Genomic DNA, 57,200 nt, shown 5'->3' with positions numbered 1-57,200 from the left:
GTGCGTCATGGCAGCGCCAATATGGATACCCTGATTGCCATGGGGACCGCCGCGGCGATGGTCACCGGCGTGCTGGTATTCTTCGCGCCGATTGAAAACTACGCCGGTGTGGCGGCGATGATCATGGCCTTCCATCTTACGGGCAGGTATATCGAGACCAAGGCCCGGGGGCGCGCATCCCAGGCGATTCGCAAGCTGCTGGAGCTGGGCGCCCGCACCGCCACCATCTTGGTGGACGGCGAAGAGCGGGAAGTGCCGATTCAACAAGTTCAGGTCGGCGATTTGTTGCTGGTGCGTCCGGGTGAGAAAATCCCCACCGACGGTGTGGTGGAATCCGGGGAGAGTGCGGTGGATGAGTCCATGGCCACTGGCGAATCACTGCCGGTGACCCGCAAGTCCGGTGACGAGGTTATCGGCTCCACTGTCAACCAGCAAGGCGTCTTGAAGGTCAAAGCGACCCGCATCGGCAAGGATACCTTCCTCAGCCAGGTCATCAAGATGGTTGAAGAAGCCCAGGGCACCAAAGTGCCAATTCAGGAATTTGCCGACCGTATCACCGGTTACTTTGTGCCGGCGGTGCTGGTCATTGCTGCCCTGACCTTTGCCTTTTGGATTTTGCTACCCGATGTGATGCGGGCGGCCGGATCACTGCTCCGGGACGTGCTGCCCTGGGTTGACCCGACCTTGAGCGGCGTCACCTTGGCGCTTTTCGCGACCATCGCCGTTTTGGTCATCGCCTGTCCCTGCGCTCTGGGGCTGGCCACACCCACCGCTTTGATGGTGGGCAGCGGTCTCGGCGCCGAGAACGGAGTCTTAATCCGCAATGGCGCCGCCATCCAGACGATGAGTGATTTAGATGTAATTGTATTTGACAAGACTGGGACCATCACCCGGGGCAAACCGGAGGTTACGGATTTGGTAACTGCCGGCAGTAGTGAAGAAGAGCTGCTTGCCCTGGCGGCCGGGGTCGAGCAGGCCTCCGAGCACCCACTGGGCCGGGCAATTGTCGGTTCCGCCAAAGAGCGCGGCTTAGAATTGTCGGAACCGGAGGATTTCACTTCGGTAACCGGCAAGGGTGTGCAAGCCGTTCTCGCCGGCAAGACCGTGTTGGTGGGCAGCCGCCGCTTATTGGCTGACAACGACATTGACCCGTCGCCCCTGGAAGCCGATTTGGTCCGTTTGGAGAGCGAGGGTAAGACAGCGATGCTGGTAGCGGCAGACGGAGCCCTCACTGGTGTAATTGCAGTCGCTGATACCATCAAGGATGACTCAATTGCGGCAATTCGCGCCCTGGAAGCGCTGGGCCTGAAGACTGCCATGCTCACCGGCGATAACAAGCGCACCGCCGAGGCAATCGCCCGCAAAGTGGGGATTGGCACCGTGCTGGCAGAAGTGCTGCCCGATGGCAAGGTGGATGAAGTCAAACGCCTTCAAGCTGAGGGGAATAAAATCGCGATGGTGGGCGACGGCATCAACGACGCCCCGGCCCTGACCCAGGCCGATGTGGGCGTGGCCATTGGCACCGGTACCGATATCGCCATCGAAGCCGCCGACATCACTTTAGTCAGCGGCAGTCTGCAGGCGGTGGTCAGCGCCGTCAAATTGTCCAAGGCGACATTCCGTAAAATCCGCCAGAACCTGTTCTGGGCCTACGCCTACAACACAGTTGCGATTCCCCTGGCAATCCTCGGATTGTTGCACCCGGTCATCGCCGAGATCGCCATGGCCACCAGCTCCATCACCGTCGTCGGCAACGCCAACCTCCTCCGCCGCGCCAAAATCTAACCTGGCGCACCGGGGACGCGCACCCGGGGACGGAGGTTGGATGCGCCAAAATCGACAAGATTGGACATTGCGTCAACGGACGCACCTTGCAATCGGGTGCGTCCGTTTGTTGCCGTAAAAAAGAGGATTTCCCCGGCCAGTGGCGAATAGAATAGATTAAGAAGCATAATACGGCTGGAGATATTGAGAGCCGCGCTGAATGGTTCCTGTTTAGGCAGGTTTTCATTGGTGCGGTTTCTTTACTTTTATCACCCGGCGAAACGGGGGAAAGTGCTGTGCGCGATGATTTTGTGGCCCGGATTCAAAACAGCCCGGTTGTGGCGGCAATCAACGACACCAATCAGCTTGGCGAGGCAATCGAGGCACCGCCGGAGATAATTTTTTTGCTCCGGGGCAGCATCTTTGAGCTCAAGGACACTGTGCGACGGATTCATGCGGCGGGAAAGCAGGTGTTTGTACATTTTGACCTGATGGAAGGGTATTCCCGGGATATGACCGCCCTCAGGCATTTGCAGCAGACCGTGGGCCCTGATGGAGTGATAACCACCAAGGGCAGCCTGATTAAAAGCGCCCGGGAGTTAGGAATGAACAGCATTCAGCGGGTGTTTATGATAGACTCGCTGTCGGTGGAATCGGCAATTAAATCAATTACTGCCACCCGGCCCGACGCCATTGAATTGATGCCGGGCCTGGTGCCCCGGGTGATTGCCCAGGTGGGCCGGGAAACCCGAATTCCGGTAATCGCCGGCGGCTTGATTGAGAGCAAAGAGGAAATCATCGCGACCCTGAAGGCAGGGGCGGTGGGGATTTCCACCAGCAAGGCAGATTTGTGGTATATGTAAATAAAGCGAGGAGGGGAAGCATGGACAAAAAATACATCCTTGCCCTGGATCAGGGCACAACCAGTTCCCGGGCAATTCTCTTCGACCATGAAGGCAGGAGTGTTGCCGTTGCCCAGACTGAGTTCACCCAGATTTACCCAAAACCGGGCTGGGTGGAGCATGACGCCATGGAAATTTGGGGCACCCAGAGTGGTGTGGCCCGGGAAGCAATTGAACGAGCCGGGATTTCCCCCCGGGAGATTGCCGCCATTGGCATCACCAACCAGCGGGAAACCACCGTTGTCTGGGATAAAAACAGCGGCCGCCCGATCCACAACGCCATCGTCTGGCAATGCCGACGGACAGCGGATATCTGCGATGAGCTCAAGGCCACACCCGAGCTGGAAGCGTATATACGGGAAAACACCGGCCTGGTGGTGGACGCTTATTTTTCCGGGACCAAGGTCAAATGGCTTCTCGATAATGTGGAAGGGGCCCGGGAGCGGGCAGAGCGGGGTGAATTGCTCTTTGGCACCATAGACTCTTGGCTGATTTGGAATCTGACCAAGGGCAAAGTCCATGTCACCGATTACTCCAACGCCTCCCGGACAATGCTCTTTAATATTAAAACCCTGGACTGGGACCGGAAGATTCTTGCGGCCCTGGACATTCCCGCGGCGATGCTGCCGGCGGTCCGAGCGTCCAGCGAAGTATTTGGCCACACCGCAGCGGATACATTTGGCGGTGCCGAAATTCCCATTGCCGGGGCGGCCGGCGATCAACAGGCCGCACTCTTTGGCCAGACCTGTTTTGAACCCGGATCCGCCAAGAACACATACGGCACCGGTTGCTTCATGCTGATGAACACCGGCGACCGTCCGGTCGCTTCCCAATCCGGTCTCTTAACCACCATTGCCTGGGGCGTCGACAATAAAGTCGAATATGCCCTGGAGGGGAGTATCTTTGTTGCCGGCGCCGCCGTTCAATGGCTGCGGGATGAGCTGAAGATAATCCGCGACGCCGAGGACAGCGAATACATGGCGACCAAGGTCAAGGATTCCAACGGCGTCTATGTAGTGCCGGCCTTTGTCGGCCTGGGGGCGCCATATTGGGATATGTATGCTCGGGGGGCAATTGTCGGCCTCACCCGGGGCGCCAAGGCCGAGCATATCATCCGGGCGACGCTGGAGTCGATTGCCTACCAGACCCGGGATGTCTTGGAAGCGATGCAGAATGATTCGGACATCAGCCTCCAGACCTTGAAGGTGGACGGTGGCGCCGTGGCCAATGACTTCCTCATGCAATTCCAGGCCGACATCCTCGACGTGCCGGTGGAACGGCCAATGATTACCGAGACCACAGCCCTAGGCGCCGCCTACCTGGCCGGCCTGGCCGTGGGCTTCTGGCAGAGCAGGGGGGAGATTGCCACGAAGTGGCAGACCGACCGGCGCTTTACACCGGCGATGGCCGCAGATGAACGGAGCCGGCTCTACGTGGGCTGGCAGAAGGCAGTCGGCCGTTCCCGCGACTGGGAAGGACAGTAATCTGATACTTTTGGCTGAGTAAATGGAGAAGCCGCGCAAAATGCCTGTGTGCAAGCAGAGGTGAATTTGCGTGGCTTTTTATCTACCTATAAGGAGGACTTGATATGTATGATGTGGCGATAATCGGCGCCGGTATCTCCGGCGCGGCAATTGCCCGGGAGCTTTCCCGTTATGCGCTGCGGATTGCTTTGCTTGAGAAGGAGAATGATGTGTCCCTGGGAACGACCAGGGCCAACAGCGCCATTGTCCACGCCGGCTATGATGCCCGACCCGGCACCATGAAAGCGCGGTTTTGCGCGGCAGGAAACGCCCTTTATGAGGATTTGTGTAATGAGCTGGCGGTGCCCTTTGTGCGCAATGGCTCGTTGGTGGCGGCTTTTACTGAGGACGAACTGGGCAAGCTGGAAGCGCTCATGGCCCGGGGCCGCGAAAACGGTGTTCCGGGGCTGGAGATTCTAGACCGGGCCCGGGCCCGGCAGTTGGTGCCCAATCTTGCCGATTCAGTCGTCGGCGGCCTCTATGCGTCCAGCGCCGGTATTGTCGGGCCCTGGGAGTTGACGCTTGCGCTGGTGGAGAATGCAGTTCAAAATGGCGTGGATTTGTTCCTCAACGCACCGGTCACTGCCCTGGCGCCATCCGACGCAGGCTTTCAGATCCACGCCGGCGGGCAGGCGCTTGCGGCCAGGTTGGTTATAAATTGTGCCGGGCTCCAGGCAGATCAAATTCATCGTCTCTTGGCCCCGCCGCCATTTACCATCACTCCCGTCCGGGGTGAATACCTGCTCTTTGACAAGAGCGCAGGTGGGTTTACCGCTCAGCGGACGGTTTTCGGCGTCCCCGGACCCCAGGGCAAGGGCGTAGTTCTCTTGCCCACGGCGCACGGCAATCTGCTCCTGGGCCCCAACGCAGAAGCGGCAGACAGCGCGGAAAACACCGAAACCACGGCGGCCGGACTGGACTATATCCGGGAATATGCGCGCAAGCGGTTCAGGGATTTGCCACTCAGGGAGGTAATAACCAGTTTTGCCGGGCTCCGGGCCAAGACAGAGCACGGAGATTTTGAGCTGGGCGCAAGCGAAATCCCTGGCTTTATCAATGTCGCCGGCATTGCCTCGCCGGGTTTGACAGCAGCACCGGCAATCGCCCGGTATGTGGCCGATTTGGTGGCGGAACAGTTGGGAGAGTTGGCTGTGAAACCAGACTTTCAGCCCCAACGGGAGCCGTCACCGGTGTTCATGGAACTATCACCAACGGAGCAAGCGGCGCTCCTGGCCCGGGACCCCCGCTACGGCCGAGTAATCTGCCGCTGCGAACAGATTACCGAGGGGGAGATTGTGGCAGCCATTCACCGGCAACCCGTGGCCACCACTGTCGATGCCATCAAGCGCCGGGTACGGCCGGGGGCCGGGCGCTGCCAGGGCGGGTTTTGTCTGCCCCGGGTGATGGAAATCCTCGCCCGGGAGCTGGGTCGGGATATGCTGTCTATCTACAAAGATCGTCAGGGCTCCTATATTCTCACCGGCGCCACCAAGACAGGAGGGGAAGAGGCATGAACTACGAGCTGATTATCATTGGTGGCGGCCCGGCAGGCCTGGCGGCGGCCATCGAGGCAAAAAAGAATGGCTTAGAGAAAATCCTCATCCTGGAGCGGGACAGGGAGCTGGGGGGAATTCTCCAGCAGTGCATACACAATGGCTTCGGTCTCCATGTGTTCAAGGAGGAGCTGACCGGACCCGAATACGCCCAGCGCTTTATCGATGAACTGCACAGCTTAGGGATTGAATACAAACTTGACACGATGGTGCTTTCAATAGCGGAAGACCGCAGTGTCACCGCCCTCAACAGTCGCGACGGTTTGCTGCAACTCCAGGTCGGGGCAATAATCCTCGCCATGGGCTGCCGGGAGCGGACCCGGGGCGCCCTGGCGATTCCCGGCACCCGCCCCGCCGGGGTGTTCACCGCCGGTACCGCTCAACGCTTTGTGAACATGGAAGGGTATATGGTGGGGCGCAAGGTGGTTATCCTCGGCTCCGGAGATATCGGGCTGATTATGGCCCGGCGCCTGACCTTAGAAGGGGCTGAAGTGCTGGCAGTGGCCGAGCTGATGCCCTATTCCGGCGGTCTGAACCGGAATATCGTGCAATGCCTCCACGACTACGACATCCCCCTTCTTCTCAGCCATACGGTGGTGGATATCCAGGGGCAAAAACGGGTTGAAGCAGTGACGATTGCCCGGGTGGACGAGAATTTACGCCCGCTACCGGGAACAGAAAAGCGCTATGAATGCGATACTCTGCTTTTATCTGTCGGCCTGATCCCGGAGAATGAGCTTTCCCGGGAGGTGGGAATTGAGTTGGATCCCCGCACCGGCGGGCCGGTGGTCACTGAAGCATTAGAGACTTCGGCGCCAGGAATCTTTGCCTGCGGCAACGTGGTCCACGTCCACGATCTCGCCGACTGGGTCAGCGAGGAAGCGCAGCGGGCGGCCCGGGGCGCTGCCCGATATCTACAAGGGATCGCGGCCAAAGGCGCCAGAATATCTGCCCGCCCCGGACCCGGTGTTCGCTATGTGGTGCCGCAGCAAATATGCCGCGAGAATCTGACGGGAAAAATCGAGCTATTGCTGCGGGTGACGGATATTTACAATAACGCCCGCCTGCAAGTGAAATCTGGGGACAAGGTGATAAAATCCCTGAAACGTCTGCATATGGCGCCGGGGGAAATGGAGTCGGTGAAGCTGGCTGCCGAAGATTTGACCGCTGCCGACAGTATCACAGTTCAAGTAGAGGAGGCGACAGACAAGTGAGCGCCAAAAAGATGATCTGCATTGTCTGTCCCCGGGGGTGTGAGCTGGAAGTGCAGCGGGATACAACGGGCACCTCGGGGTATCGGGTCAGCGGTCACCTCTGCCCCCGGGGCGAAAAGTATGGGATAACGGAAATGACCAATCCCACCCGGGTGTTGACTACCACAGTGCAGGTAAGCGGTGGAGGTCTTCCGCGCCTGCCGGTGCGCAGCGCGGGCGCGGTGCCCAAGGATAAGATTTTCGAGATTATGGACGCACTAAGGCAGGTGCAGGTTCGGGCCCCGGTGAAATGTGGCCAGGTGGTGGTTGCGAATATCCTTGGGACGGGGATCGATATCATTGCCAGTCGGGATTTAAATTGAGACATGAAAAAACTGCGACCGGAGCTGGTCGCAGTTTTGTGTCTAAATCAGATCTATAAACAGGGCCGCCAGGTAGAAGTAAATCAAGAGGCCGGTAATATCCTTGATGGTCGTGAGGATGGGACCGGCGCCCGCCGCCTGGTCAAAGTCCAGTTTGAACAAAATCCAGGGAATGAAAAAGCCCAAGGTGGCAGCTAAAGTGACGGTCAGGGCCAACGACAGTCCGACGACCAGGCCAATTCTGGGATCTCCCTGCCAGATGGCGGCAATCAGTGCAGTAAAAAAGCCGACAATGATGCCAATTGTAATTCCCCGCAGTACTTCCCGGCGCAGGGCAATGCCGAATTCATTGGGGCGCACATGGCCTAGCACCAGGCCCCGGGTAAAAATTGTGGTGGATTGGGTGCCGACATTGCCGCCCATGTCCATGACGATGGGAATAAAGAAGGCCAGGGCAACTACAGTTTCCAGCGCCTCTTCAAAGCGGCTGATTACCAAACCGGCCAGCAGGCCGCCAATCAAGGTGATGGCGAGAAAGGGCAGACGCACCGAGAGCACCTGGAAGATGCTGCCTCCAATCAGTTTCTGGCTGAGATTTTCCTCCCGCTTCTGGAGGGTGAGCAACCCCCCGGTTTCCAACAAGTCTTCGGTGGCCTCCTCTTGCATGATGTCCAGCGCCCGGTCAAATTCCAGCACACCCACCAGACGGTTTTCCGAGTCGACAACTGGTAGGCTGACCAGGTCAAATTTACGTAGGATGTTGACGGCGTCTTCCTGGTCGGTGTCGGCGGTGACGAACACGACATCATCATCCATGAGATCGCCAATCTTTGCTGCCGGGTCGGCGACCACCAGGTCACGCAGGGTGACAACGCCTTCCAGCACCCGGTGCTTGTCGGTGACCCACATGTCCAGGAGCATTTCCCGGTCCGGTTTCAGGCGGCGGATCCGCTCTAAAGCTGTCGCCACCGTATCGTCCTGGCGCAGGCGCAGGTAGTGGGGCGACATGACCCGGCCGGCAGTGCCGGGCTGGAAGCCCATGAGAATAGCCGCGGCGTCCCGGTCCTCCCGGGGAATCGCCTTCAAAAGTTCCTTGGCCACCTTCGCCGGCAATTCGTCCAGCAGGCGAACCTGGTCCGAGGAATCGATGCCGGAAACCATTTCAAGGACCTCTGTATCGGTAAAAGCCTCCAGCAGCTGGGATTGGCTGGTGGGGTCCATCAATTCAAAGACTTCGAGAGCTGTGTCTTTGGTCAGAAACCGGAACAGCACCACCTGTTGTTGGGGTGAAAACTCTTCCAGCAGCTCCAGAAGTTCCTGAAAACCCAAGTCTTCGTTAAGCAGATCTTTAAGTTCTGCCCACTGGTGGTTGGTAAGGAGTTGGTTGATTCTTTCGGTCATGGCCATTTCCTCCTTTATCTCTATTATACTGTCCTAAATATTGCACTAAAAACATCCGGAAAGAGCATCGCCGTGGACTGAAGACAACCACCCCCTGACAATAAAAAAATCCCCATAAGGGGATACGTGTACAATCATACAGAAACACGACCCCCTTGTTGAGCTTTGGCTCTTGCATGCATAGAGCTTAGCGCTCAGCTGCCTTAGATCCCACCTTAAGCCGATGGGGCCTGCTCTACCCGTTGGCGTCTCTCGACATTTCCGGGCAGCAGCCTATCTCATGCAAGTAACCTCACCTAACGAAGTGTCTGTGAATATATTGTTACCATACTCACTGTATCAAAAACCGAACATTAGGTCAACACTAATCGACCCCTGTCCGCTTCTTGCACTTGCAATTGGTCTGCAGCATAGATATAATAGCGATGACAACCACATAATTCGGCTTCAGGTGCCCCGTATGGGGAGAATAGGGAACCGGGTGAGAGTCCCGGGCGGTCCCGCCACTGTAACCGGAGAGGTTGCTTCAGATGCCACTGTGAAAAACGGGAAGGCAGAAGCAACCGCTTGATCCGGAAGCCAGGAGACCTGCCTGATGTCTGGAAGTACTGGTTCCTTCGGGAGAAAGGGGGTACTTGGATGTTGATTAATTTACGGGCAGCGCCAGGTTAACCCTGACTTTGGAAGTCAGGGTTTTTTGCTGCAATTGGACAATTCATTGTGGAGGCAAAGCTAATGAAAAAACAGATTATCTTGGTATGCATGTTGGTATTTACACTGGCGCTGAGCGGTTGTTCACTGTTTCGCACGGAGCCGGTTTCCGGGACTATGGAGCTGACCGATGATTTTGACCGGGAAATTACACTGGAGCAGCCGGCAGAGCGAATTATCTCCCTGGCTCCGGCGACAACCGAAATTCTCTTTGCCCTGGGTGTGGGCGAGCGGATTGTCGGCGCCACCGAATATTGTAATTACCCGGAGGCGGCCCTGGATATCCCCCGGATGGGTGCTTTTGACGAGCCCAATCTGGAATTGATGCTCTCCAAGGAGCCGGATTTGGTGCTGGCCGCCAGTTTGCACAAGGAGACTGTGGAGGCGCTGGAAGATTTGGATGTCCCGGTGCTGGCTTTGGATCCGGATACCTTTGAGGAGATATATGCTAACATCCGCCTGCTGGCCAAGGCGACAGGCACTGAAGCTAAAGGCGAAGAATTGATTGCCGATATGGAGGCCCGCCTGGAGGCTGTTGTTGAAACTTTTGTCGATGTGGCGGAGGAAGAAAAACCGGTTGTCTATTATGAGGTATGGTATCCCGAGCCGATGACCGCTGGCCAGGAGACCTTCATCGATATCATGATCAATTTGGCCGGGGGGCGCAACCTGGCCCACGATATGGAACGTTACCCGACCATCAGCGAGGAGATATTGTTCGAGCGCAATCCGGCCCTGATTGTCCACGGCCATTCTGAGGCTACGGTTCAGGACTTCGCGGAGCGCACCGGTTGGACTGTAATCGAGGCAGTGCAAACCGGCAATATTCACTATGTGGATCAGGATGTCTTCAACCGTCCGGGACCGCGGATGGTGGAGGCCGTCGAAACCATGGCGAAAATGATTCATCCGGAACGGTACGAGTAAATGCGCCGGGGGAGGTTGAACCGGGCAGGGATTTTCATTAGCTTGACGGTAGCCTGTTTGCTGGTGATTATCTTCAGCATCGCCGTCGGCGCAGTGAAAATTCCCGTGGGCGCAATTGTAAAAACCTTAAGTGGCCAGGGCGAGACAATTCAAGATTACTGGCAGACAATTATCCTGCAGCTGCGCCTGCCCCGGGTTCTGCTTGCCCTGCAGGTGGGCATGGCTCTGGCCCTGGCGGGCAGCACCATGCAGGGGCTGTTTAAAAATCCTCTGGCCGATCCATACGTGTTGGGAGTTTCCTCCGGTGGCGCTGTCGGCGCCGCCGGGGCAATGCTCCTGGGCTTGGGCTGGAGCGGATTTGGCGCGGTGGCTGTGCCGCTGTTCGCCTTCGCCGGGGCCCTGCTTTCCTTGCTTTTGGTCTATTGGCTGGCCAAGAGCGGCGGCCGCCTGCCAGTGTTCAATCTCCTGTTGGCGGGAGTGGCGGTGAGTATTTTCCTGGGCGCAATTGTATCGATGCTGATGTATTTCAGCGGTGAGCAATTGCAGCAGGTTGTGTTTTGGATGATGGGCGGCTTTGGCGGCCGCACCTGGTTCCATGTGGTGGCAATTCTGCCCTACGTCCTCCTGGGCTCGGGCGTCATCTTTTGGCACGGCCGGGAGTTGGATGCCCTGGCCCTGGGTGAAGAGCAGGCCTACTATATGGGCGTGGACGTGGAGCGGATTAAGCGCCGCCTGCTTTGGTCGGCCTCGCTGCTGGCGGCCAGTGCCGTTGCCGTCAGCGGCCTGATTGGCTTTGTAGGCCTGGTGGTGCCCCACGCCATGCGGATTCTGGGCGGCCCCAATCACCGCTATCTGTTGCCGGCGGCGGCCCTGGCCGGGGCAGTGTTCCTGGCCGGCGCCGATATCGTCGCCCGGGTGCTGATTGCGCCGGAGGTCCTGCCGGTGGGCCTGGTGACAGCGTTAATCGGCGGACCGTTTTTCCTCTATTTGCTCAAGAACAGGAGGGTGAACTGATGGACGCTTTGTTGGCCATGGAGCATGTTGAATTCCGCCATAATGGTTCTTTTGCGCTCCAGGACATGAATTTGACAGTGCCCCCAGGAGATTTCCTCGGAATCATCGGCCCCAACGGTTCGGGCAAGTCTACCGCCCTGCGCTTGTTGGCGGGCTACCTGCGACCCCAGAAAGGCCGCGTGTTGTTGGCCAATAAGGACATCAGCAAGCTCTCCCGCAATCAGGTGGCGAAGCAAGTGGCCGTGGTGTCCCAAGGGACTGCCACCGATTTTGAGTTCACCGTCGAGGAAGTGGTGCGCATGGGGCGCCTGCCCTACCTGAAGCGCTGGCAGACCGAGGCCCCCGGCGATTCGGAGATTGTCGAGGAGGCGCTGGCGACCACCGGCATTGCCCCTTTCCGGCACCGGCAGCTGGCCCGCCTCAGCGGCGGTGAAGCCCAGCGGGTGCTGCTGGCCCAGGCCCTGGCCCAGCAACCCAAGGTGCTGCTCTTGGATGAGCCCACCACCTATCTGGACATGGCCCACCAGCAGGAGTTTTTTAACCTAATGGCCCGGCTCAACAGCCAGGGCGTGACGATTGTTGCGGTGCTTCATGACCTCAACCTGGCGGCCCTCTATTGCCGGCGATTGGTGGCGATGAAGGCGGGAAGGGTTATGACCACCGGCGATGTAGATACGGTGATCACAGCCGCCAACATCCGGGCGCTGTATGGCTGCCCGGTGGAGGTCTTCCGCCATCCTCGGCGGGATAAACCCCAGGTTTCGATGCTGCCAGCGGACACCCGCCTGGCGTAAGAAAAAAACAAGCAGGTTGGCCCTTGATGGCTAATCTGCTTGTTTTTTTTCTGAGCTGGCAAATCTACCTGTCGATGGTATTGACCAATCTCTCATCAGCGTAGAAATCTGCCCGGGTTAACCAAGCAGTATGCACCGGGTTATCCGCCCGCACTGCATGGACAAAGAATCCGGATTTAACCTCTAGTTCGACAACCTCCATACTATCTGTATCTCTTGGTTGAAAATTTACAACCACATCTGTGACCTCGTCATTGGTAGTGAATCCATAATACAGTGACCACTCTCCAGAATGCATAACACCGGTGGCGCTGTAGCCTTTTTCTCGCCCAACCGGGTGTATGGCGCCAGTAGCTACCAGTTCACAGCCCAAGAGCAGAAGTTAAGATGGTGTTCAATGTTCGCATTTCCGGGTCTCAGTTTTCTTTAACTTCGGTGAGGGTAATCCTTGCTGTAGGTTGTCAAACTTCTTCGCTTGCAGATACGTTAATCGGGAGAAATAAGATCGCAGTTAAAGATAAACGCAACTACCCTGCTCTGGATTTGGCCACGGCTTAAACCAACTGCTCTTGAAACGTCAGCATAAGCATCTCAGGATTATCCAGGTACATCATGACAGTTTGAAGTTTTACATCAAGAGAATGTCTAGTCAATTTTAACCCCTCCCTGTCCCAGTTTACCATTAATAAACTGTCAACATAGAGGGGTTCAGACCACTGTCCCTTGTCCAGAATGTAAGGCAATTACTTGAACGGAAAGGCAGGGGGAAAATCACATTTCGGCCATCAGCAAGAAATAGGGGCCCAGATTGATACGTTATCGAGATAGATCCCTTCTTGGTCTGCATCGGAGCTTCCCTGAATTAAAAGTATATGCTGGATATCATTACCAAAGACGCCAACGTTCGCTTCCCATCCTGCCCCATTATTGTCAAAGCGCTCTCCGTCTATTTCAATGTAATTATAGCGGTTGTTAGCTACATCCAATTCGTAACTTATCCGATACCACTGGCCAAAAACCAAAGGATCGGATACAAAAACTGGATCAGGCGGGCTGCCGGAAAAAAGGGCAACACGCAATTCACCATTGCCGTTGGTTGCAAGCACAAATCTCCCTGCACGGGCCCGGCCTATATTTACTTCGGCATGAATACCCGGATCTAAAGATTCTGTCTGTACCGTCCGAATATCAAAAGTGAGAATTATCGGTGTGGGGAACTCCAAACCAACTGTCGTACTGTTGAATTCTCTACTGGCTTGATCAATGACCATTGATGGTGGACTGTTTGCCGCAAAGGGATTATCAAAGTAAAGTAGCTGAAAGCCAAATCGATCAATGGGAGTGTTGGCACGAATACCTTCGTCATCAATATTTACTACAAAAGCAAAACCATCTGTTGCCCCAGCCCAGGGGCCGTCATTGGCGCCAGGACCTACATCTCCCAAGGGGTAGTCTTCAAAGTTATCAAAAAACGGTTGGTCGATCATTGAAATTGGCAGAATTGTAATAGAACATATTGTGTTGCATAAAATCACCTGCAGATTATTGTTTTCCATTAGAAGTTCAATTTCATTGTTATTTACCGACACCAACTCTCCTGTAAAACTATTACAGAGTGTCTCTACTATTAAATCATGTCCAATACAGTCATTTAACCGTTCTGGACACTGAACACCAATCATCCTAACACCTCCCAAATAAACTATGAGGGCAGCCAGATTATTTCTGTGCTAAAAAAGCGGCATATTCCAAAGGGCGGAAATATACGGTCTTGATTAACCTTTGATTATCTAGTTGCTCAAACAAATTTTTCATCGGCTTTCCATTTACTTCAAGAAGCCAAAGTTTGTTTCTATAATCAATGCAAAAATCTATACCAATTTCGCCTAAATGACCGAGCTTTTTGTCCAGCAATTTAGCTGCTTCAATACTGCTGGCATCGACAGCCGCTATTAATTCTGGTGTAAACTGCCCAGACTCCTGCAAGGTTTCTGTTACCGGCCTTATTTCTTGGCAGACGTTGGTTATATAAAAGTTTTTTACTGCAATTCTAGATAATTTTCCGGTAACAACCCAGTTTCCATGTTTGTTTTTTTGAACAAGGACCCGAATGTCAAATAATCGCCCATCAATTTCTGCAAGCTTAATTTTTTGTTGGATAATGTATTTTTTGCCCTGCATTAGGCTATCTAGTTTATTTAACAACTCCCCTTGATCAGTAAATACCAAATTCGCTGTGGTGGTTTGCCTATATATAAAAAACTTGTCATTGTTACTTTCAATACAGTAAATGTTTCTACCAAAACAACCGTAACGCGGTTTGATAATAATATGATGGTAGTGATCAAGCATATCAAACAAATTCTCTTTATTATAAAGCTGTGTACCCGGTAGTTTTGCCTGTAGCGAATTGCTACTTAGAGCGTTGTTAATTTGCCATTTATCTAGATGGGTAACTTTATTAAAAATCTTTTGCCAGCCGATGCTTCTTTCTAAGCTTTTCATGGCTCCGGTCTGCTTCTTATTGTATAAACGGTTATACACCGCATCCGGAAACGGAAACACAGCTCGCTTCCATTCTTCGTTCACAAAATACAGACCAGAGATTGTTTCTTTTGACCAGTTAATACCAGCTGGGCTAAAGCAGAAAACCATGGCTCCTAGCGAACTAGATAAAAAATAGGGTTTTGGCCTTACCCTAAGATTATTGACTAGCAGCCCAATTAGTAGTTGATTTAGTATAACAATCCCTCCTCTTGTGGAGAGTATTTTTAACAGCGGTATGACCTGAATTATTCAATAAAGTTGCCAGCTACTATTACTTCAAAAGAACATATATAGCAACAAAGAACAAGGATTATTATTGGACCAAATTCCTCGGAAACAGCACTCAGTTCAATATAGTCATCTGCTACTTCTACCAATGTCCCGGTTTTGGCATCACCACACATGGTCTCAACAGTTATTTCCTGGCCAATAAAATCAGTAAGGCGTTCTGGACACTGACAAGATCTAATTCCCATTCATATCCCTCCATCTATACTTTCTCAAACTGTTATCTATACAGCTTACGAAAATAAACCTGGCCATGCTACAAATATGCATTGTGTATTTATCATGACCACTAACTAAGAAGCCGCCGATAAGAAAATTCGGACGAGGGGACAGGCCCCTCGTACGGGATGCATGAACCCTGAAGCTACCAGTTGACGGCCAGCGTAAAAAACAAATTGCCTCCCTGCACAGATTTTTCATTGCTTTAATTGAGTAGCTTATGGTGTAGTTTTACTTTTATGCTAACGTGCCTCCCCATCCGGACAAGGGACCTGCCCCCCTGTCCGGGGTGTTGAGTTCACTGTTGAGGAAGTGGTGCGCATGGGACGCCTGCCCTGCCTGAAGCGCTGGCAGACCGAGGCCCCCGGCGATTGGTGGCGATGAAGGCGGGAAGGGTTATGACCACCGGCGATGTAGATACGGTGATTACAGCCGCCAACATCCGGGCGCTGTATGGCTGCGAGGTGGAGATCTTCCGCCATCCCCGGCGGGATAAACCCCAGGTCTCGATGCTGCCGGCCGACACCCGGCTGGCGTAAGAAAAAACAAGCAGGTTGGCCCTTGATGGCTAATCTGCTTGTTTTGGTTCAGGGTTTAGTTAAACCTGAAATGTATAAGGAGACGAAGCTTTAAGTAAGCTATCAACTCCATTAGGAAGATAAGGCATTAGTTCGTTAGCCTTCTGTATGTCTACCCATTCTATTTCTGTAATTTCCTCCGTGTCTTTAATTGAGATTTCTCCCCCAATGATTTTTGCTTTAAAAGTTATAAATAATACGTGATGTCCCTTCTCTTTAAAGATTGCTTCATTGACAGCGACAATTTCATCAGCTTCAATTGTTAAGTTTGTTTCTTCCATAACCTCTCGGATAACTGCGTGTTCTAAAGTTTCCCCTTGTTCCACTGCACCGCCAGGAAGCGACCAATCTCCACCTTTGTTATTAACCATAAGGATTTTCTTTTTATCCTCGTTGTAAATTAACGCATATACTGCATCCACTCTAATCATCTCATACTCACCTCCTGACTTACTTACTACCCAGCTTATACGCTGCAAAGTGCACTGCCTCCCTTAGCGTGCAATCTGATTATAATAATCTAGGAAGAATTGACATTCGTTGACGTCAGCGCCTCGATTCCGCACCGGGCTATAATCGGCGCTGCCTCGTTAAGTTCTGCGGCCTGTCCCTATTCTTCGTAATCTGTGCAGTCAAATCGGATGCGGGATCTGTTCCCTCTAATGCCATTCAGGAAACAAGATAATGTCAATCGACTGGACCTTTTGTTTGCCCAGGACCTTATAGGTAACATCTACTCGGTTCATCTGCCCCAGTTCGTCCCAAAAGCCAGTATCAAATTTGAATACCACTTTTGCCCGTTTGTCATCCATGGTATGGTCCACTGGCGTCACCAGGTTTACCACTTCACTGTCCTGGGGGAAGGGGTCCGGGGCCAGAACCAGTGAGCCTACAGTATCGATATAGACAGCGATTAGATCGTCAGAATGGGGTTGAGAATTGGAGTATACCTCTATTTTTTCAAGCGTGGGGTTGAGCATCCCGTCCCATACTAAATCATGACCTAAATAATATACCTGATTATCTGTGAAATCATTGTTGCCAAACCAGGGTCGTGACCTTGTGAGACTTAAACTGCCTTCCTGAAGTTTGTCAACCACCGGGGAGCTGAATACCAGCGTAAGGACGGCAATTGCAAGAATGGACACAAATAGTAAGAGGTATATTTTTCTCTGCATCATGCACCTCCTCTCTTGGGATGATCCTCAAGTTGAAGGCTGGTTGGTCACCTGTCGATGGTATTGACCAATCTGTCCTCCGCGTAGAAATCTGCCCGGGTTAACCAAGCAGCACGTTGCAAAGTAATTCGGACAGGGGGACAGGTCCCTCGTCCGAGATGCATGAACCCTGAAACCTCTAGTTACACGGCCAGCGTAAAAAACAAATTACCTGCCTTGCACAGTTTTTTTATTGCTTTAATTAAGTAGCTATGGTGTAGTTTTACTTGTACTAAGCGCCTCTCGAACCGGACAAGGGACCTGTCCCCCTGTCCGAGGATGTAGCTTTATGCGTTTTTTAGTAGGATGGTAGGGCTGATTTTTCGAACCTTGCCGATGGCGATTAAGCAGGCGGCAAATCCGATGAAGCTAACTAGTGGAAGAGCAAATAGAATTAACGTTGAGTAAATTTGAACCAGCTGTTGGAAAGGGAAGGCCAGGGCAGATTGCAGGGAAAGTGCGATACCAGAAACAATAAATGCGCTTAGAATACTAAGCGAGTAGGCGAGAAGCGTAATCATCAATATCTCTGCCAGAAGGACTCGAAAAATGATTGCATTTCGGTAACCGATTGCTTTTAGTAGGGCAATCATTTTTCTTTGCTGACGAATCTTATTGGAAATCGTCACTACATAGAGACTGATTAGAAGCACTGTAATAATCAGGATAATGACAGTCAGAAGCTCTAAAGCCTGGTTGTAGAGTCTGGCTGTCGTTGGATTCATGTCAGATTCGATGGCTGAGGCAGTAAGTCCGGGTAGATTATTAATCGCGTTCAGCGTTTCATCTCTGTGACTGGAGTGGGTAATGACCACAGTAAACAGGCCTGAATCTTCGGATGGTGTGTCAAGGGATAAGGCCTGCATGTTCGCCAGCGGGAGCCAAATTTCATTCACAGGTCGGTCAAGTTCCCGGTCGTATATCCCTGCTACTTTCACTGATTTTTCACCATCAGGATGGGCTATTTTAAGTTCCCGACCGATATAATCCCCCGCGTCAATCGTCGTGTAACCGACGCCATACTCTAATGGAATAAACAATGGGTCTGGAAGCAAGGCGGTTTTGTCAGAAACTAAGCTGTCGCCTTCAGCGACTGCGGGAAAGTGATCGGGAGAACCGGAAACCAATACACATTCGAAGTCAGGAAGGTTGCCGTTTATCTTTGCGGCGGCGCTGATATCGTGCACAAATGGATATGCATATTTAATATTTTCCAGCGTGTTTAAATCCCTGAGGACCCCATGTTCCGGGTTCTGGGGGCTTAAGACGGCGTAGTCAGCACTGACAATTAGCTCACGATTAGTAATGTTCTCGTCAATATAGTCAGATTTAATCTGTATGGCAACGAAGTAAAAAGTAAGGGTTATTAGTAAACCGCTGATTGTGACAACAAACATTACAACAAACAGGGCATTTTTTAACTTGCCCCGGGCGAGATTGTTCCGGGCAAGGCTGAAAATATCTGCGGGCTTCATTGTCACCTCTCCTATCGCGGTGCGTATTGTCCTATTGCTCTCTTAAAGCAGAGGACGGTGGTATTTTCAAGGCTTTATCAAGGGCAAAGAGGTAGCCGACAATGGGGACACCGATTGCTGCCAGCGAGGCAAATAATAAACCATTGCCACTGACTTGCGCTAGTAATACAGATAGTGTTTGCGAATCCGCCCAATGATTTGAAAGGTAGCGCAGTACCGGAGCTGCTGTTCCCACTGACATACAGAAGGCCGCAACGCCCAGCAGCACTGTTTCCACAAGCATAATAAGGGCAACATTTCCATCTTGATAGCCTATCGCCTTCAACATCCCGATTTCTGAAGTCCTTTCTTTCACGGCATTAACCGAGGCGGCAATAATATTAATGAACGCAACTATCGCCGCCAGCAGTGAAAGCCCAGCGCCGATACCCACAATCGTAACTGCGAAACTGGTGTTTGTAAATGCGATTGGCCGGGCATTAAAGCCGACTGCGCGAATTTCAGACTGAAGTGCCATCAGGTTCTCGTTACTGTCAGCCACCACCTGCACAGAATTGGTGTCGGAAGGAAGGTACTGGTCGTGATTACCTAAAGATGCAAGGGTTATTTGCCCAACGTCCTCATAAGAGATGTAAATAATGTTTTCATGGTCCAAGAGGTTGTCTGAATCGTAGACTCCAATCACCTGAAAACTATAAGTATGCTTTTGGCCACGGCTGATATTTTCCATATCTGAATAGTCGTGTTCATAGTACTCCACTGTAATTGTTTCACCTAGAAGGGTTTCTCCATCAATATATCCACCTGTAGCTTCGGCTGGAACTGAGGTGGGAATGAATTTACTGGGAATCACCCCAGTGTTACTTGAGCCGCCCAGGCCACTGCCCGATATAACTGGCGGATGAGTGTGTTCATTGGCACCGATAAAGGTAATGCGCCCGTTATATCCTTGTGCCTGGTCCTCCAGCGTTGGAATCTGACCGCCGGTTCGGCTGCTGCCGGGCGGGACTGTTGCGACTACATTCGGTAGGGTCTCTAGGGTAGCTAAAACCGAATCTGCGTCAAATTGGTTTGGATTATAATCAACTGCCAGCGTTCTGGTTGAAACGCTCAACATGGTCATGTTAACAAATTTGCTTAAGCCTGCCGACAAAGAAAAGGTGAGGATCACTAGTACCAGCATGGACACCAGGAAGAGCAGATTAAAGAGCACCGAAATTTTGCGACGCGACAAATTAATTGCTGCTAGTCGGAAATAGTGCTTAGCCTTCACGAGACAACACTCCATCCTGCATGAGAAAGACTTCATCCGCATAATGCCTGACCGCTTCGTTATGGCTGACAACCATAACGCACTTATTGTTTTCGAGACTAATCCGTTTTAGAAGTTCTAAAATTTTAGTTTCGTTTTCTGTGTCTAAGTTGCCAGTTGGCTCGTCAGCAAAGATACAGCTCGGAGCGTTGGCGAGAGCTCTCGCCAGGGCGACTCGCTGCTGTTCTCCGCCAGAAAGTTGTCGGGGAAAGTTGTCGGCCCTTTGTGTCAAGCCGACTGTTGCCAGCAACTGTTCAGCACGCTCTTTTTTGTCAGCGATCTCAGGGTTTATATACATTGGCAGCATTACGTTTTCATAAGCCTTCATTTTTTCGTTCAAATAGTAAGACTGAAATACGAAGCCAAATTTCTGCATTCTTAACCGGGCCTTGTCAGCTTCATTAAGAGTTTTTGTGTCTACATTGTCCACGAATAACTGACCTGAGGAAAAATCGTCGAGGAGGCCAAGGATTTGCAGTAAGGTTGTTTTTCCGGCCCCTGAGCGCCCCATTATTAGATAAAAGCGGCCGGGATGAAGCTCAAGCGAAACATCTTTAACCGCTGTATAGCCATTTGGATAGGTTTTGGTTAGTTCATGCGTTGAGATATGCGCTTGTCCCAAGGTATTTCACTCCTAACTAATTAAGGTATGACGTAAGTCTGAGCATCCCCTGAAATCGCATCACTTTTGGCAAAATAACCAAACTTGTAACATTCTAAGCATAGCAAATTGATAGAAATTTTTGGCAAACTTCCGGTGAAAAGTGTATTTTCCCTGGTAATAACTCTCCTCGGTTAGGAGCAATAGAAAAATAAAGGGACATAACGAATGCTTCTTTCCGTTAGACGTAAATCATCACCTCGCCAAGGGAGCATTTTTTGTAATCTGTGGGTTAACCGGACAAGGGACCTGTCCCCCTGTCCGGCTTGTCATTATTCCCTGGGCAATGAAATTGTAGTGGAGAACCCCTCTCCTTCAGGCCCATCAGGTGTGAAAAAAACATGCACCGAGCGGCTGTTTCGCCTGACAAGAAACACAAGCTGATGGTGAATTGCTTCGCCTGGCTGAACAAGTTCAGAGATTATCGCTTTGTTGGGCTCGTCATATATTCGGTCTGGTGTTCCTGCAGTAGGGGAAACATGGAACATATCATTACGGACATAGCTACTGTCTTCCCCGTTATTTATTATGGTGAGATCAATCGCCCAAATAACACTAGGAACCCAACTCCTGTTTTCGTATCCGGGTAACCGGCTTCCGTCAGTAGTCAACGTATCAAAACTTACCTCCCACTCATTGGCAGATAAGTGCTGGCTCAAAGAAAATTCCTGCTCCGGGTATGGTTTTGTCAAATGCGCCACGAGATTATAACCGGAGTAGATTATAAAGGCAATCAAGATTGCGAATAAGATACGTTTAAGATATCTTCTCATAAATAACTCCCACTCCCATCATTAACCCTTGAATTTCCATTTCCTTCTTAATCTATTCAACATTTTCCTTACATTTCCTTCCTGTTCTTGTTTGCTGTTAATCCCGGAATGCAAACAACCCCCGCGTGGGCGGGGGTTGTTTACGTATAGGATTACTTGGCGCTTTGCTTTTCCAATTCAATGACCCGATTGGCCAGGTTGGCGATGAATCCCAGTTGGATGGCGATACCGCCGCCGATGAAGGGGATTATCATCGCTACAGACTCCGGAGCGATAAAGAATAGGGCAAGAATCACACTGGCCCAGACGACAGCGCTGGCGAAAATGGTCATAGAAGCCAATTTCTTCATTCCATCCTCCTTGTTACAATGCTTCTTACTTGTGTCTGCCTGCTAGACAGGTCACTTGTTTGTAGATGTATTATATACAAGTTTTGGTCGGAATTGCTGCCGGTAAAGGAAGTGTAAACGAACTGTAGAGCTGTGTAATAATCTTTTTACACCCGTGTAACCATCAGGTTGCCCGACTCATAGCGTTTGAGGCCGGCGTGGAACAACCAGCAGGCCAGGGAGAGCAAGAGCGCCGTTGCCGCCAGGAGCACGCCCAGGCGTAGCCAGCTGAATTCCCGGAGTAGAGTCAGGGGCAGATGGGTGACAAAGCCAGCGGGAATGATGGTAAAGAGCATGAAGCGGATGCCGCCGGAAAAAATCGCTTCCGGGTAGGTGGAGAACATCACCACCGAATCCCTGACCAGTGAGGCCAGGCCCTGACTATAGCCCCAGAAGAAGCTGAGGCAGCCGGCGCTGGTCCAAAAGGCGGTGAGCACTAGGGCCCCGCAGCAGAGTAGCGCCAGGAAGAGGGCGACTGAAGCCAGGTCGAAATTCAGGGCGATGGGTGCGAGCATCAAGGCGAAGGCCAAATCGCCGGCGGCCGAGACCTGGAGCCGGGAAGTGAGCACATTGAACAGTGGGTTGATGGGCAAAAGCAGGTAGTAATCCAGCTCTCCCCGGGCGATAATTTCCCCTAGTCGGGTGCTGTTGCCGGCAAGCATGGCGGCGATCCCAAAGGAGCCGGAAACCAGGCTGTAGAGCAGGAGAATGTCGGACATGTCCCAGCCTGGCAGGGCGAATTGGCTGAAAAACACCCACCAGAAGAAAAGCAGGAACAAATTGTTTAGCATCATAAACAGCACCTGGCTCCAAAAACTGAACCGGTATTCCATGGCCGAGGCGAGATTGAGCTTGAAGTTCAGAAGCAAGAGATCCGAGTACTTTCTAACCGCCGTGAACATTGAGCTTTTTCACCCCCCGGCTGAAGATATACTGGCTGAGCATCACCGTTAGGCTAAGCCAGAGGATTTGACGGCTTAAGAGTGTTACAAACAAGTCCGGCTGCCAGTCCACGAGGATTTTGGCCGGCGCGTAGAGCACCAGGTTGAAGGGCAGGATGCCGGCAAGGGTTTGTAGCCAGTCGGGGAAGAACTCCAGGGGCACAAACATGCCGCCGACGGTGAAGAGCAGCTTGCCGTTGATCCAGTGGAAGGGCTGGCTCTCCTCCACCCAAAAGGCGCTGAGGGAGATCAGCATGCTGAGGAAAAAGCGCAGAGAGATTGCCATAACCAGCATGATGGCAAAGCCCGGCAGGGCGGCCAGGGCAAAGGCGGGCGGCCCCACCAGAATCAGGGCGGTCACTGTGCCGATGGTGGCATTGACCACAAGCAGGCCCAGGGTTTCGCCCCAGTAGCGGCCGAACATGAAGAACGGGTAATTATACGGCCGGTTGATCAAATAGGCGATGTCGCCGGATTTAATCTCGTTGTCGATGCCCAGCATCACCCCTGAGGGGGTGGAAAGCATGATCGTTTCGGTGAGCACCAAGTACCAGATCAATTGATTGCGGCTCAAGCCCGCGAGGGTGTCGCTGGCCGTGGCCTGCCAAAGCTGGTTGAAGATCAAGAGCACAACTACGAAGAAGAGGCTGCGGCCCAGAAGGTCCCAGGCGTAGACCAGCTGATTGGTAAGGCTGATCCGGGCCACGTGCAGGTACTTAGCAGCCCGGGCCATCGCCTTCACCCTCCTGATAGATCCGTTCAATAACCTCTTCCAAAGGCGGATCGGTGATATTGATATCTGGCAGACTGGCCCGCTGCATCAACTGACTGATTACCGTTTCCACCGCGGTGCAGCTGGTGTCCACCTGGAGTTTGATGCCGTGTTCCCGGTTTTTGAGCACTTCGACGCCGTTCATCTGGAACTCGGGCACAGGCGTGGCCAGGCGGGCGCTGACAATTTTGGTCCTGAGGTAGCGCCGTTTAAGCTCCGTGACCGAGGTGTCGAGGATGATCTGGCCGTGGTTGATGACCAGCACCCGCTTGCAGATTTTCTCGATATCGCCGGCATCGTGGGAGGTCAAAAACACACTGGTTCCCGCCAGGGAATTGAGTCGGGAGATGAGGGCGCGGATCCGGCCCCTGGCTACCACATCCAAGCCGATGGTCGGCTCGTCCAGAAGCAGGATCTTTGGTCCGTGGAGCAGGCAGGCGGCAATTTCGCAGCGCATACGCTGGCCCAGGGAGAGTTTGCGCACCGGTGTATTCAGGAGCTCAGTGAGCTCAAAGAGGTCAATCAGCTCCGCCAGGCGGTCGGTGTAGGTGCGGTATGGCACCTCATAGATTTTGGCCAGGAGGTCGAAGCTGTCCCGGGGCGGCAGGTGAAACCAGAGCTGGGACTTCTGGCCAAAGACGGCGCCGATATGCTTGGCCAGCTGTTGCCGCTGCTGCCAAGGCGTGAGGCCAAGCACCCGTGCCTCGCCACCGCTGGGATGGAGAATACCGGTGAGCATTTTTATCGTCGTCGACTTGCCGGCGCCGTTGGGGCCGATGAAGGCTAGGGGTTGCCCCTCCGCCACCGCAAAGGAAATGCCCTTCACTGCCGGTACATCCCGGTAATTGGCCTTGACAAGGGCGCGCAGGCTGCCGCCCAAGCCCGGGTCTTTAAGCTTCACCCGGAAGTCCTTGCGTAGATTCTCAACAGTCACTATATCCATAATTTTCACCCCCTGATTTCTCCTGTTTTACCACAGCGCCCCAGGGCTGTCAAGGCAGGAACCGGCCAGACTTTGCCGAAATGTATAAGTTATGGTACTTTATTGGCAGGGGGGAACTGAAATGCTGGACATGTTACACTATCCGGACATTGAAAGTTTGACAGAAGCCAATTATAAATGTACTGCTTGTTCGCTGCGGGCGGGCTGCAAGCAGGTGGTTGTGGCCCGGGGCACGCCCGGGGCACGGGTGATGCTGGTGGGCGAGGGGCCGGGCGGCGACGAAGACCGCTTGGGCGAACCATTTGTCGGCAAAGCTGGCCAGCTGCTGGATAAAATACTCGCCGCAGCCGAACTGCCGCCGGAGGATGTCTACATAACCAATGTGGTCAAATGCCGACCACCCAACAACCGGCTGCCCAAGCCAGATGAAGTCAAGAGTTGCCTGCCCTGGCTGGAACGGCAACTGGAGCTAGTCGATCCGGAGATTCTCGTCTGCCTGGGCGCGCTGGCGGGCCGCACCCTGATTGACCCGAAACTGCGTATCACCAAGGATCGGGGCCAGTGGCGCCAACTGGGCCGGGCGGCGATTATTGCCACCTTTCATCCCGCCTACCTGCTCCGGGACCCGCGACAAAAGCGCCCGGTGTGGATAGACTTTCAAAACATCCGCGACCGTTATCGTGAGCTGAGGAAGGAGTAGTTTTTGTGTTGGAAATTGTCCTTGTCCATCCGCAGATTCCCCAAAACGCCGGGAATATCGGGCGGACCTGTGTTTCTGTGGGCGCTCGCCTGCATTTAGTGGAACCCTTGGGGTTTTCACTGGCTGATAAATATATGAAGCGGGCCGGCCTGGATTATTGGCAGCATCTGGACTGGGAGCTGCATAAAAGTTGGGATGAGTTTCGGGACATGTTCCCGGAACGTCCGCTCTATTGTTTTTCCACCAAGGGAACGCGCTGGCACACGGCAGTTGCATATCCCGAGGACGCCATGCTGCTCTTTGGCAGCGAAACCACGGGTCTGCCCCCGGAAGTGTTGGCGGCGGGCGAGGTCATCCGGCTACCGATGCGCCCCGACAATCGTTCGTTGAACCTGGGGAATACCGTGGCCGTGGCCGCTTATGAGTGGCTGCGCCAATGGCAGTATCCCGGGTTGGTTTAGATGGAAAGGAGCAGATTTGATGCGTGAATATCGCACTGTGGCGAGCCCGGCCGAGGCCGAGATTGTAATCAAAAAGTCTCGGTTCATCGCCCAGGTCAGTCCGGTGGCTGACGAAGCGGAGGCGGCAGAATTTATTGCCGCTATCCGCAAAAAACATGTGAATGCGGCCCACAACTGTCATGCGTACATAGTCGATAACATCACCCAGCGTTCCAGCGATGACGGCGAGCCCTCGGGGACTGCCGGGCGCCCGATGCTGGAAGTGTTGCGCAAAGAAAATTTGGAGCACACCGCTGTAGTCGTCACCCGTTATTTCGGGGGGATTCTCCTGGGGGGCGGCGGTCTGATTCGTGCCTACTCCCAGGCGACCAAAGCGGGACTTGATGCCGCCGGCATGGGCAGGCAGCTGCTGTTTCAAAGGTTGACAGCGGTGATTGATTACACCGCGTACGGAAAGCTGGAAAACCAGTTGCGGGAACGGAAACTGACTGTTTTGGACACTGCCTTTACTGATGTAGTTCGTGTGGAACTGGGGATTGCTGTGGGGGAAATTGAGCAGCTGGCAGCCTGGCTCACTGACTTTTGCAACGGTCAGCTGGAACTGATTCGCGGCGAAGAATATTATAATTTTGTGAGGGGTATCTAATACATGAATAATAAAAAACCAATTATGTTTGATCTTGATGGTACGTTGTTTCAGGTGCACCTGATTTCGTTGCCGGCTATGCGCCAGGGGTTTGAGACCCTGCGGGAGCGCGGTCTTTGGCCAGAGGTTCCCGATGATGAAAAAATCAAGGGTGTCTACGGGATGACCGACAAGGAAATTTGGGATTATCTTCTGCCCGGGGCCGAGCCCGAGGTCAAGAAGCTTGCCCGGGAAATCATTGAGGATAATGAGCTAAGGAATATCGATTTGGATGCCGGCAAACTCTTTGACGGAGCAGCAGAAACGTTGGCCACTTTGGCCGCGGGGGGACACCAATTGTTTGTAGTCTCCAACGGCGGCGAGGATTATGTCAAATCCGTCTGTCGTCATCACGGCCTGGCCCCGTATCTAACCGGTATTTACAGCGCCGGCGAATACAAGACGGAAACCAAGGTGCAATTGCTGGCGGCCGCCGTCCGGGAGCATAAGCTGTCGCCGGGCTGGATGGTGGGTGACCGGGATTCGGATATCACCGCCGCCCGGGGCAATGGATTTGTGCCCGTGGCCTGTACTTATGGCTATGGTAGCCCGGAGGAACACAGCGACGCCGCGTATATTATTGAGAATATCTCGGAAATCCTGACAATTGTTGAAGGGAGCTAATAATGATAAAATTTGGACCAGCGGGCAACTCCCAAAGCTTTTATGACGCGGGTTATAAATCATCGTTGGATGTGCCGGAATTCCTGGCTGCCCAGGGCCTGAATGCCTATGAATATCAATGTGGGCGCGGTGTGCGGGTTAAGGAGGACTTCTGCCGGCAGTTGGCGGCAAAGGCCAGCGAAAATCAGGTCGCCCTCAGTTTGCATGCACCCTATTTCATCAATCTCGCCACCAAAGAAGCCAAGGTAATGGAGAGCTCGCTGAATCATATTCGCAAATCCCTGGTGGCGGCTGCTGCGATGGAAGCGAGTCGGATTGTCGTGCATCCCGGTTCGGTGGCCAAGGATAGTACCCGTAAAGAGGCATTGCACCGGGCGGAGAAACTACTGGGTCGCGTGGTGGAGGAATTGCTGCCCGACTACCCCGGAATTTATTTATGCCTGGAAACAATGGGCAAGCTGAACCAATTGGGTGATTTGGAAGAGGTACTGTATTTATGTACGCTGGACAATCAATTCATTCCCACCATAGACTTTGGCCATCTCCATACCCGCGGGCTTGGCAAAGTGAATAGCGGTGAGGAATTTGAAGCGGTGCTGGACCAGATTGACAGCGCCCTGGGGGCAGAAGTGGTGCAAAACCTGCATGTTCATTTCAGTCCCATCGAATACGGCGCCAAGGGGGAAATTCGCCACCGGACCATGGCTGAAACCGAGTATGGACCCCATTTTGAACCCCTGGCGGAAATAATTGTCCGGGACAAACTGACGCCGGTGATTATCAGTGAATCTGCAGGTACCCAGACAGAAGATGCATTAACGATGAAAGCACTATATACAAAAGCACAGGAGGCGAAGGCATGAAATATAAGGGGATATTTTTTGATTTAGACGGAACATTGCTGGCACTGGATATGGATCGGTTTTTGGAGCAATACCTCAGAGGTCTGACAGGAAAGGTGGCCCGACATGTGCCTCCGGAGCATTTTGTCAAATCCCTGATGGCTGCTACCAAAGATATGCAAACCAATGATGGCCGGGGCACCAATGAGCAGGTGTTCGCACAAAGCTTCTTTGCCAAAGTTGATTCTCAGCCCGAACAACTGATGCCGCTGTTTGACGATTTTTATGCCAATGAATACAAAGCCTTGGGCGATGGCATCGAGCCCTTACCTTCGGCCCGGAAAGCGGTGGAACTGGCCCTACAGCATGGTGCTAAGGTGGTAGTAGCCACCAATCCACTGTTTCCGCGTATCGCTGTCGAGACCCGCTTGCACTGGGCGGGGCTGGCGGATATGCCCTTTGATCACATTACTAGTTACGAAAACAGCAGCTTTTGTAAACCGAATCCAGCCTACTACCAAGAGATTCTCGACAAATTTAACCTGCAGGGCAAAGATTGCCTGATGGTGGGCAATGACCCCTTGGAGGACCTGGCCGCTTCTGAGCTGGATTTTGACACCTTTTTGTTGGAAGACCATATGATTGAGCGCAACAGCAAATATCAGCCAACATGGCGGGGAAGTTGGGACCAGCTCCTAGAAATTTTAGAATAGAATTTGACAAACGCCCTTAAAAGGTGTATCTTAATAGTAATTGTTACTGAAAGGAGGGCCGGATGTGACAAAGATACGTAATACTAAACAGCGTCAGCTGATTTTGGATTTGTTGAAAGGCACAACCGCCCACCCATCAGCCGACTGGCTCTATCAACGTGTCAGGGAGACAATGCCCAATGTTTCTTTGGGTACAGTCTACAGAAACCTTGGCATCCTTAAACAGCAGGGGATTATACAGGAACTCCGGCATGCTGGCAGTCAGTGTCGGTATGACGGCAACCCCGAACCACATTATCACTTCTTTTGTGACCAGTGCGACCAGGTTGAGGACATAGAGGGTCCCAATTGCATGGATCTTCTCGCCAATATCCAGTCATGCATGCCCAGTCATACTATTGAGGGGCATCGTCTGGAGGTCTACGGATGTTGTCCCAGCTGCACCCGAAAAAACTTAGAGGAGGAAGATTAATGGCTGTTTTTGTCTGTAAAGAATGCAATGCCGAGCGGGAAGGACGTTGCAAGCCCCGTAAATGCGCCGAGTGTGGCGCCGCCAATTCATTTGAAAAAAAGGAATAATCTATCCCTGACCCCGGTTGGGGTCGTTTTTTTATTCCGACTCTGACTTAACATTCTTTGCTTGCAGGGATTTAACTCCGTTTATTGAATACTAATCAGAAGCGAAAAAGCTCTTTCTAATTAAGGGAGTGGTGTAAGGAATGGTTATAGATCTCAGGAGCGACACTGTGACCGAACCTACTGACGCAATGCGGGCTGCCATGGCTGCTGCGCCGGTGGGCGATGATGTCTATCAGGAGGATAAAACTCTGCAACGCTTAGAAGCCCGGGGCGCGGAAATCCTGGGCAAGGAAGCAGGACTGTTTGTGCCCAGCGGTACCATGGTCAATTTGATTGCTGTGCTTGCGGTTTGTGAGCGCGGTGATGAAATCATCATGGAGTCCCAGATGCATATGTTCTGGTACGAGGTGGCGGGGATTGCCGCCCTAGCCGGGGTGCAAATTCATCCTATCCCCGGGGTAAACGGTACGCCTGCGGCTGCGGATTTGCGTCAGGCAATTCGCGCCCGGGACATTCACTTTCCCGTCAGTCGCATGTTCTGTTTGGAGAACAGCCATAACCGGGGTGGCGGCACCTGTGTCAGCAAAGAAGATATGGACAAACTGTCGGCAATTGCCCGGGAGGCTGGACTCTGGGTGCACGTGGACGGGGCACGGATATTTAACGCCGCCACGGCTCTGAATGTCGAGCCGGATGCGCTGGTGGCTGGGGCCGACTCGGTGATGTTCTGCCTGTCTAAAGGGTTGGCGGCACCGGTGGGCTCTTTGTTGGTTGGTCCGGCGGAGTTTATCGAGAAGGCGCGCCGCGCCCGCAAGATGGTGGGCGGCGGCATGCGTCAGGCCGGGGTGCTGGCGGCAGCAGGCCTGATTGCTTTCGATGAAATGCGTTTGCGCCTGGATGAAGACCAGCAGACAGCGGCCCAATTGGCCAGGGGGCTGGCGGAGTTGGGCGCTGAAATCGACATGGATACTGTCCAGACCAACATCGTGCGCTTCAATATTTCTGGTTCGGCGGAGACATTTGTAGCCGCCCTGAAAGAACGGGGTGTGTTGGCCAATGCCACCGGTGAGCGGAGCGTGCGGATGGTCACCCATTATCAAATTAGTTCAGACCAGATTGACACGGTTCTCAACAACACTCGGGAGCTTCTGTAGGAGGGAGTCAAAATGAAAAAGTTACTAATCATTGCCGTTCTGGCCCTGGCGATTCTTGCCGGCTGCGGCAGCACTGCTGAGCTACCGGAAATAAGACAGGATGCCCTCAGCGAGGTATTTATATTTCAATCTGATTTAGATGCGGACACAACTTATATTGAGTCGGAAGCGGTACACCAACAATTGGTATCCTGGTATGAAGAGTCCCGGCGCCCCCAGGAATTGAACGAAACCCTGCCTGGGAGCTATTTTCAAGATGACCGAGCCTTCAACATTTTGGTTATGAAAATGGGGGATGAGGAGCGCCTGGTGCTTTACGCCCTGTACACCCGGGACAGGGATGCTGTGCTCTACATGGAGCACTTCCTGGGCGAAGGGCCGGAAGCAAGGCGTAAATCCTATCAGACCAGCTCCCAAAGGTTATTCAATTTTATTGTGGAGCTTCGGGAGTTGACCGGCGATGGTCCGGTTGGCGAAGATATGATTGCCGATTTGGCCGCTGATATTGAAGCCCGATACAGCAATTAAGGTGACTGACGGCCAGTGGAGAGATGCCACTGGCCGCTTTTATTCGCGTTGTTTAGGTATGGGGATGTGCATGGTTTGAACTGAGAGACACTGAAACGTCCCCGTTGGCAGGGAAGGAGGCGAAAAAATATCAGATTAAACGGTATTGACACGGCCAGGGGAGTGGCAATCATCATGATGGTAATGATTCATGCCACCAACCGCTTTCAATTGGCTGTTACTGCCCGGGAAGGACTGGAGGCCGCTTACTTTGGACTGTATCAGTTTTTTCAGGGCCGGGGCGCGGGCCTGTTTTTGGTCCTGGCCGGGGTCGGTTGGTCGCTCCAGGTTGGTCGCCGGTCCGACTTTCCCCGGCTCAGATTGGAGCTATTGCGTCGGGGCCTGACCTTAATTCTCTGCGGTTTGGTCTATCGGATTTATTATTCCGGGGACATTTTGCATATCATGGGGATTATGACCGTCCTGGCAATTCCGCTCCTGAAAGTCCGTTCTCGCTATCTGCTGCTCTTGGCCGCAGCTTTGGTTGTGGCCGTGCCGGTGGTGTATGGTCTTACGGATTATGATTCCTTTTGGACCACAAAACGGGCTCTGGTGGCCGCCGGTTTCGACGAATTTCCCCGCACCTCGTATACGATCACCTATGTGAACTCTGTTTTTTGGTCACCGCTTGGATTCATCCAGCACACTTTGTATAATGGGATGTATCCGCTGATTCCCAAGTTTGGACTGGTGCTTTTGGGCATGACCCTTGGGCGCTTAAACCTCACCAGTACCCGGGTGCTCAAGCGCCTTTTGGCCGGTGCGGTCCTGGTCCTGCCCGTTACCCTGCTAATTCCAGCGTTCACAGATTCGATGTGGCTGGAAATTGATATCCTGCCCCATACGCCGCTATACATGGTATCTACCGCAGCTTCATCGGCCCTGATTATTGCCGTTTGTCAGCTTCTGTCCCAACACTGGGGCCGGGGCTTGGGCCGGGTCGGAAGAATGGCGCTGACAGTTTATATCTCCCACACAGTTTTTCTTGCACTCCTGGTTCCCGGTGTTCATACACTGTGGCCCGCCGCCGGTCCCCTGCTCTATCCCTTCTGGCTACCAGCTGTTGTTACAATCCTTTACATGCTGCTGGCTTCGGGCTTCAGTAACTGGTTCTACCGCTATTACAAAAAAGGCCCGCTGGAGTGCCTGTTGCGAATTGCCGCCAAGTGGAAGTGGGAGTCCAACAGAAAGGCAGCTGCCTGACAAACAGCCAGTGGGAAACATCCCCGCTGGCTGTCGTATTTTTTGACAAGCTGTCATAGGTTAGCAAAAAGGGGGTTCGGGAGTTGGCATTTATTTATGGGTTGGGGATTGCAATTGTTATTTTGATGACTGCAGTTGCGCTCTATATTTTGCCGTCGCCCTTTGCCGGCGGTGTTCGGGGTTGGTTTAGTTTACTCTGGTATTTATGCGCATTGGCAGCGGCGCTGGGCTACTGGCATAAACTGGATAAGGCGCAGGCCAGGGCGCGCAGCCAGGCGCTTTTGCGCCGGCTTTCCCGCTCCCGGCAGCATAAAAAACTGCCGGTTCGAGACAGGCAGCATGGCGTCTGATATGCTATAATTAAATACAGTTCAGGCGGGGAGGGGTTAACGATGACCAAGCATCAACAGCTTCTAAAGCATATAGAAGGGTTGGCGGTGGGAGAAAAGATTTCGGTGCGCCAGATGGCCCGCTCCCTGGAAGTGAGCGAAGGAACTGCCTATCGTGCGATTAAAGAGGCGGAAAATCTGGGGCTCGTCAGCTCGATGCCCCGGGTCGGCACCGTTCGCATCGAAAAGAAAGTCAAGCGGGACATTCAGCACCTGACCTTTGCCGAGGTAGTCAATATTGTCGACGGTTCAATCATGGGCGGCAGGGATGGATTGCATAAGTCATTGAACAAGTTTCTCATCGGCGCAATGGAATTGGGCTCGATGGCCAGATACATAGAACCCGACAGCCTGCTGATTGTCGGCGATCGGGAGGAGGCCCAGCGCTTGGCCCTGCAGATGGGAGCGGCAGTGTTGATCACTGGCGGCTTTGATGCCGCTGGGGAAATCCGGGACATGGCAGACGATTTGCAAATGCCTTTAATATCTTCCAGTTACGACACATTTACAATCGCGACAATGATTAACCGGGCAATCTTTGACCGAATGATCAAAAAGGATATCCTGCGGGTGGAGGATATTATGGTGCGCGACCCAATCTTTCTGCAGGAAAATGATTTGGCCGAAGCATGGCTGATTCAGGCGCGGCAAAGCGGACACAGCCGTTTCCCCGTGGTCGATGTCCAGGAACGTGTAGTGGGCATGGTCACCAACCGGGATGTAGCGGGGGTTGATCCGGAAACGCCCTTGGAGCGGATAATGACCACCAAACCTTACACTGTTACTCCCCGCTCTTCGCTGGCCTCGGTGGCCCATTTGATGGTTTGGCAGGGCATCGAGTTGGTACCGGTTGTGGAGGAGCGAAAGCTGTTGGGGGTTGTCACCCGTCAGGATGTCCTGAAAGCACTGCAGCTGGCCCAGCGCCAGCCTCAGGTGCAGATGACCCACGGCGACATCCTGCTTAGCCAATTCAGCAAGCAGAGTTTAGAAACGGCCACTGTCCTCAAAGGGCAGATGCCGCCGGTGGCCATGGACCGGGGCGGCAGCGTGTCCCCGGGGTCGCTGATGACTTTGCTCACCGCCGCCTCTGAATTCGCCATGCAGCGAGCGGGCTTCAAAGATCTCGTGTTGGACTCAATTTCAGTATACTTCCTGCATCCGGTGCCGCCGGAGTCGGAAATGGAGATTCGCGCCGGCGTCATCGATTCCGGCCGCCATTTTGGCAAGGTGGATTTAGTGGTGAAGTGTGGAAACGAAGTAGTGTGCAAGGCGGTGGCATCACTCCAGAGTCTGGACTAATTACATTTCGTCCTGCTGGTCGCTGAGCGCTTTCGGCTTCAAGAGCACTTCTACCCGCTGGTAGAGGTGCAGACCTTGCACCTCAAACTGAAAGCGTTTGCCCTCTGCTTCCACGATTCGCTGGTCCAGGAGGTTGTGGACCAGCCGTAAGTCCAGCTCTGCTACATCCTTGCCAATCAGGTCGCTGAGCAGGCGGTGGGCGGCTTCCTCCAACTCGAGGGCGACAAAGGGGTCGGGGGGCTCGATCAGGCTGACCTTTACCTCTTGGACGGTCATGAACTGTTGCCTTTGTTCAGCCAGCGAGTTTTCCAGACGTTCCACCGTCTCCTGGAGCTCCACGACCTTGTTTTGCAAGGCGCGGCGTTCTAAGTGGCTTGCGTCCAGCTGGCGACCTGCCGTCAAAGCGGTCAGCACTGCCCCTGCTAGCGCGCCCAGGAGAAGAGCGGCGACGATTCTCATTTCAGGCTGCCCCGGGCCAGATAGGTAATCAGCAAGTAACCGAGATGGGCGCCCAAAAAGGCGCTGAGCACGATTGTGCTCTGACGGGCCACTACCCCAAGCTGTCCGCCAAACAGTCCGCTTTCCAGGGCGCGGATGGTGCCGAATGTGCCACCCAAGGCGCTGACCAGGGCCCAGATTTTCAGGCGTTCAGCCAAGTCAACCATCAGGTGCAGCGGTGGGCGGTTGGTTAGGATTGCCGCTAGCGCCCCCACCAGGGCGCCGCCGACAACGACACCCAGTGCAATCAGGAAGTCGAGGACCAAAGTATATACATAATTAGTAGACAGTTTTCTCACCTCCCCTAGAGTTTATGGGCCGGGAGGTGGCTATATTACGCTTCCGGGAGGGTTTACCCGATGACTACAAAAACCGGTGGCTTTGTCCACCTGCACAACCATACTGAATACTCGCTGCTGGACGGCGCCGCCAAGATAAAAGAACTGGTGGCGGCGGCGGTAGAAATGAAGATGCCGGCCATGGCAATTACCGACCACGGTACTATGTACGGAGTTGTGGATTTTTACAAAGCGGCGCATAAGGCAGGCATCAAGCCGATTCTGGGCTGCGAGGTGTATGTGGCCCCGGAGTCGCGCTTCGTCAAGGAAGGCAGCCGCGAGGACAATCTCTACCACCTGGTGCTTTTGGCGGAAAACAACCAGGGATACAAAAATCTGATGGAATTGGTCACCCTCAGCAACCGGGAGGGCTTTTATTACAAACCCCGGGTGGACCGGGAGCTATTGCGCAAGCATTCCCAGGGCCTGATTTGCCTCTCCGGCTGCCTGGGCGGTCAGATTCCAACTTTGCTGATGCGCGGCAACACTGAGGGCGCCCGGGAACTGGCCAGAGAATTCCGAGATATATTCGGCCCGGAAAATTTTTATCTCGAACTCCAGGATCATCAGATGCTGGAGCAAAAGGAAGTTAACGAGGCGTTGGCGGCGATGAGTAAAGAACTGGATATTCCGTTGGTGGCCACCAATGACCTCCATTACCTGCGCCGGGAGGATGCCGAGGCCCATGATATTCTCCTGTGCATCCAAACCGCCAAGCAGGTGGATGATGAAAACAGGATGCGGTTTCCCAATGACGAGTTTTACTTAAAATCGCCCCTGGAGATGTCCAAACTCTTCGCCTGGTGTCCGGAGGCCGTGGAAAATACGTTAAAAATAGCCGAGCGCTGTCATGTGGAGCTGGATTTTGAGACCATGCACATGCCCGACTACCCGGTGCCGGAAGGGCATAACCCCGATACCTGGTTGCGGCACTTATGCGAAGAGCAACTGACCTGGCGCTATCCGGAACCGACTGAGGAAGTCCGGGAGCGCATGGAATTCGAACTCTCGGTAATCAAGCGCATGGGCTATTCCGGTTATTTTCTCATCGTCTGGGACTTTGTTGATTTTGCCCGGCGCAATAACATCCTCGTCGGTCCCGGCCGGGGCTCCGGCGCCGGCAGCATCGTCGCCTATATCCTCGGGATCACCGATATCGACCCTCTGCCCTATAAGCTGCTGTTTGAGCGCTTCCTCAATCCGGAGCGGGTGTCGATGCCCGACTTTGATATCGACTTCTGCTATGAACGCCGGGGAGAGGTCATGGAATATGTTATGCATAAATACGGCCGGGAACGGGTTGCCCAAATCATCACCTTCGGGACAATGGCCGCCCGGGCGGTGGTGAGGGATGTGGGCCGGGCCATGGGTTTTTCCTTTGCCGAGACCGACCGCATCGCCAAGCTGATCCCCGAGGAATTGAAGATGACCATCGACAAGGCTTTAGAGGCGCAGCCCGAGCTGAGAACTTTGGTCAAGGAAGACGAGCGGGTGGCCAAACTGATAGACATCGCCCGCAAACTGGAGGGGCTGGCCCGCCATGCCTCGATGCACGCCGCCGGGGTCGTAATCGCCAAAGAGGAGCTGGTCAATTATGTGCCGCTCCAGGGCAATGACGAGGAAGGGCTGGTAACCCAGTTCCCCATGACCACTCTGGAAGAACTGGGCCTCTTAAAAATGGACTTCCTCGGCCTGAGGACGCTGACTATCATCAATCATTCGGTGCAGAACATTCGCCAAACCCGGGGCATTGATGTGGATATTGCCAACATTCCCCTGGACGATCTGGCCACATATAAGCTGCTGTGCGATGCCAACACCCTGGGCGTGTTCCAGCTGGAGAGCGACGGCATGCGCAAGGTGATGACCGAACTCAAACCCTCGACCTTTGAGGATATCGTCGCGCTGGTTGCCCTCTATCGGCCCGGCCCCATGGAACAGATTCCTGCCTTTATCGCCAGTAAACACGGGGAGACGCCGGTCAAATACCCCCACCCGAAACTGGAGGAGCTGCTGAAAGAGACGTATGGGATCATGATCTATCAGGAGCAGATCATGTTGGCCGCTGCGGAACTGGCCGGGTTTAGCCTGGGACAAGCCGACCTCCTGCGCCGGGCCATGGGCAAAAAGAAGCTGGATGTCATGAAGGAGCAGCGCAAGATCTTTATCCAGGGCTGTAAGGACAAAAACGGCCTTACCGAGAAGCAGGCTGGGGATATATATGATTTGATTGTCAAGTTTGCCGATTATGGCTTCAATAAATCCCACTCGGCCGCCTATGCCCTGGTGGCCTACCAGACCGCCTGGCTCAAGGCCAATTACCCGATTGAATTCATGGCTGCGATGTTGGGCGGCGCCATGGGTAACAGCGATAAGGTCGCCTTTTACATCGACCACTGTCGCCGTCTGGGCATTGAAGTTTTGCCGCCGGATATCAACGAGAGCGGCGTCAGTTTCACTGTGGTGGAAGATAAAATTCGGTTTGGCCTTGGCGCCGTGAAAAATGTCGGCGCCGCCGCGGTGGAGCAAATGCTGGAAGAGCGGGAACAAGGTGGAGATTTCACCAGTCTCTCGGACTTTTGCGAGCGAATGAACGGCCGCTGCAACAAGCGGATGCTGGAATATATGATCAAAGGCGGCGCCTTCGACGGCCTGCCCGGGCACCGTGGTCAGAAGCTGGCTGCTCTGGAGGATGTCTTGGCCCGGGCGGCGCGCATCCACAAGCAGAAAATCAGCGGCCAGATGGACATCTTCTCGCTGATTGAAGATGATGGACCGGCAGCAGAAGCCCTGCCACCTGTGGAGCCTCTGTCCCGGGATGCGATATTGACCGCCGAGAAAGAGGCGCTGGGGCTGTATATCACGGGGCATCCTCTGGAGGAGTACCTGGAACTTTTAGATTCCCTGAATGTGCTGCCAATATCAGGCCTCAATGCCGATACCCATGACGGCAAGGAGGTAACGGTGGCGGGGATTGTCACAGCCAGGCGCACGATTATCACCCGCCGCGGCTCGCCCATGAGCTTTGTGACCTTAGAGGATCAGTTCGGCTCGGTGGAACTAATTTTCTTTGAGGAGATGCTGCGGACTTGCGGCGAGCTGCTCAAGGAAAAGGGGCCGCTTTTGGTACGGGGAAGGGCGGAATTCCAGACCCAAGACCAGCCCAAACTGATGCCCGCCTCGGTCACCCGGCTCCAGGCGCCCAATGGGACCCACAAATTGTATCTAAAATTCGAGGACCGCGAGAACGAAGATTTGTTGAATCGGGTGTTTTATGCCCTGGCACAGTTTCCCGGTGATACAGCTGTCTATCTGTACTTGCCGGAGATCAACCGCACGCGCTTACTGGATCAATTTCCCGTCGACCCCTGTGAAAACCTGATCCGGCAGCTGGAAGAGTTGCTGGGAAAATCTTGTGTCGTTCTAAAAAAGGTAAAACAGGCAGCCGGTGGCGAATAGTCTGTATATGGAGGTGTTAGCGGTGCGGGAAATAGTCGTTAAAATGCTAAACGAGCGAGGCGTGAGTTTAGAGAGCATTGCCCAGTTGGTGCTGGAACTCCAACTTCCATACAATCCGGAGCTGACGTTGGAGGAGTGCCTGGAAAATGTCCAGCGGGTGCTGGAAAAGCGGGAAGTGCTCCATGCAATGCTGACGGGAATCACTTTGGATATTTACGCGGAGAAAGAATTGCTCCCGGAACCTTTGTTGGGGATTTTGACCCGAGACGATCCCTTGTACGGCATCGATGAAGTTCTGGCCCTGAGCATCACCAACATTTACGGGAGTATCGGCTTTACCAATTTTGGTTACCTGGACAAAGTAAAGACGGGGATTCTTGAGAATATCAATAGCAAGCAAAAAGGGGTTGTAAACACCTTTTTGGATGACTTGGTAGCAGCTGTGGCTGCAGCCGCCGCTGCTCGCTTGGCCCACCAATAGGTGGGCTTTTGGTTGACTTGCCGAATCTGAGGCCATATAATATTTGTGAAAAATTTATTTTGGGAGGGTATTTGATGCGCGAAAAAGCACTGAAACTCCACCGTGACAACCAGGGTAAACTTGCCGTCACCAGCAAGGTTCCCCTGCGGGATGCCAATGATTTGAGTCTTGCCTATTCCCCCGGCGTTGCTGAACCGTGTCTGGAAATACATAAGGACGTGAAGACAGTTAATGAATACACCGCCCGGGGCAACTTTGTCGCCGTCGTCTCCAATGGCACCGCGGTACTTGGCCTGGGCAATATCGGACCAGAAGCGGCAATGCCGGTAATGGAAGGCAAGGCAGTGCTCTTTAAATCATTTGCCGGCGTCGATGCCATCCCGATTTGCCTGGACACCACCGATATTGATGAGATCGTCCGGACTGTAAAACTGCTGCAGCCCACATTCGGTGGCATCAACCTTGAAGATATTGCTGCCCCTGACTGTTTTGAGATTGAAGAGCGGTTAAAGAAGGAAACAAACATTCCCATCTTTCACGACGATCAGCACGGCACCGCGATTGTTACCGCCGCAGCCCTGCTCAACGCCCTGAAACTGGCAAAGAAAAACATCGCCGATATTCGGGTAGCGGTAAACGGCGCCGGTGCTTCGGCAATTGCCGTTACCAAGCTTTTGATGAGCATGGGCGTGGAAAAAGTGATTATGTGTGACACAACCGGAGCTATTTATAAGGGCCGCACCGAGCGGATGAATCCCTTTAAAGAGCAGATTGCGGAAATGACCAACCCGGAGCGGATCAGCGGCAAACTGGGCGATGCAGTCAAAGACTGCGATGTATTTGTCGGCCTTTCGGTAGGCAATGTGCTCAGCCCCGAGATGGTGCGTTCGATGGCGCCGGACCCGATAATTTTCGCCATGGCCAACCCGACACCGGAAATTGATCCTGCTTTGGCTAAAGAGGCAGGCGCATCGGTAATCGGCACCGGTCGCAGCGATTATCCCAACCAGATTAACAACGTTCTTGCCTTCCCCGGTCTTTTCCGGGGCGCCCTGGACGCCCAGGCCAGCGATATTAACGAAGAAATGAAGATCGCTGCCGCCCAGGGGATTGCCGACTTGGTTAGCGCGGAGGAACTGAAGCCCGAGTACATCATCCCTGGCCCCTTTGATCCCCGTGTGGCGCCAGCTGTGGCGGCGGCGGTGGCCCAGACAGCCATGGACACCGGCGTGGCCGGCATCACCGTCGACCCGGAAGCGGTCGCCAAGCGCACCCGGGAACTGGCAAGCATTAAATAAACAGCAGGAGGGGCGCAGGCGCCCCTCCTTTTTGCAGGTAATCTTTGGTGAATCAGAGAATACTATACTAGGAAAAAAGCGGAAAAGGGGAGGTCTTATCGATGGAAAATGTATTTGTTGTTGGTGCGGGACAAATGGGCGCCGGTATAGCCCAGGTTGCGGCCCAGGCAGGTTTTGCCGTCAAGCTTTATGACATCAAGAATGAATTGGTGGAAAAGGCAGTTGGCCGCATCGACAAGGGGCTGGCGAAGCAGGTGGCCAAGGGACGGCTGGAGGAAGCGACCCGACAGGAGATCCTGGGGCGAATCGCCATTGCCAAATCGCTGGCTGAGGCCGATACTGCCGATTTGGTGATCGAGGCGGTAATTGAGGACCGCAGCATCAAGCGGCAGCTCTTTGCTGAATTGGCGGGAGTTTGTAAAGAAACGGCAATCCTCGCCACCAACACTTCGTCAATTTCGATTACCGAAATCGCCGGCTATACCAAGTGTCCGGAGCGGGTGATTGGCATGCATTTCATGAATCCGGTGCCGGTGATGAAGCTGGTGGAGCTGATCAGTGGCGCCGCCACCAGTGCAGATAATCTGGCGCGGACCCGGGAAGCAGCCCTGGCCATGGGCAAGACCCCGGTGCAGGTCAACGACGCTCCCGGCTTTGTTGTCAACCGAGTATTGATCCCGATGATTAACGAGGCAAGCTACCTGTTAATGGAAGGTGTGGCCGAAGCCAAGGACATAGACCAGGCCATGACTCTGGGCGCCAACCATCCTCTGGGCCCCCTGGCTCTGGCGGACTTGATCGGTCTCGATGTCTGCCTGGCAATTATGGAGGTGCTGCATAAGGACCTGGGCGACGACAAATACCGGCCCTGTCCGTTGCTGCGGAAATATGTGCTGGCGGGGTGGCTGGGCCGCAAATCCGGCCGCGGTTTCTACGATTACCGGGAGGGGCAATAATGCCGGTTCGGGTGGAAACCAATGCGGGGGTGGCTGTTGTTACCATAGACCGGGAAAAACAACTCAATGCCCTGAACGTGCGGACCCTGCAGGAGCTGGAGCTGGAGTTGACTGCTCTCAAGACCGATGACAATGTCAAAGCGGTGGTGCTCACTGGCGCCGGCAGCAAGGCCTTTGTCGCCGGTGCAGATATTGCCGAGATGAAGGATATGACCGAACGGGAGGCCTTTGAGTTTTCCGGCCTTGGCCACCGGGTTTTTGCCCTGGTGGAAAGTCTGCCCAAGCCGGTGATTGCCGCTGTCAACGGCTACGCCCTGGGGGGCGGCTGTGAGCTGGCGCTGGCGGCGGATTTGCGCTTTGCTTCTGAAAAAGCCAAATTCGGCCAGCCGGAACTGGGCCTGGGGATCATTCCCGGTTTTGGCGGCACCCGGCGACTGGCCCGCTTGGTAGGGCGGGGCCGGGCCCTGGAATTGATCTACGGTTGTGACACCCTGGATGCAGCCCGGGCCCTGGAGCTGGGCTTGGTGGAACGGGTCTTTGCGTCCGAAGATTTGCTGCCGGAAACCCTGGCCTTTGCCAACAAGCTGGCGACAAAAAGCCTGCGGGCGTTGCGGGCGGCCAAGGCAGCTGTGACTGCAGGCGACGACCCCGGTCTTGCCCGGGAGCAGGAATTATTTGCCCAGCTCTTCACCGGCGTCGATCAAAAAGAAGGTATGACGGCATTTATTGAGCGTCGCAAGCCGGAATTTAAAGAATAGAAGCATGGGCCTGCCACCAGGCCCTTTTGCTACTTTGAAACAAGGGGGGATATAATGCACATAAGCGAAGTTGGCCGTCTGTTTGCGGAAACGATGCGCGGAATTGTGCCGATTACAGTGTTCTTGATTGGCTTTCAACTCCTGGTCCTGCGCCAACCACTGGAGAATATCCGGACCCTGGTACTGGGAGTGGGGTTAGCCGCTACAGGCCTGTTCTTGTTTTCAGTGGGTTTACAAATCGGGCTATTGCCCCTGGGGGAGACCTTGGGCACAAATTTGCCCAAACGGGAGAGCGTGCTGCTGGTCATCGTTTTCGGCTTTTTCCTCGGTTATTTGGCGACGTTGGCGGAACCGGCGCTCTTGGCCCTGTCCCAGGAAGTAGACAATCTGACCCAGGGGGCAATCTCCAGCCGGATGATGGTGCATATCGTTGCCTTGGGCGTGGCTGTGGGTGTGGCCGGTGGTTTGGCCAAGATTATATACAAAGTGCCCAACTCATATATTCTGATTCCCGTGTATTTGCTGGTTATAGTGCTGACATGGCTTTCCCCAGAGGCATCGACCGGAATTGCCTACGATTCCGCGGGGGTGACCACAGGTCCGGTGACGGTTCCCCTAAATCTTGCCCTGGCAGTTGGCCTGTCGGCTGTTCTGGGTGGGCGGGACCCGCTTTTAGATGGATTTGGCATCATCGCCCTGGCTTCCGCAGGACCAATCATCACCGTACAGCTGGCAGGGCTGATTTTTAGATTCTAGGGAGGTAAACATATGGAGTTCAACGCAATTTTCGTGATTGTCCAGCGGGGGAAGGCAGATAAACTTGTGGAGGCGGCTAAGGCCGCTGGCGCCAAAGGGGCGACTGTCTTTTATGCCCGGGGGACGGGTATACACGAGGCCCATAAATTTTTCGGCTTGACCATGGATGCTGCCAAAGAAGTGGTGGTAATCCTCTCTGAGGCCGATAAAACCAAGGAGATCACCGCCGGTTTGGTTGAGGCCGGCAATCTTAAATGCCCCGGCACGGGCATTGCCTTCGTGCTCCCGGTCCTTAGCTTGATTGGCCTCGCTCACCGGGAGGAAATGGAACAGTTTCTCGGGGGAGAAAATTAGTTTTTTCCCTTGCAACCTATGGCAGTTTAGCACTAAAATAGAAAGTAAAGAACTTGTCCCGCCGGGACAGATAATGTCCCGGGCAAAGGAGTGAAAGTATGCAGAAAAAAATTGCTGTCCTGACCAGCGGCGGAGACGCCCCGGGCATGAATGCCGCGGTGCGTGCTGTGGTGCGGAAGGGTATTTTTCATGACTGTCAGGTGTATGGTATTCGTGAAGGGTTTCGTGGCATAATCAATAACAACATCTTCCCCCTTAATTTGGGGTCGGTGGCGGATGTGATTCAGCGAGGCGGTACAGTTCTGCGCACCGCCCGCTGTGAGGAGTTCAAAACTCCCGAGGGCCAGCAACGGGGGGTGGAAAACCTCCGACGCCATGGTATCGACGGCTTGGTGGTCATCGGCGGTGACGGTTCCTTCCGCGGCGCCCAGGCCTTGCAGCGGCTTGGCGTGGCTGCCGTTGGTATTCCAGGCACCATCGATAACGACATCCCCTGCACCGATTTCTCCATAGGATTCGATACGGCCATTAACACCGCTGCCGATGCGATTGATAAAATCCGCGACACAGCCACTTCCCATCAGCGGACTTTTGTCGTCGAGGTCATGGGCCGGGACTCAGGCGCAATCGCGCTGGCTGCAGGGCTGGCCGCCGGCGCTGAGTCGGTATTGATTCCTGAGCGGCCGTACGACCTGGACGAAGTCTGTGCCCGGCTGGAAAAGGGGCGTAAGCGGGGCAAGCTCCATAGTATCATTCTGGTTGCCGAAGGGGTGGCCACCGGTTATGATGTGGCCAGCGCAATTAAGGAACGCACCGGTCATGACACACGGGTTATTGTGCTTGGTCATTTGCAGCGGGGCGGTGCCCCCACGGCCTTCGATCGGGTGTTGGCCAGCCGCATGGCCGCCGAAGCGGTGGATTCCCTATTGGCCGGTGATAGCGGTAAGATGATTGCGTATAGGGAGGGCAAGTATCAGGCGGTGGATTTAGAATGCGCCTTTAATCAGCCGCCTAATTTCGATGAGAAGATCTACAATTTGACGAAAATACTTTCGATATAGGAGGTGCATGTATGCGCCGAACCAAGATAGTCTGCACCATCGGACCGGCCAGCACTGAGCTGGGGGTGCTTAAAACGATGCTGCAGGCCGGTATGAATGTTGCCCGCCTGAATTTTTCCCATGGCACCCATGCTGAACATAAAGAACGCATTGAATTGGTGCGTCGGGCCAGTGATGAAACCGGACTGCCAGTGGCAATTCTCCTGGATACCAAGGGCCCCGAGATTCGCCTGGGCACTTTTAAAAATGGCAAGGTTCAACTGGTAGCTGGTCAAAAGTTTACTCTTACCACCCGGGAGTTGGAAGGTGACGAAAACCGAGTTAGCGTCAATCACGCCGATTTGCCGGAGGATGTGGAAATCGGCCGCACGGTGCTTATCGATGACGGGCTGGTAGAGCTGGTTGTCGAAGCTGTCGCCGGCTCCGATATCAACTGCCGTGTTGTCAATGGAGGCGAGGTCAGCAACCGCAAGAGTGTTAACTTGCCGGGCTCCAAAGTCTCAATGCCAGCCCTGAGCGAACAGGACATAGCGGACATTCTCTTCGGTATTGAACAAGGTTTGGACTTCATTGCTGCTTCCTTTGTGCGTGACGCCGGCGATATTCTGGCGATTCGGCGGCTGCTGGAGGAGCATGATAGCGATATCCCAATCATTGCCAAAATCGAAAACCGCCAGGGGCTCGATAATCTCGACAGCATCCTCAAGGTGGCAGACGGGTTAATGGTGGCCAGGGGCGACCTGGGCGTGGAAATTCCCCCCGAGGAGGTCCCCCTTGCCCAGAAGGACATGATTCGCCGCTGCAATTTGATGGCCAAGCCGGTGATAACCGCCACCCAAATGCTGGACTCGATGATTCGTAATCCGCGGCCGACTCGGGCGGAGGCCAGCGATGTGGCCAACGCCATCTTTGACGGTACCGACGCGATCATGCTTTCCGGTGAAACCGCCGCCGGTCGCTACCCGGTGGAATCGGTGGCGACCATGGCCCGACTGGCAATTCATACCGAACAGTCCTTGGAATGTGAGCGTTTCCTGGCTATACACAAAAACGGGCGCCAGTGGACAGTGACCGATTCCATCAGTTTCGCCAGTCGCCAGACAGCACAACAACTGGGAGCGTCGGCAATTATCACGTCTACCCAGTCCGGCCACACTGCCCGCATGGTCTCCAAATACAGACCAGTGGCGCCGGTGATTGCTGTTACACCTAAGGTGGAAGTCATGCGGCGACTGCTTCTGACCTGGGGAGTTATGCCTCTGATTGGCAGGGCAACAGACAACACCGACCAAATGATATATGAGGCGATTACTACTGCTTTGCGCAAAGAACTAATCAAAAAGGGCGACTTGGTGGTAATTACCGCCGGTGTGCCTGTGGGCGTACCGGGAACCACCAATTTGCTCAAAGTGCATGTGGTTGGCGATGTGGTAGTTCGCGGCCAGGGTATTGGCTCCCGTCCCGCCTTTGGCCCGGTGATAGTCGCCAAAAACGCCCGTGAGTTGAAGGAAAAGGCCGCTCCGGGCAAGATTCTCGTTACCCACAGCACTGATCGGGAAATGGTCCAGCATATGGAGGGAATAATTGCCATTATCGCCGAGGAAGGCGGGCTTACATCCCATGCTGCAATTTTAGGCCTGGAGCTGGGAATCCCCGTTGTTTCCGGCGCCGAGGGCGCTACCGGTATTCTAGGGGATGGCCAGGTTGTGAGTATTGACACAGGTCGCGGGCTGGTCTATCGGGGCCAGGCAAATGTGGCTGGCTAAAAATGCCCCAATTGGGTATTGCAAAATTACCGCTCTATGAGTAAAATAGGTAGTGATAAAGATTACTTATGGCTGGGCGCAGTCAGCTGTGCCCGCCAATCCCTATTTTCAACAGTTTTCGCGCTCAACTACGTACAAGATTTCACTTTATTTTTTGAAGATGTTGTTCTTGTGAGCACAATCCCAGGTGATAGCTCCGGCGACGGAGTTTCACATAAAAATTTCCGGTTGGAGAGGAGTATTTTAATGAAGAAGCTTTTTGCTGTATCTTTGGTAATAGTTTTGGCCATGGCCCTAACCGCTTGCGGTGGCAGCTCCACCTATGAAGATGGCACCTACACCGCACAAGGTGTTGTTGGTGACCGTGGTTATGTAGAAGCCACTGTAACCATCGAAGGTGACGAAATCACCAACATTAGCTTTGTTGAGTACACTCAGTTTGACGAAGCTAAAGACTACGCTACCTACGGCCGTGAAGGCACCTTTGACGGCAACGACCTCCAGGAAGCCCACGAAGCCCTGGCTGCCGCCATGGTAGAAGCCAACAGCTGGGAAGTTGACGATGTGACTGGCGCCACCAGCACTTCCGAAAAAGCCAAGCTGGCTGTTGAAGTCGCTTTGGACAAAGCTTTGGTAGACGCTGATTCCGAGTTCGTAAACGGCACTTTCATGGGCGTTTCCAGCATGGACGACCGTGGTGGTATGGTTGTAGCCCTGGTTACAATTAACAACGATGAAATCACTGCTGTTAACCTCCGTGAAACCACTCGCGTTGACGATGCCCTGGAATTCAAAGACTACGAAACCTATGGTAGCGAAGCTGCTGGTTTCACTGGCGAAGACCTCCAGGAAGCCCATGAGACCATGGCTGCCCGGTTTGTAGAAGCTAACGACACCGATGTAGAACTGGTTTCCGGCGCTACTGGTACTTCCGAAAAAGCTATTGAAGCTGTAGTAGAAGCCCTGAATAACGCACGCCGGTAATTCAAAAATAAGCGGGAAGAGTCAAATGACCTTCCCGCTTTTTTTGCGCACAAATTCAGGACGGTTCTCGATTGGTATTGAAGGAAACGCCTCCAAGATGTAATATACTAATTAGATAAGGATAAAGGAGGCTTGGCATGTTTTTTAAACTGTTATTGTTATTTACCATTGTTCCGCTAGTGGAACTTTATTTGCTTATAGAATTGGGTAAAGTGGTGGGTGCGCCGCTGACGATTGTGCTGGTGGGTATAACCGGGTTTATTGGCGTTATTCTGGCCAAGGCTGAGGGGTTAGCGGTATTAGGTCGTTTGCGATATCAGCTTGAGGGAGGAGAGTTACCCGGCGATGCATTGCTGGACGGCCTCTTTATCCTGGTAGGAAGCGCGTTTTTGCTCACTCCCGGCTTAATAACTGACACATTCGGCTTTTTATTCCTTGTCCCCCTGACCAGGCTGCCACTACGATTGTTTTTAAAACGTAAGCTGGCGCAAATGATGGCTGATGGCAGCATGAATGTGTATATTCGCCGCTGGTAAGTTTGTGTAGCAGCTCAGAAGAAAGGAATCCCGGTCTAGAGGAGAGGAGTGGGATGGTTGTTCAGATATGTGGAGGATTTGGCAGAAAAGATTGGTCCCCGGGGGTCTACCACCCGGGCAGAGCGCACTGCTGCTCAATATCTGAAGGCAGAGCTGCAAATAGGCGCGGACACTGTGGAGGTGCAACCGTTTAAATCGGTGCCAACGTTTTCCTGGGCCTTTGGCCTTCATTACCTGCTGATGGCTCTGGCGGCCTTTGGTCTCGGCTTCTGGCCGATGCTGGCGGCGGTGGTTGCTTTGGTCAACGGCGCTGGCTATTTGCTGGAAAGTTACACCTATGAGTTCTTCACCAGAATTTTACCCAAGAACAAAAGTCAGAACGTCTTGGCCAAAAAGTCGCTTCGATCAACTGATGCAGAAAAACTTCCGCGGATTATTATTGTCGCCCATTACGATACATCCCGCTCTGGCTTAAATTTTCATCCAAATTTGGTGGCCGGTTTTCGCAAGTCGTTTATAGTGTTGAATGTAAGTATGGCTGTAATTACAATTCTTGCATTTTTTGCCGGTGTTGCTGCCCTGGCGGGGCTGGAACTTCCTGGCTGGTACCCGTGGCTGGCGCTGCCATTCGGGCTCTACCTATTGGTTGTGTTCGGGATGCTGGTGCATCGGGAGCTGTTCGGTGTACATGTGGCAGGCGGAAACGATAACGCTTCGGGGGTGGCGGTAATGCTCCACAGCTTCAATGAACTGGCCCAAACATTGCCAGAGGGAGCGGAAGTGTGGGCCCTGGCAACAGGCTGTGAGGAGGCCGGGACCGTTGGTATGCTGCGCTTCCTTGAGGAATATGGAGAAGAAATCCGGGATGATTATATCATCAATTTGGATAACCTCGGGATTGGCAATGTCAAATATATCGACGGCGAAGGTTTATTCAGTCCAATGCCGGCGGATCGAGACCTAGTTTTGGCTGCTGCTGCCTTTGCCCGCTCCAATCCGGATTTGACCGTCGGTCCTCATGTCTACCAGGCCCTAACCACCGATGCCACGCCAGCTTTGGTGCGCGGTTATAAGACGATGAGTATCATGGCGTTTACCGAAGATGGAATTTTACCCCACTGGCATTGGCCAACAGACAAGGCCGAAAATGTAAGTCTGCAAAACCTGGCCACTGCCAGCAAACTGGTGCAGTCCATTGCCCGGCAGCTATGGGGCCAGGAATACAGATAAAAAAAATCTGCCGCGGCGGATTTTTAGTTTTGCAGCCAGTCCAGCATTTCTCCAGGACTGGTGAAAGCGCGATGGGGGTCAAGCTCCAATAGGGCGCCAGGGTCGGCGCTTCCCCAAAGGGCAGCCAGGGGCACGACTCCGGTTGCTTTGGCCACTTGAATGTCCACAGGCGAGTCGCCCAAGTAGAAGGCCTCCCCGGGTTTGACTGCCAATTCCTCAAGCACTCTCAGCATTCCATCCGGTTCCGGCTTATAAGCGTTGACACAGGAACCGGTGACTATTGTTTGAAAACAATTTTCGATGCCCAGCTCTCGGAGGGTAATTTGGGTGGCAGCATGACCCTTGCCGGTGATTATCGCCCGGGCGACATTTTTCACCTGCAGCCAGTCCAAGAGGTCCTTGATTCCGGGATACAGTTGCACATAATCCTGATGGCAGTCGGCATAGCATTTAATGTATATGTTCATTAAATTGTGTTTGTTATCAGGGTCCAATTTTTTGAAGATGATTTCTTCCGGCGGTCCAAAGAGCCGATATATGTCTTCAGGCGCATATTCTTGGCCGGTTTGACGCAGTGTTTTTGCAAATGCCTCCAGGATGAGGTCATAGCTGTCGATAATCGTTCCGTCCAAATCAAAGATTGCCGCTTTAAACATTTGCACACCTCCTGTAAAGAATTGTTCTCTACAAAATCAAATTTTTCCTGCAGGAAATTCTATTACTTGTGTCGAAATGTTTTGGGGTCGAATTATAATCGTTGGAAACGGGGTTTACTCATGGCAGACATACTCAAAGGAAATTTACGACGAAGTGTTATAATTCTCGCGGCGCCGGTTGTAATGCGGATGTTTTTGCAGATGTTGGTGGGTCTAGCCGATTTGGCGATGGTTGGCCGCATCAGTCATTACGCAATCAGTGCCGTCGGGCTGGGCAACCAGCTGTTTTTTTTGGCTGTTGGTGTAATAACGGCCTTTACTGTTGGCAGTACCGCCTTGGTGGCGCGGATGATCGGTGCCGGCAGGCAAGACAAGGCAGAGGAATACGCCCGCCAGTCTCTAGTGCTTACCTTTGGCCTCGGGACGGTAATCGGTCTTGTTGGAGTGCTGGGCGCGGAGCATATTATTCGATTTATGTTGGCGGCTTCGGAGACACCAGATCCCGAGGTTGTGCGTCTGGGCACGATTTATCTGCGAATAATCGCCTATTCGGCGCCGCTCTCTTTTGTAATGATGAACTGCAATTCCGTCTTGCAGGGCGCCGGCGACATGAAGACGCCGTTGTATATTATGGCATTTACCAATGTATTTAACGTTCTATTTGACTGGTTGTTGATTTTCGGGATTGGGATTTTCCCGGAAATGGGAGTGGCCGGCGCTGCGGTTGCCACATCCATGGCCCGTAATATCGGAGCTTTGGGTGGATTGATTTATTTGTTCAGCGGCCGCGGTCCTCTGAAACTGCGCCTGAAGGATAGTTTTTTGCCCAAAAAGGACAAAATTCGCGACATTCTCGATATCGGGATTCCCTCGGCAGGAGAGCAATTAGTGCGCAGCAGCGGTCAGTTGGTGTTCACAATGCTTGTGGCCGGTCTCGGTCCCGTGGCCCTTGCGGCCAACCAAATCATAATGAAGGCGATGTCTATGTCTTTCATGCCCGGCTTTGGTTTCGGTTTGGCGGCGACCACCTTGGTGGGGCAAAATCTGGGCGCTGAACAGCCGGAGCGGGCTGAACGCAGCGGCTATGAAGCAACCAAGCTGGCGGCAATCTTTATGTCCGGCGTCGGTCTTTTGTTCTTCCTGGCTTCCCATCAATTGGCGGGGCTTTTTACCAGCGATCCGGCAGTTCAAATGGCAGCCGGCGAGAATATGAAGCTCTTGGCAATCTCCCAGCCTGCTTTGGCGTATGTAATGGTTCTGGCCGGGGCGCTTAGGGGTGCCGGCGACACTAAATGGGTGCTTTATGTCACGATGATTGGCACCTGGGGCAGTCGGGTGGTAATCGCATGGTTCTTGGGCATCTATCTGGGAATGGGGCTCCCCGGCATCTGGATTGCCATGGTTGCCGACAATTTTATCAGGGCGATATTCCTGGTCGGTCGTTACCGCAGCGGTCAGTGGAAACTAATCAAACCCCACACAGCCCTGAAAACAGCATAAACATGCCCCCGGACAGTCCGCTTGTCGCGAACTTTCCGGGGGCTTTTGTTATCTAGTTAGCAAGGTTTGCACCAGGTCCGGAACCTGACTTGGCAGTTCCGCCACAGCGACTCCGGCGGCGTTCAGAGCTTTAACTTTACCGGCAAAGGAGCCCCGACCCCTTTCGATGATTGCGCCGGCATGGCCCATGCGTTTGCCGGGAGGGGCGCTTTTGCCGGCCAGGTATGCCAGCACCGGTTTGCGGACATGGCCCTTAATAAATTCTGCGGCTTCTTCTTCGGCACTGCCGCCAATTTCACCCACCATAAGGATTGCTTCTGTCTCCGGATCCTCCTCCAGCTTTGCCAGGACATCGACAAAACTCTGACCTGCCACCCGATCGCCGCCAAGACCGACTACCGCGCTGGCGCCGTGTCCGGCGTCCCGGAGGTTGGCCACCAGTTCATAGGTCAGGGTGCCGCTGCGGGCAACCACACCCACCGGTCCGGGGGCGAAAATCTGGTTGGGGGCAATTCCGAGCTTTGCTTTGCCCGGGGCGGCGATGCCAAAGGTATTGGGACCGATTATCGTAGCGCCCTGGGCATTGGCGTAGGCGAGAATCTGCATGGCGTCATGGACGGGAATATGTTCGCTGATAATTACCACCAGCCGGATGCCGGCTGCCAACGCTTCTAGGGCCGCGTCCCTGGCAAAGGGAGCGGGCACGAACAATACCGAGGCGTCGAGTTCATGGTCTCTACAGGCCGCGGCGACCGTCGGATAGACCGGCACATCCGCCACCGTGGCACCGGCAGCGCCGGGAGCGACTCCGGCAGCAATTTGCGTGCCAAATTCCTGCATCTGCCGGGCGTGAAAAGAGCCCTGCTTGCCGGTGATGCCCTGGACCAGAACCCGGGTCTTTTCATTGATGAATATCGCCATTCTAGGCACCCTCCTTTGCCGCGGCAACTGCCTGGGCCGCCGCCTCATCCATTTGACGGCAGGCCATAATGCCATGGGCCTCCAGAAGCTCGCGGCCAGCCTGTTCATTGGTTCCCACCAAGCGGATAATGACCGGCACCTTGATGTTCAGGCGCTCTTTGACGCGGAGAAAGGCCCGGGCCACATCATCGCAGCGGGTGATGCCGCCGAAAATGTTTAAAAGGATTGCCCGGGGTTGGGAATCCAACATCAACTCCAGGGCGCGGGCGGTGATCTCCTCGCTGGCGCCGCCGCCGGTATCCAGGAAATTGGCCGCCCGTCCGCCATGATGCTGCAGCAAGTCCAGGGTGGCCATGGTGATCCCAGCGCCGTTGGCCATCACAGCGATATCGCCGTCCAGTTCAATATAAGCGAAGCCCAGTTCCCGGGCCCGCTGTTCCCGGCTGCTTACGTTTTCGCTGGTGGGCAAATCCTGCTGGCGAAAGCGGGCGTCATCATCAATAACCACCTTGGCGTCGGCGGCGATTAACTTGTCCCCGCACAGAGCCAGCGGGTTGATTTCCGCCAGTTCTGCATCCCGTTCCGTAAACAAACGATAGAGCCGGGTAAGAATTGCGCCCATCTGATCGCTAAGCGCCCCAGTAAGCGCCAGGCGCCGGTTTAGCTCTCTAAGGACAAAGGGCTGAATACCCAGCAAGGGGTCAATATGTATGCGGATAATCTCAGTTTCCGGCACCGCTTCGATATCAACTCCACCCTGGGCCGAGGCCAGCAACACCGGTTTGCGGGCAGCGTTGTCAATGCTCAGGGCCAGATAAAACTCTTTATCTATAGTCAGTTTTTCCTCAACCAACAGTTTCTCAACCTGGTGTCCGCCAATTGTCTGGGTCTGTAGGGTTTGGGCCGCGGCCACGGCCTGCTGGGGAGTATCGGCGAAGGCAATGCCGCCGGATTTGCCCCGCTTGCCGGCAGGCACTTGTGCTTTCAGCGCCACCGGGCCCAGGCGTTCAGCGACAGCTGCTGCGGCCTGCGGCGACTGGATGAGCTCGCCAGCGGGAACCGGAATCTGAAAATCCTGAAAGTAATTTTTCCCCATGTGTTCAAGCAGTTTCAAATTAACTCCTCCCAAGATTAGATTATACTAGTAAACGTGCTCGCACCTTCTGCCCAAGGACAAGGAAGCCAGCCAAGGCCAGTCCGGCGATAATCGCACTCCGCCAATCGAGGCTGGTCATGGTTACCGAGAACCAGACATAGAGAAACATGCCCGGGGCTTTTCCCAGTATGGTGCCCAGGGTGTAATCGCGAAAGGTCACAGTGGACAGGCCGGAGACGTAATTGAAGAGGGCAAAGTGGATTGGAAACAGGCGCAGCAAGAATACTGCTTCAAACCCCCGTTCATGTAAAAGCGTATCCAGCTTCCGGCGCAGAGGGCTGGAGCCCATAAATTTGTCGACAAATCCTGTGCCCAGCTTGCGGGCAATCCCGAAACAGAGCACCGCCGTTAGATTGGATGCAACTAGGACATAGATAAACCCCTTCCAGAGGCCAAAAAGCGGACCGGCGACTATTGTCAGCAGCGAGGCCGGGTAGCCCAGGCCGGTGGCCAGCAGGTAGATAAAGACATAAGCGAATGGGGCCCAGGGCGCAGTGCTCAGCGTTTCCAAACGTTCCGCCGGCGAGGGTGCGCTGGGGTGGAAAAGGAAGACTATTGCCAAGATTATCAGTAAAAGAGTTAGTGCACTTAAAAAGTATTTTAAACGCTTGACCATTGGGAACCCCCCTTGCTTTTACATTGTAAACCACCGGGAGGGAAATAAAAAGGGATTGACAGTTTTTCCCCTTTGACGGACAAGCCTGTTCCGTGGCATAATAACCATACCAAACAAATGTTCGGGGGTGACCAGGGTGATTCCCCTGCTCAATGTCTATAGTCAGTTTAGTTTTTTACAGGCCGTATCTACGCCGGATGAACTGGTGGCGGCGGCAGCCGCGGCCGGCTACCAGGAGCTGGCGCTCACTGATGTCAATTCGCTCCACGGCCTGGTCCGCTTTGTCCGGGCCGCCGGGAATGCCGGCCTGCGGCCCCTGCCAGGGGCCCGGGTCGATGTGACAGAGGGCGGGCGTTTACTTTTACTTTCGGCACGGGACGGTAAACTCGCTCCCCTCATTACCACGGTCAATCGGGCTGCGCTCCAGGGCGTTGCTCCCCAGGCCTGCTTGGAAGACCTGATTGTTGTTGCCGCCGATGAAAGCCTGCCCCTGTCCATGCTGCGCCGCAGCGACTACTCCGGCGCCCGGGAGCTACTGGGCCGCTGGCGAGACATCTTGGGCGCGGAGCGGCTCTGGCTGGGCGCAGCCCCGGCCGACCGCTCGCTTTGGCCCCAACTTCGGGCTCTGGCCCGGGAGTTGACAATTGGCATCGCGGCCTGCCCGCCGGTGCGCTGGGTGCAGCCCAAGCAGGCCCTGGCTTACCAGGTCTTACAGGCGCTGAATCCCGGTCTCCCCCAGGAACAGGCGCTTTTGCCAACAGGCGAAGCAGTCAAGGCAGAATACAGACAACTGCCCGAGGCCCTGGTCGGCACCTGTCGGGTGGCGGAAATGGCTGGCGCCCAACTGGACCTGGGACAGATTTACCTGCCCCGCTTTGGCGACGATGACCTGCAGCAGCTTCGTGTCCTCTGCAAGCAGGGACTAGGCCGTAAATTCCCCCGCAAGAACCGGGAAGCCCGGGAGCGTCTGGAGCGGGAACTGGCTGTGATTGCGGAAATGGGGTTCGCTGCTTATTTCCTGATTGCCTGGGATTTGGTGCGCTTTGCCCGGGAGCGGGGAATTGCCGTGGGGCCGGGTCGAGGCTCTGCTGGCGGCAGCATCGTGTCGTATGTGCTGGATATCACCCGGGTCAACCCCTTAGAACATAACCTGATATTTGAGCGTTTTCTCAATCCCCAGCGGGTCAGCCTGCCGGATATCGATATCGACTTTTGCTACCGGCGCCGGGACGAGGTTTTTGCTTATGCGGTGGAGCGCTACGGCCGCGACCGCACCTGCCAAGTGGCCACATACACAACCTTTGGCCCCCGGGGCAGTCTCCGGGACGCCGGCCGCGCCCTGGGCTTGCCCCGTCATGAGGTCGATGCCCTTTGCCGCCAGGTGCCGGGTCGGGGCAATTTGCCCGAGATTGTTGCCTCTAGCCCCCGCTTGAAGCAGATGGCCGCACGTCCCCCCTGGTCCCAATGGTTTGCGGTCGCCGCCCAACTGGAAGGCCGGGTCCGGCACACCTCGGTGCACCCGGCCGGACTCTTGATTACGCCCCTGCCCCTGGATGAGTTGGTGCCACTGCAGCGGGCCAGCGGCGGTGATGTCTGTAGTCAGTGGGACAAGGATGATGTGGAGGATATGGGGCTACTGAAGATGGATTTGCTGGCGGTGCGCGGCCTGACGGTGAATCAGGACGTGATTGTCGGTGTTGGTAGGAAGAAGGCGGCAAAGGATTTTAGTTATCAGGACTCTGCCACCCTGCGGCTGTTGCAGCGGGGTGAGACTTTGGGCTGTTTTCAGCTGGAGAGCGAGGGGATGCGGGGGCTGATGCGCCGCCTGCACCCCCGGGCCCTGGAGGATGTGATTGCAGTGCTCTCCCTCTACCGGCCGGGCCCGTGGCAAGCGGGGATGGTCGAGCGCTATATCGAGCGCCGCCATGGCCGGGAAAGGGTGGAATACTACCACCCCGACCTGGAGCCGGTGCTCCGGGATACCTATGGCGTATTGCTCTACCAGGAGCAGGTGATGCAGGTTGCCCAGATCATCGGTGGTTACGATGCCGGCGAAGCCGATTCTCTGCGCCGGGCGATTGCCAAATTGCAGCGGCGCAAGCTGGAGGAGTTGACCCGGGAATTTTGCAAACGCGCTACAGCCCGGGGATATCCGGCGGAGTTGGCGGAGCAGCTGCTTAACACACTGGTGGAATTCTCCGGTTACGCCTTTAACCGCGCCCACAGCGCCGCCTATGGGATTCTCGCCATGGCCACGGTCTATCTTAAGGCGCATTTTCCCGACCATTTTCTGGCGGCAATCCTCGCCAGCCGCATGGGTTACTATCCGCTGCAGGTCTATGTAAATGAGGCTGTGCGTCTGGGGCTACCGGTGCAGCCGCCCTGTGTGAACCGGAGCAAAGTGGAGACCACGGTGGAGGCCCCAGGGGTAATCCGCCTCGGCCTGGATTACATCAAGGGGTTGGGTGCCGGCGCCCAGCGGCTGGTGGCGGCACGGGGCGATAAACCCTTCCGGAGCTTGGACGATTTTGCCCGGCGATGCCCGCCAGGCGCCGTTGAATGGCACGGTCTGATCAGTGCTGGCGCCCTGGATTGCCTGGAGCCTAACCGACGGGCGCTTTTGGCTGCCCTGCCCGGGGTGGAGGAAAAGAGCGCTGGTGGCCTCCTTGCCCAGTGGACACCGGAAATTCACCTGCCTGACCTCCCCGAACTCACCTTTGATCAGAAGGTTGCCGGCGAATATGCAAGTCTAGGTCTGCTTCTGGACCAGCGCTGGCTGGAGTGGCGCAGCGCTCCCCCAGGGGGCGAGCGAATCCGGGCCGCCGAACTAAAGAAGACAGCGCCCGGGAAACGGGTGACAATCGCTGCTGCCGTTGTCAATCGTCGCTCCGGGTATATCACTTTGGACGATTTCAGTGGCCAGATTGAAGCCCGCTACAAAGGTCCCGTGTCTAGTCGCTGGGTCTGGGCCACCGGCACCGCTGGCACTGTCCTCGACCAAGTCCAGCTCACCCCGCTGGAGTTAAGTCCCGACAAGTCCGGGAAGGAGGCGGTGGCCCGATGAAACAGCTAAACTGCCCGGTGCCGGTGCTGGCCGTCTTCGAGCAGGGTAAGGTGCGCCCCCTGGCTTTCAAATACCAGGGCCGCCGCTGGTCCGTGACCCAGGTGATCCGGGACTGGCAGCAATTTGCCCTCTTGGAAGAGCAAATTCACACATTTGTTGTCGAGACGGAAACCCGACTGGCCCAGCTTAGCTATTACCCCCAGACGGGCCGCTGGCATTTGGATAAATTATAAATGGCTGCCTGCTGGCAGCCATTTTTGACTATCGGGACAATTCGGAATGGGCTACGTTTTTTATTAATTTGGGATGAGATGTAAGGCTGCTAGCTTAAGAACCGGTTTAATTGAAAAGATATTGTCGATTCCTGTCGAAAGGCGCACTTTCACCGGAAAAAAGTGCACTTTCACCGGAAGTTGCCCCAAAATAGATAAAAATGTGATAGTATTGGCAACATAGTCCAGTTGTTGGAAGGTGGGGGGTAGAAGAGCTTCTACAAATGTATGCACGGGTGTTTTTGCATCCTGGGCTTCCTGCCTGGTCTAGAGTTTGTGTTTAATCCGCCTTTTCAGGCGTTGTGTTTGTTTGCATCGGGATATCTGAAGAAAAAATTTACCCCACGAAGGTCCATAGCTGCACCTGATTCCTACGTGGATTAACTAGATTTGATGTGGGCTTTGTATTAAAAACAAGAGTTTAACCAGGCGGGAGGTAATAATGTGATGTTATTAACGCATTTTCAGCAAAGTATCATGGTTAAGAAGAAATACTATAAAAAGAATTATAACCTCATCATAGGGTGGACATATGCGCTTAACTAAATGGCCGTGTACAATGCAGCATGATGCATCGGATTGCGCTGCAGCTGTGGTCTCTACAGTGCTATTAAGGTATAAACGGGAATCCACGATAATGAAAATTAGAGAAACCATTGGTACAGATGCCTACGGCACAACATTAAAAGGTGTTGTATGTTTTTGGCAAGTTAAATTTTTATAGTTTGGCAACTAACTTTTTCATAGTCGCATAGCATCCCGGTAAACGTACACTAGTTCTCTTGTTTTCTCTTCAGAGCTTGCTTGTAGCGATAGCTTTCACCCTTGAATACAAGGATGTGGGCGTGGTGAATTACTCTGTCAATCAGTGCTGCTGTCAGCCTGTCATCCCCAAAAACTTCGTTCCACCGGCCTAGCTCAAGGTTCGAGGTAACGATGATGCTTTGCCGCTCGTAACAGTTGGAGATGACAGTAAATAGCAACTCCGATGCCCGTTTACTGGTGGGAACATATCCCACCTCATCAAGGATTAGAAGATCAGTT

58 protein-coding genes, 1 pseudogene and 1 riboswitch (1 of these 60 running past the window's edge) are annotated in these 57,200 nt (G+C 54.1%); of the genes and pseudogenes, 38 read left to right on the top strand and 21 right to left on the bottom strand.

Translation table 11 applies throughout. The features are described 5' to 3' along the window. The 6 genes from FH749_11725 to FH749_11700 all read left to right on the top strand — a co-directional run. A protein-coding gene (locus FH749_11725) for a copper-translocating P-type ATPase (GenBank protein MTI96132.1) crosses the window boundary here: on the top strand, positions 1-1,785 show its 3' portion. 888 nt of this gene lie to the left of the window's left edge; 1,785 of the gene's 2,673 nt are visible here — the last part of the coding sequence; the start codon falls outside the window, past its left edge; the stop codon is at positions 1,783-1,785. 275 nt (positions 1,786-2,060) lie between these two features. Next, a complete protein-coding gene (locus tag FH749_11720) occupies positions 2,061-2,627 on the top strand; it encodes a glycerol-3-phosphate responsive antiterminator (GenBank protein MTI96131.1) in 567 nt (188 codons plus the stop codon). Between the two features lie 20 nt (positions 2,628-2,647). Next, positions 2,648-4,150, top strand: a complete 1,503-nt coding sequence (gene glpK / locus FH749_11715; GenBank protein ID MTI96130.1) for a glycerol kinase GlpK — start codon at positions 2,648-2,650, stop codon at positions 4,148-4,150. A gap of 104 nt (positions 4,151-4,254) precedes the next feature. Continuing rightward, positions 4,255-5,703 carry an NAD(P)/FAD-dependent oxidoreductase gene (locus tag FH749_11710; protein ID MTI96129.1) on the top strand — a complete coding sequence of 483 codons (1,449 nt, stop codon included), beginning with the start codon at positions 4,255-4,257 and terminating at the stop codon, positions 5,701-5,703. Next, complete coding sequence (locus FH749_11705) at positions 5,700-6,956, top strand: FAD-dependent oxidoreductase (protein MTI96128.1); 1,257 nt, start codon at positions 5,700-5,702, stop codon at positions 6,954-6,956. The genes FH749_11710 and FH749_11705 overlap by 4 nt, the downstream gene beginning before the upstream one ends. Before the next feature lie 11 nt (positions 6,957-6,967). Next, positions 6,968-7,318 carry a DUF1667 domain-containing protein gene (locus tag FH749_11700; GenBank protein MTI96127.1) on the top strand — a complete coding sequence of 117 codons (351 nt, stop codon included), beginning with the start codon at positions 6,968-6,970 and terminating at the stop codon, positions 7,316-7,318. Positions 7,319-7,360: 42 nt separating this feature from the next. Here FH749_11700 and mgtE read toward each other — a convergent pair whose 3' ends face one another. Continuing rightward, the gene (gene mgtE, locus FH749_11695) at positions 7,361-8,725 is read right to left on the bottom strand and encodes a magnesium transporter (GenBank protein ID MTI96126.1); all 1,365 of its coding nucleotides are present in this window, start codon (positions 8,723-8,725) and stop codon (positions 7,361-7,363) included. Between the two features lie 426 nt (positions 8,726-9,151). Continuing rightward, a riboswitch (cobalamin riboswitch) is annotated at positions 9,152-9,330 on the top strand. A gap of 124 nt (positions 9,331-9,454) precedes the next feature. On the opposite strand from mgtE, the gene FH749_11690 reads away from it, so the two are divergent. From FH749_11690 to FH749_11680, 3 genes are read left to right on the top strand one after another with little or no spacing between them, the layout of a single operon-like run. Continuing rightward, positions 9,455-10,357: an ABC transporter substrate-binding protein gene (locus FH749_11690; GenBank protein MTI96125.1), complete on the top strand. Its 903-nt coding sequence runs from the start codon at positions 9,455-9,457 to the stop codon at positions 10,355-10,357. Next, entirely contained in the window at positions 10,358-11,371 is a 1,014-nt protein-coding gene (locus tag FH749_11685; GenBank protein ID MTI96124.1) for an iron chelate uptake ABC transporter family permease subunit, read from the top strand. Then, positions 11,371-12,165, top strand: coding sequence for a heme ABC transporter ATP-binding protein (locus FH749_11680; GenBank protein ID MTI96123.1), 795 nt, complete (start codon positions 11,371-11,373; stop codon positions 12,163-12,165). The genes FH749_11685 and FH749_11680 overlap by 1 nt, the downstream gene beginning before the upstream one ends. 785 nt (positions 12,166-12,950) lie before the next feature. Here FH749_11680 and FH749_11675 read toward each other — a convergent pair. From FH749_11675 to FH749_11615, 13 genes are all read right to left on the bottom strand, one after another. Then, the gene (locus tag FH749_11675) at positions 12,951-13,847 is read right to left on the bottom strand and encodes a hypothetical protein (protein MTI96122.1); all 897 of its coding nucleotides are present in this window, start codon (positions 13,845-13,847) and stop codon (positions 12,951-12,953) included. Between the two features lie 37 nt (positions 13,848-13,884). Next, positions 13,885-14,820, bottom strand: coding sequence for a YheC/YheD family protein (locus tag FH749_11670; protein MTI96121.1), 936 nt, complete (start codon positions 14,818-14,820; stop codon positions 13,885-13,887). Positions 14,821-14,957: 137 nt separating this feature from the next. Continuing rightward, the gene (locus FH749_11665) at positions 14,958-15,188 is read right to left on the bottom strand and encodes a hypothetical protein (GenBank protein ID MTI96120.1); all 231 of its coding nucleotides are present in this window, start codon (positions 15,186-15,188) and stop codon (positions 14,958-14,960) included. Between the two features lie 629 nt (positions 15,189-15,817). Continuing rightward, the gene (locus FH749_11660; protein ID MTI96119.1) at positions 15,818-16,228 is read right to left on the bottom strand and encodes an NUDIX hydrolase; all 411 of its coding nucleotides are present in this window, start codon (positions 16,226-16,228) and stop codon (positions 15,818-15,820) included. 228 nt (positions 16,229-16,456) lie between these two features. Next, positions 16,457-16,975 carry a hypothetical protein gene (locus FH749_11655; GenBank protein MTI96118.1) on the bottom strand — a complete coding sequence of 173 codons (519 nt, stop codon included), beginning with the start codon at positions 16,973-16,975 and terminating at the stop codon, positions 16,457-16,459. A gap of 326 nt (positions 16,976-17,301) precedes the next feature. Beyond that, on the bottom strand, positions 17,302-18,489 hold the full coding sequence (locus tag FH749_11650; protein ID MTI96117.1) for an ABC transporter permease: 1,188 nt from the start codon (positions 18,487-18,489) through the stop codon (positions 17,302-17,304). Between the two features lie 31 nt (positions 18,490-18,520). After that, the gene (locus FH749_11645) at positions 18,521-19,804 is read right to left on the bottom strand and encodes an FtsX-like permease family protein (GenBank protein MTI96116.1); all 1,284 of its coding nucleotides are present in this window, start codon (positions 19,802-19,804) and stop codon (positions 18,521-18,523) included. Beyond that, entirely contained in the window at positions 19,752-20,408 is a 657-nt protein-coding gene (locus FH749_11640) for an ABC transporter ATP-binding protein (GenBank protein MTI96115.1), read from the bottom strand. Before FH749_11640 ends, FH749_11645 begins: the two co-directional genes overlap by 53 nt. Positions 20,409-20,734: 326 nt before the next feature. Next, positions 20,735-21,235 carry a hypothetical protein gene (locus FH749_11635; protein ID MTI96114.1) on the bottom strand — a complete coding sequence of 167 codons (501 nt, stop codon included), beginning with the start codon at positions 21,233-21,235 and terminating at the stop codon, positions 20,735-20,737. A 152-nt stretch (positions 21,236-21,387) separates the two neighbouring features. Beyond that, entirely contained in the window at positions 21,388-21,585 is a 198-nt protein-coding gene (locus FH749_11630; protein ID MTI96113.1) for a hypothetical protein, read from the bottom strand. Between the two features lie 146 nt (positions 21,586-21,731). Next, entirely contained in the window at positions 21,732-22,526 is a 795-nt protein-coding gene (locus FH749_11625) for a hypothetical protein (GenBank protein ID MTI96112.1), read from the bottom strand. Beyond that, the gene (locus tag FH749_11620) at positions 22,510-23,298 is read right to left on the bottom strand and encodes a hypothetical protein (protein ID MTI96111.1); all 789 of its coding nucleotides are present in this window, start codon (positions 23,296-23,298) and stop codon (positions 22,510-22,512) included. Before FH749_11620 ends, FH749_11625 begins: the two co-directional genes overlap by 17 nt. Then, positions 23,282-24,280 (bottom strand): ABC transporter ATP-binding protein, encoded by a 999-nt coding sequence (locus FH749_11615; protein ID MTI96110.1) that lies wholly within the window; start codon positions 24,278-24,280, stop codon positions 23,282-23,284. The genes FH749_11620 and FH749_11615 overlap by 17 nt, the downstream gene beginning before the upstream one ends. A gap of 121 nt (positions 24,281-24,401) precedes the next feature. On the opposite strand from FH749_11615, the gene FH749_11610 reads away from it, so the two are divergent. The 13 genes from FH749_11610 to FH749_11550 all read left to right on the top strand — a co-directional run bounded on the left by FH749_11610 (position 24,402) and on the right by FH749_11550 (position 33,496). Beyond that, positions 24,402-24,980 (top strand): uracil-DNA glycosylase, encoded by a 579-nt coding sequence (locus FH749_11610; GenBank protein ID MTI96109.1) that lies wholly within the window; start codon positions 24,402-24,404, stop codon positions 24,978-24,980. A 5-nt stretch (positions 24,981-24,985) separates the two neighbouring features. Continuing rightward, the gene (locus tag FH749_11605; protein ID MTI96108.1) at positions 24,986-25,441 is read left to right on the top strand and encodes a tRNA (cytidine(34)-2'-O)-methyltransferase; all 456 of its coding nucleotides are present in this window, start codon (positions 24,986-24,988) and stop codon (positions 25,439-25,441) included. 19 nt (positions 25,442-25,460) lie between these two features. Beyond that, complete coding sequence (locus FH749_11600; GenBank protein MTI96107.1) at positions 25,461-26,087, top strand: YigZ family protein; 627 nt, start codon at positions 25,461-25,463, stop codon at positions 26,085-26,087. A 3-nt stretch (positions 26,088-26,090) separates the two neighbouring features. Beyond that, the gene (locus FH749_11595) at positions 26,091-26,750 is read left to right on the top strand and encodes an HAD family hydrolase (protein MTI96106.1); all 660 of its coding nucleotides are present in this window, start codon (positions 26,091-26,093) and stop codon (positions 26,748-26,750) included. Positions 26,751-26,752: 2 nt separating this feature from the next. Next, a complete protein-coding gene (locus tag FH749_11590) occupies positions 26,753-27,613 on the top strand; it encodes a TIM barrel protein (protein MTI96105.1) in 861 nt (286 codons plus the stop codon). Then, on the top strand, positions 27,610-28,305 hold the full coding sequence (locus tag FH749_11585) for an HAD family hydrolase (GenBank protein MTI96104.1): 696 nt from the start codon (positions 27,610-27,612) through the stop codon (positions 28,303-28,305). Before FH749_11590 ends, FH749_11585 begins: the two co-directional genes overlap by 4 nt. A gap of 64 nt (positions 28,306-28,369) precedes the next feature. Beyond that, positions 28,370-28,777, top strand: coding sequence for a transcriptional repressor (locus FH749_11580; GenBank protein MTI96103.1), 408 nt, complete (start codon positions 28,370-28,372; stop codon positions 28,775-28,777). Next, complete coding sequence (locus tag FH749_11575) at positions 28,777-28,884, top strand: rubredoxin (protein MTI96102.1); 108 nt, start codon at positions 28,777-28,779, stop codon at positions 28,882-28,884. Before FH749_11580 ends, FH749_11575 begins: the two co-directional genes overlap by 1 nt. Before the next feature lie 140 nt (positions 28,885-29,024). Beyond that, on the top strand, positions 29,025-30,038 hold the full coding sequence (ltaE, locus tag FH749_11570) for a low-specificity L-threonine aldolase (GenBank protein MTI96101.1): 1,014 nt from the start codon (positions 29,025-29,027) through the stop codon (positions 30,036-30,038). A 12-nt stretch (positions 30,039-30,050) separates the two neighbouring features. Beyond that, positions 30,051-30,566, top strand: a complete 516-nt coding sequence (locus tag FH749_11565; protein MTI96100.1) for a hypothetical protein — start codon at positions 30,051-30,053, stop codon at positions 30,564-30,566. Positions 30,567-30,740: 174 nt separating this feature from the next. Beyond that, positions 30,741-31,808: a DUF418 domain-containing protein gene (locus FH749_11560; GenBank protein ID MTI96099.1), complete on the top strand. Its 1,068-nt coding sequence runs from the start codon at positions 30,741-30,743 to the stop codon at positions 31,806-31,808. Between the two features lie 83 nt (positions 31,809-31,891). Then, a complete protein-coding gene (locus tag FH749_11555; protein ID MTI96098.1) occupies positions 31,892-32,158 on the top strand; it encodes a hypothetical protein in 267 nt (88 codons plus the stop codon). A gap of 42 nt (positions 32,159-32,200) precedes the next feature. Continuing rightward, complete coding sequence (locus tag FH749_11550) at positions 32,201-33,496, top strand: CBS domain-containing protein (GenBank protein ID MTI96097.1); 1,296 nt, start codon at positions 32,201-32,203, stop codon at positions 33,494-33,496. On the opposite strand, the gene FH749_11545 is transcribed toward FH749_11550, so the two are convergent. After that, on the bottom strand, positions 33,497-33,955 hold the full coding sequence (locus FH749_11545; protein MTI96096.1) for a hypothetical protein: 459 nt from the start codon (positions 33,953-33,955) through the stop codon (positions 33,497-33,499). Then, the gene (locus tag FH749_11540; protein ID MTI96095.1) at positions 33,952-34,284 is read right to left on the bottom strand and encodes a sporulation protein; all 333 of its coding nucleotides are present in this window, start codon (positions 34,282-34,284) and stop codon (positions 33,952-33,954) included. Before FH749_11540 ends, FH749_11545 begins: the two co-directional genes overlap by 4 nt. Positions 34,285-34,353: 69 nt before the next feature. Between FH749_11540 and FH749_11535 the strand changes: the two genes are divergently transcribed. The 12 genes from FH749_11535 to FH749_11480 all read left to right on the top strand — a co-directional run bounded on the left by FH749_11535 (position 34,354) and on the right by FH749_11480 (position 47,971). Next, positions 34,354-37,791, top strand: a complete 3,438-nt coding sequence (locus FH749_11535) for a DNA polymerase III subunit alpha (protein ID MTI96094.1) — start codon at positions 34,354-34,356, stop codon at positions 37,789-37,791. 22 nt (positions 37,792-37,813) lie between these two features. Then, a complete protein-coding gene (locus tag FH749_11530) occupies positions 37,814-38,272 on the top strand; it encodes a phosphatidylglycerophosphatase A (GenBank protein ID MTI96093.1) in 459 nt (152 codons plus the stop codon). A gap of 74 nt (positions 38,273-38,346) precedes the next feature. Beyond that, the gene (locus FH749_11525; GenBank protein ID MTI96092.1) at positions 38,347-39,570 is read left to right on the top strand and encodes an NAD-dependent malic enzyme; all 1,224 of its coding nucleotides are present in this window, start codon (positions 38,347-38,349) and stop codon (positions 39,568-39,570) included. A gap of 101 nt (positions 39,571-39,671) precedes the next feature. Continuing rightward, complete coding sequence (locus tag FH749_11520) at positions 39,672-40,526, top strand: 3-hydroxybutyryl-CoA dehydrogenase (protein ID MTI96091.1); 855 nt, start codon at positions 39,672-39,674, stop codon at positions 40,524-40,526. Further along, positions 40,526-41,284, top strand: coding sequence for a crotonase (locus FH749_11515; GenBank protein ID MTI96090.1), 759 nt, complete (start codon positions 40,526-40,528; stop codon positions 41,282-41,284). The genes FH749_11520 and FH749_11515 overlap by 1 nt, the downstream gene beginning before the upstream one ends. A gap of 54 nt (positions 41,285-41,338) precedes the next feature. Beyond that, positions 41,339-42,040 (top strand): DUF1538 domain-containing protein, encoded by a 702-nt coding sequence (locus FH749_11510; protein ID MTI96089.1) that lies wholly within the window; start codon positions 41,339-41,341, stop codon positions 42,038-42,040. Between the two features lie 12 nt (positions 42,041-42,052). Beyond that, positions 42,053-42,394 carry a P-II family nitrogen regulator gene (locus FH749_11505; GenBank protein MTI96088.1) on the top strand — a complete coding sequence of 114 codons (342 nt, stop codon included), beginning with the start codon at positions 42,053-42,055 and terminating at the stop codon, positions 42,392-42,394. Between the two features lie 98 nt (positions 42,395-42,492). Then, positions 42,493-43,455 (top strand): 6-phosphofructokinase, encoded by a 963-nt coding sequence (gene pfkA / locus FH749_11500; protein MTI96087.1) that lies wholly within the window; start codon positions 42,493-42,495, stop codon positions 43,453-43,455. A gap of 11 nt (positions 43,456-43,466) precedes the next feature. Then, the gene (gene pyk / locus FH749_11495; protein MTI96086.1) at positions 43,467-45,221 is read left to right on the top strand and encodes a pyruvate kinase; all 1,755 of its coding nucleotides are present in this window, start codon (positions 43,467-43,469) and stop codon (positions 45,219-45,221) included. Between the two features lie 36 nt (positions 45,222-45,257). Then, complete coding sequence (locus tag FH749_11490) at positions 45,258-46,205, top strand: FMN-binding protein (GenBank protein MTI96085.1); 948 nt, start codon at positions 45,258-45,260, stop codon at positions 46,203-46,205. A 137-nt stretch (positions 46,206-46,342) separates the two neighbouring features. After that, positions 46,343-46,741 (top strand): FxsA family protein, encoded by a 399-nt coding sequence (locus tag FH749_11485; GenBank protein MTI96084.1) that lies wholly within the window; start codon positions 46,343-46,345, stop codon positions 46,739-46,741. A gap of 57 nt (positions 46,742-46,798) precedes the next feature. Further along, a complete protein-coding gene (locus FH749_11480; GenBank protein MTI96083.1) occupies positions 46,799-47,971 on the top strand; it encodes a Zn-dependent exopeptidase M28 in 1,173 nt (390 codons plus the stop codon). Positions 47,972-47,994: 23 nt separating this feature from the next. Here the strand turns inward: FH749_11480 and FH749_11475 are convergent, their stop codons facing one another. Beyond that, positions 47,995-48,627, bottom strand: coding sequence for an HAD-IA family hydrolase (locus FH749_11475; protein ID MTI96082.1), 633 nt, complete (start codon positions 48,625-48,627; stop codon positions 47,995-47,997). A gap of 120 nt (positions 48,628-48,747) precedes the next feature. Here FH749_11475 and FH749_11470 point away from each other — a divergent pair, with 120 nt between their 5' ends. Beyond that, positions 48,748-50,127, top strand: a complete 1,380-nt coding sequence (locus FH749_11470; GenBank protein MTI96081.1) for an MATE family efflux transporter — start codon at positions 48,748-48,750, stop codon at positions 50,125-50,127. A gap of 48 nt (positions 50,128-50,175) precedes the next feature. Here the strand turns inward: FH749_11470 and sucD are convergent, their stop codons facing one another. The 3 genes from sucD to FH749_11455 are packed head-to-tail and all read right to left on the bottom strand — an operon-like array spanning position 50,176 to position 52,820. Then, positions 50,176-51,048 carry a succinate--CoA ligase subunit alpha gene (gene sucD, locus FH749_11465; GenBank protein MTI96080.1) on the bottom strand — a complete coding sequence of 291 codons (873 nt, stop codon included), beginning with the start codon at positions 51,046-51,048 and terminating at the stop codon, positions 50,176-50,178. A gap of 1 nt (position 51,049) precedes the next feature. Then, complete coding sequence (gene sucC, locus FH749_11460) at positions 51,050-52,162, bottom strand: ADP-forming succinate--CoA ligase subunit beta (protein ID MTI96079.1); 1,113 nt, start codon at positions 52,160-52,162, stop codon at positions 51,050-51,052. A 22-nt stretch (positions 52,163-52,184) separates the two neighbouring features. Then, entirely contained in the window at positions 52,185-52,820 is a 636-nt protein-coding gene (locus FH749_11455) for a TVP38/TMEM64 family protein (protein MTI96078.1), read from the bottom strand. Between the two features lie 85 nt (positions 52,821-52,905). Between FH749_11455 and FH749_11450 the strand changes: the two genes are divergently transcribed. The 3 genes and pseudogenes from FH749_11450 to FH749_11440 all read left to right on the top strand — a co-directional run bounded on the left by FH749_11450 (position 52,906) and on the right by FH749_11440 (position 56,911). Next, positions 52,906-55,884, top strand: a complete 2,979-nt coding sequence (locus FH749_11450; GenBank protein ID MTI96077.1) for a DNA polymerase III subunit alpha — start codon at positions 52,906-52,908, stop codon at positions 55,882-55,884. Then, the gene (locus tag FH749_11445; GenBank protein MTI96076.1) at positions 55,881-56,117 is read left to right on the top strand and encodes a hypothetical protein; all 237 of its coding nucleotides are present in this window, start codon (positions 55,881-55,883) and stop codon (positions 56,115-56,117) included. The genes FH749_11450 and FH749_11445 overlap by 4 nt, the downstream gene beginning before the upstream one ends. A 571-nt stretch (positions 56,118-56,688) precedes the next feature. Beyond that, positions 56,689-56,911 (top strand): annotated as a pseudogene (locus FH749_11440) (hypothetical protein). 18 nt (positions 56,912-56,929) lie between these two features. On the opposite strand, the gene FH749_11435 reads toward FH749_11440, so the two are convergent. Further along, positions 56,930-57,200, bottom strand: a 271-nt coding sequence (locus FH749_11435) for an ATP-binding protein (GenBank protein ID MTI96075.1), incomplete at its 5' end; no start/stop codon positions are given.

This window comes from Bacillota bacterium (genome assembly GCA_009711825.1).
Lineage (GTDB): Bacteria > Bacillota > Proteinivoracia > UBA4975 > VEMY01 > VEMY01.
Note: the sequence above shows the minus strand (reverse complement) of the source record. Positions and strands in the feature narration are given on the sequence as shown.

What these genes read in the sequence shown, in the direction of transcription:
- FH749_11470 (MTI96081.1), top strand. Translation starts at nt 48,748, where the DNA reads ATGGCAGACATACTCAAAGGAAATTTACGACGAAGTGTTATAATTCTC.
- FH749_11550 (MTI96097.1), top strand. Translation starts at nt 32,201, where the DNA reads ATGACCAAGCATCAACAGCTTCTAAAGCATATAGAAGGGTTGGCGGTG.
- FH749_11610 (MTI96109.1), top strand. Translation starts at nt 24,402, where the DNA reads ATGCTGGACATGTTACACTATCCGGACATTGAAAGTTTGACAGAAGCC.
- FH749_11600 (MTI96107.1), top strand. Translation starts at nt 25,461, where the DNA reads ATGCGTGAATATCGCACTGTGGCGAGCCCGGCCGAGGCCGAGATTGTA.
- FH749_11630 (MTI96113.1), bottom strand. Translation starts at nt 21,585, where the DNA reads ATGAAGAAATTGGCTTCTATGACCATTTTCGCCAGCGCTGTCGTCTGG.
- FH749_11655 (MTI96118.1), bottom strand. Translation starts at nt 16,975, where the DNA reads ATGCAGAGAAAAATATACCTCTTACTATTTGTGTCCATTCTTGCAATT.
- FH749_11545 (MTI96096.1), bottom strand. Translation starts at nt 33,955, where the DNA reads ATGAGAATCGTCGCCGCTCTTCTCCTGGGCGCGCTAGCAGGGGCAGTG.
- FH749_11525 (MTI96092.1), top strand. Translation starts at nt 38,347, where the DNA reads ATGCGCGAAAAAGCACTGAAACTCCACCGTGACAACCAGGGTAAACTT.
- FH749_11675 (MTI96122.1), bottom strand. Translation starts at nt 13,847, where the DNA reads ATGATTGGTGTTCAGTGTCCAGAACGGTTAAATGACTGTATTGGACAT.
- FH749_11650 (MTI96117.1), bottom strand. Translation starts at nt 18,489, where the DNA reads ATGAAGCCCGCAGATATTTTCAGCCTTGCCCGGAACAATCTCGCCCGG.
- FH749_11705 (MTI96128.1), top strand. Translation starts at nt 5,700, where the DNA reads ATGAACTACGAGCTGATTATCATTGGTGGCGGCCCGGCAGGCCTGGCG.
- FH749_11660 (MTI96119.1), bottom strand. Translation starts at nt 16,228, where the DNA reads ATGATTAGAGTGGATGCAGTATATGCGTTAATTTACAACGAGGATAAA.
- FH749_11590 (MTI96105.1), top strand. Translation starts at nt 26,753, where the DNA reads ATGATAAAATTTGGACCAGCGGGCAACTCCCAAAGCTTTTATGACGCG.
- FH749_11665 (MTI96120.1), bottom strand. Translation starts at nt 15,188, where the DNA reads ATGGGAATTAGATCTTGTCAGTGTCCAGAACGCCTTACTGATTTTATT.
- FH749_11625 (MTI96112.1), bottom strand. Translation starts at nt 22,526, where the DNA reads ATGTTCACGGCGGTTAGAAAGTACTCGGATCTCTTGCTTCTGAACTTC.
- sucD (MTI96080.1), bottom strand. Translation starts at nt 51,048, where the DNA reads ATGGCGATATTCATCAATGAAAAGACCCGGGTTCTGGTCCAGGGCATC.
- FH749_11455 (MTI96078.1), bottom strand. Translation starts at nt 52,820, where the DNA reads ATGGTCAAGCGTTTAAAATACTTTTTAAGTGCACTAACTCTTTTACTG.
- FH749_11565 (MTI96100.1), top strand. Translation starts at nt 30,051, where the DNA reads ATGAAAAAGTTACTAATCATTGCCGTTCTGGCCCTGGCGATTCTTGCC.
- FH749_11575 (MTI96102.1), top strand. Translation starts at nt 28,777, where the DNA reads ATGGCTGTTTTTGTCTGTAAAGAATGCAATGCCGAGCGGGAAGGACGT.
- FH749_11515 (MTI96090.1), top strand. Translation starts at nt 40,526, where the DNA reads ATGCCGGTTCGGGTGGAAACCAATGCGGGGGTGGCTGTTGTTACCATA.
- FH749_11670 (MTI96121.1), bottom strand. Translation starts at nt 14,820, where the DNA reads ATGGTTTTCTGCTTTAGCCCAGCTGGTATTAACTGGTCAAAAGAAACA.
- FH749_11585 (MTI96104.1), top strand. Translation starts at nt 27,610, where the DNA reads ATGAAATATAAGGGGATATTTTTTGATTTAGACGGAACATTGCTGGCA.
- FH749_11475 (MTI96082.1), bottom strand. Translation starts at nt 48,627, where the DNA reads ATGTTTAAAGCGGCAATCTTTGATTTGGACGGAACGATTATCGACAGC.
- mgtE (MTI96126.1), bottom strand. Translation starts at nt 8,725, where the DNA reads ATGGCCATGACCGAAAGAATCAACCAACTCCTTACCAACCACCAGTGG.
- FH749_11620 (MTI96111.1), bottom strand. Translation starts at nt 23,298, where the DNA reads ATGGCCCGGGCTGCTAAGTACCTGCACGTGGCCCGGATCAGCCTTACC.
- FH749_11490 (MTI96085.1), top strand. Translation starts at nt 45,258, where the DNA reads ATGAGTAAAATAGGTAGTGATAAAGATTACTTATGGCTGGGCGCAGTC.
- FH749_11685 (MTI96124.1), top strand. Translation starts at nt 10,358, where the DNA reads ATGCGCCGGGGGAGGTTGAACCGGGCAGGGATTTTCATTAGCTTGACG.
- FH749_11560 (MTI96099.1), top strand. Translation starts at nt 30,741, where the DNA reads ATGATGGTAATGATTCATGCCACCAACCGCTTTCAATTGGCTGTTACT.
- glpK (MTI96130.1), top strand. Translation starts at nt 2,648, where the DNA reads ATGGACAAAAAATACATCCTTGCCCTGGATCAGGGCACAACCAGTTCC.
- FH749_11635 (MTI96114.1), bottom strand. Translation starts at nt 21,235, where the DNA reads ATGAGAAGATATCTTAAACGTATCTTATTCGCAATCTTGATTGCCTTT.
- FH749_11690 (MTI96125.1), top strand. Translation starts at nt 9,455, where the DNA reads ATGAAAAAACAGATTATCTTGGTATGCATGTTGGTATTTACACTGGCG.
- FH749_11595 (MTI96106.1), top strand. Translation starts at nt 26,091, where the DNA reads ATGAATAATAAAAAACCAATTATGTTTGATCTTGATGGTACGTTGTTT.
- FH749_11505 (MTI96088.1), top strand. Translation starts at nt 42,053, where the DNA reads ATGGAGTTCAACGCAATTTTCGTGATTGTCCAGCGGGGGAAGGCAGAT.
- FH749_11510 (MTI96089.1), top strand. Translation starts at nt 41,339, where the DNA reads ATGCACATAAGCGAAGTTGGCCGTCTGTTTGCGGAAACGATGCGCGGA.
- FH749_11645 (MTI96116.1), bottom strand. Translation starts at nt 19,804, where the DNA reads ATGCGGATGAAGTCTTTCTCATGCAGGATGGAGTGTTGTCTCGTGAAG.
- FH749_11615 (MTI96110.1), bottom strand. Translation starts at nt 24,280, where the DNA reads ATGGATATAGTGACTGTTGAGAATCTACGCAAGGACTTCCGGGTGAAG.
- FH749_11710 (MTI96129.1), top strand. Translation starts at nt 4,255, where the DNA reads ATGTATGATGTGGCGATAATCGGCGCCGGTATCTCCGGCGCGGCAATT.
- FH749_11445 (MTI96076.1), top strand. Translation starts at nt 55,881, where the DNA reads ATGAAACAGCTAAACTGCCCGGTGCCGGTGCTGGCCGTCTTCGAGCAG.
- pfkA (MTI96087.1), top strand. Translation starts at nt 42,493, where the DNA reads ATGCAGAAAAAAATTGCTGTCCTGACCAGCGGCGGAGACGCCCCGGGC.
- ltaE (MTI96101.1), top strand. Translation starts at nt 29,025, where the DNA reads ATGGTTATAGATCTCAGGAGCGACACTGTGACCGAACCTACTGACGCA.
- FH749_11680 (MTI96123.1), top strand. Translation starts at nt 11,371, where the DNA reads ATGGACGCTTTGTTGGCCATGGAGCATGTTGAATTCCGCCATAATGGT.
- FH749_11485 (MTI96084.1), top strand. Translation starts at nt 46,343, where the DNA reads ATGTTTTTTAAACTGTTATTGTTATTTACCATTGTTCCGCTAGTGGAA.
- FH749_11535 (MTI96094.1), top strand. Translation starts at nt 34,354, where the DNA reads ATGACTACAAAAACCGGTGGCTTTGTCCACCTGCACAACCATACTGAA.
- pyk (MTI96086.1), top strand. Translation starts at nt 43,467, where the DNA reads ATGCGCCGAACCAAGATAGTCTGCACCATCGGACCGGCCAGCACTGAG.
- FH749_11520 (MTI96091.1), top strand. Translation starts at nt 39,672, where the DNA reads ATGGAAAATGTATTTGTTGTTGGTGCGGGACAAATGGGCGCCGGTATA.
- FH749_11700 (MTI96127.1), top strand. Translation starts at nt 6,968, where the DNA reads ATGATCTGCATTGTCTGTCCCCGGGGGTGTGAGCTGGAAGTGCAGCGG.